The organism is Kineococcus rubinsiae, from assembly GCF_011839805.1.
Taxonomy (GTDB): Bacteria; Actinomycetota; Actinomycetes; order Actinomycetales; family Kineococcaceae; genus Kineococcus; species Kineococcus rubinsiae.
The window spans coordinates 1-57,671 of record NZ_VWPY01000022.1 but is presented as its reverse complement, the minus strand read 5'-3'; the positions used below and the strand labels follow the sequence as shown (position 1 = coordinate 57,671).

The window sequence follows — 57,671 nt, the reverse complement described above, 5'->3', positions numbered from 1 at the left end:
CTGGCTGACGCAACCACTCCTGCTTGACGACAGTGCAGCAAGAAGTGTCGACCGCGGCCAGCGTAAACCGTTGCGGTACAGCGCTATACCGCTAGAATAGGACAGGGGTCGATGAAGCCCTTGGGGTGTCTAAATCGGGTTCATCCCGTGATCGACGCACTCACGGGAACCGTCGACATCGCCCTCACGCCCAGCTTCACTCACTGGTTCTGAAGCCAGCAGCCCACAGCAGCCAACAGTCATCGAGGAGGACACCCGCCATGACCGCCACCCCCACCCACCGCAGCGTCTGGCTCAAGATCCAGCCCGCGTCGCGCTCGAACGCACGGGGTGCGGCTACGGCCGTCCGCCGCGGTGGCACCGAGTGCAGGAACCGCCTCATCAGCAGAGCTCTGCAGCAGGCGTGCGACCGCGCCGCGGCCAACGGACTCATCCCCGTGCAGTTCCTCCAGGAAGATCCCTCCACCGTGGAGCAGGACATGACCGAGACCGATGTCGTGGAGGAGACCGTGGACGAGCTGGCAGTGCTGCGCGCCGTCGCGGCCGACGCCGCCACCTTCTTCCGCGCCTGCTTGGTTGAGCCCACCGCGGGCCGTCGCACACGGCGTGCGCTGGCCGCCCGCCGCCTGCCGATCCTCACCGCCGCCGACGGCATCGGCTACGCCCCCGAGGGCTGGACCGCACTGACCACCCACCTGCAGGGCCTGGGCTACACCGACGAGCACCTGCTCGCCGCCGGGGTGAGTGTCCGCAGCCGCACCACCCACCTCATCGACCGCTTCCGCGCCCGCATCACCTTCGCCGTCCACGACGCCGCCGGCGACGTCGTCGGCTTCACCGCCCGCGCCTTCGACGAGGACCGCGCCGCGGCCGCCGCAGCTGGGCACGACCTGCCCAAGTACCTCAACACCTGCGAGACCGCCCTGTACCGCAAGCGTGAGGTCCTCTACGGCCTCACCCCGCAGGTCCGCCGGCTGCTGGGCGCCGGTGCCCTGCCGGTCCTGGTGGAAGGTCCCACCGACGCCCTGGCCATCACCCTCGCCGGCGCCGGGAGCTACGTCGGGATCGCCAGCTGCGGCACCGCACTGACCAGCGAGCACCTCGACCTCCTCCACGACGTCCTCCAGGTGAACACCACGGGCCAGGGTCACGACACCAGCCTGGGCACCAGCGGCCTGGGCCGTCGGGGCCTGGCCGTCGCCTTCGACTGCGACAAGGCAGGGCGCGGCGCTGCTCGACGGGCCTTCGAGCTCGCCACCGCCCGCGGCCTGCGGCTGCTGGAGGTCACCCTGCCCGAAGGGGGCGACCCGGCGAGCCTGCCCCGCACCCAGCTGGCCGAGCTGCTCGAGCACGTCCAGCACACGCCCCTGGTCTTGAGCCTCATCCGCGACGCCGTCACCCCCTGGACCGGGCGGCTGCACGAAGACACCAGCCAGCTGAACGCGGTGCGCGCCGCCGTCCGCCTCATCGACCCCGTCCATGACGACCTCGACATGGGCCAGTGCCTGGCCGCAGTGGCCGTGGCTACCGGCGCCGACGCGGGGTGCGTGGTGGACGAACTGCTGGACCACCGCACCAACAGCGCAACGGCCTAAGCGCCGGACCACTCTTCGCCATGCTCCGCCCGGATCTGGCTAGCGACCTGGAAGGACCACACGAGATGAACGACACCGCCACCGCCAAGCCGGCCGCTACGAAGCCAGTCAGCGACGACGTCGCCGCGCTGCGCCTGGCCGTAGCCGCCGTACGCCTACGCCGCCGCGGGCACGGCGTGGGAGGGCCGCGCCCTCTACTTCCCCAGCCGCTGAGTCCACGCAAGGGTTCCGAAAGGCCCCGGCGAGCCCGCACTCAGCGCGCTGCCGCTGCCGTCGCCCCGTCCGCCCGCCCGTCTGTCCGCCCGCCCGCATCGGGAGTGAACCGAGGGGTCGGTGACACCTCGACGGGCACAATCAGGTCCGTGAGGATCGCGTACTGGACGCCAGAGGAGGAGGCCCGACTCGTGCGCGGCCTGCGCGACGGACTGACCATCGACGACCTCGCCGCGGCCCACCAGCGCACCCCCACCGCGATCCTGGCCCGAGCGGCCCGCATGACCCCGGAGGAGACCTCCCACCTCAAGCGTGAGCAGCGGGTGGAGTGGCTGCGCGAGCAGCTGCTCACCGATCGCGACTACGACTGGGCGACGGCACTGGCGACCACTCGTCGGCGCCAGCACGCCGAAGTCCTCGCCCTCGCCCCGCACACCGGTGCGATCTGGACGCCGGCCGAGGACGACCAGGTCCGCGCCGCCATCCACGCCGGCATCCCCACCAGCGAGCTCGCCGCGCAGCTGAAGCGCTCCCGCAAGAGCACCGCTCGGCGCCTGCACGACCTGCGCCAGGACACCGGCGCGTCGTCCACCGTGAGCTCGGCCGAGTCTGAGTCGAGGACCCTCCGACCCACCAGCAGCTCGACGATCGCGGCATCAGCGGCCAGCCCGGCCGCAACGCTGCCCGCCGAGCGCGCACCGGCCGCCGCGGCTGCCGTGGGCGGCGCACACGGGCAGCCGTGGGCGGAGGAGGAGACCTTCGCGCTGCTCGAGGAGCTGCGGCAGGGGATGAGCGTCGACGACGTCGCCGCCGTCCACGGGCGCAGCGTCCGCGCGATCCACGGCCGAGCCGCCGGCATCCTCGCCCAGCTCACCGGCCGCAAGCACGCCCTCACCAACGCCGCCGAGCTGCTGCAGGCACGTCTCACCCAGAGCAGCACCACCACCACGGCGGCCACGACCACGGCGGCCGCCACCACGGCGGCCGCCACCACGGCGGCCGCCGCAGCGTCGGCTACCGCCACGACGTCCAGTCCGCCCGCAGCCTCCACGAGCGACGCCGATGCCCGCGCCCTCGTGAGCACTGTCCTGGGGGCGACCTCCTTGGACACCTGAACGCCCGGCCACCGACCAGCTCCGTCGACGCACCCAGCCTGGACGCAGCGCTCGTCACTGGGCCTCGCCGCATCGACCTCACCCGGGCCGCGTCGAGCAGGTTGGGGCGGACCGCGCGGGACCAGGCCATCCGGTTCGGGCCGGAGTCCCGCGTCCAGCTCTGCCGAGGTGAGGTGTCGACCCTCACGGTCCACGACGGCCTCGGGTTCCACCTCGACGACGTCTCCGTCAGGTCACCGGCGTCAGCGACGGGACGGACCTGGAGGTCACCTTCACCGCCGCCTACTTCAACGACGCCTTGACTGCGCTCAGGAGTGCGATCGTCATGACCAGCGCGGCGGCGGCGAGCGATGACGTCGATGACCGCACGTTGCCGTGGACCTTCATCGGCACCGCGCCCGTCACCGTGGCGGTGGCGCCGGTGCGACCGACTCGTCCTCGTATCGGTGGAGTCTGATCCGCTCCTCTAGGGCGCTTTTCTCAGCCCACGGCTGCGTTGCAGCATCGAGAAGCAGCCCGCTACGGCAGGTGCCACCGGTAGCCGGGAGCCACCGGCCGGGCGTCAGCAGTACGCGGTCTCCGTCGACCACCCCGACGTGAGGCTGTGCACGGCCAGCGGATGCCTGTGGTGAGGTACGCGGAGTGGTGCACCTGCTGGCGGTGTGCAGCCGGGCTGATGGGCCCCGCTATCCCCCTGTGGGCGGGACGAGCCGCGAAGCGGTGGGAGCTCGTGCCGTCCACAGACATCAGGGGGCACTCACGCACACCGCGCTGCCCAGGTGGCTGCAGCGCCTCTTGGTAGCCGGGCGTCGGTGCCCTGCGCGCGGCATCCTGAGGCAGACGGCCCGCGCGTTGTTCCCGTCGCGCGCGGGCCGTCCGTCGCGTGAGGAGCCGACTTTCAACGCTCAAGCGGAGGCTTGTCAGTAGGGCTGGCGGTGGGGAATGTGGGGCGTGGCGACGGCCCGGTCTGGCGGGTCTGCTCGCTGGCCGCGTCTGCGCTTGAGCGTGACTGGGTAGAGCGCGAGGTTGCGCTGGGGAAGGCGGCTGCGGAGGTCCGCGCGATGTCGGCGACGGTCCAGCGTTCGTCGGCGACGCGCAGCGTGTCGGTGAAGTCGGCGGTGACGGCGGCGCGCAGTTGGTGGCCGTTGAGGCCGGCGTGCGCGGCGGCTTCGACCAGTCCGGTCAGTGACGCGTTCGGCCCGGTGCGGTCGGCGTGGGCGAGGACGGAGCTGACGGCGCTGAGAGGGGCGCCGTCCATGAACATGGCCGCGGCCGCGGCGCTAGCGCACGCCGGTCGTAGCTCAGGGGGCGCGCCGCGGTAGACGTCGATGAGTGCGGTGACCCGTGCGCTGTCGGTGGCCGCAGCGACGAGGACCGCGTCACGGGTGGTCAGGTCGACGGTGACCAGGTGGGCGAGGACGGCCTGCTTGGCAGGGTCGCTACCGCGCGCTTGCGCGAGTTGGTCGAGGTAGCGAGCGGCGACGTCGGCGCGCAGCGACGGCCTGGCGTGCACGCCGATGGCGTCGGCCTGGTCGGGCCGTAGCGCGGTGAAGGTGGCCGTGGTCAGGGGTGCGTAGCGGGCACTGAACTCTTCACGGTTGGCCGCGGGTGTGGCGCGCTCGCGCAGCACGGTGCGCGCCGCCGTGTCGGGCAGCTGCCGCGAGCTCGACCACGCCACGTCGTCGTGGGCGAGGGTCCGTACGCGGGTGCCTTCGATGTGCGCCAGGTAGAACACGTGGGTGGGCCCGTCGGTCAGCGCGGTGCGCAGCTGCGCGGCGTTGACGTCGCCTGCTGGGCCGTAGCCGGTGAGCACGATCATCGCGGTCTCGTACTCACGCTGGGGCCGCCGAAGCTGAGCGGCGACGTCCTGAAGCAGGGCCGTGCGGTCGCCGCCTTCGGGGAGGTCGACGACGGCGTTGAACTGGAAGCGGTGGGAGGCGCTGAACGCGCTGACGACGACCGCGCCAGGCGCCGGCTGGTAGCCGATCTGACCGGGCAGATCGGCAACGAAGGTGTCGCCGTCCAGCCGTTCCACGGGACGCTCCTGGGGGCTCACGAAGCATCGCCACCGCCGACCCAGCGAGCCAGGTCGATGGTGTCGTGTGCGGTCGCCTCTGGCGCGGCGTGCTCCAGGTCGTCGAGGGCACGCGGCGGCTTCCTGTCGCGGGGTCCAGCCGCGGTTGGTGCCGCCGGAAGGCGCGCTGACGCCGCCGCGAGGTGATGTTCCACCACGGACTCAGGCACTGACGGCTTCGCGGTTGCGCACGTCCGGCGACTTACTCGCACCGTCGACCTCGGTACGCCGGGCCCCACGCGCTCGGCGCTGCTTGTCCGGCTCCGTGAAGCCGATCTTTCGCAGCTCTTCCGGAGTCCAACCCGCACTCAGGGCGGCGCGATGTGCCTTGACCCCCGCGGCCTCTGCGGCGCTGACTTCCAACGTCACCTGCTCACGAAGAGACGCAAGCTTTCGCTCCCCCTCGTCTCGCACGTCGGCGGCGCTCTGGAGCGCCTCCGCCAAGGCGCGAACTGCGGCGATCCGGGCGTCGTTCGAGCGCGTCGCGCGCGCGACGGCATCTTCGATGCGAGGTCCTCTGTTCATACCCGCAGGATAGTGACTTCTCTTCTGTGAGTCGAGACAGGGCAGCGGCCTGGTGGCCGTCCCGTCGCGGCTTTGCCGCGAGTCTCCCCGCTGTCGCGGTGAGACGAGTGACCGGAGCCCCGGGCGGAGCAAGCTATACATTTAGGTTCCCTAAATGGCCTGTCCCTCTCGACCTGCGGTCGGTGAGAGGGCACACTGGTCGTGTGATCCCCGTGGGCGGGGTCGCTGCGCTGGGCCGGAGAGGGGCAGGGCATGGGTGAGTCTGTGGAGGCTGAGACCACGCTGGAGGCGTCGGTGTCTGCGTCCGCATCCACCCCTGCGTCTGCCTCCCCCGCTGCCCCCGAGGTCGGGTCAGCACCGGGTCCTGCTTCTGGGCCGGGGGGCCGGTTGTTCGCGCGCCGGCGGCGGGCAAACGCGGCGGGTGGGCGTCAGTACTTCCACAAGGTGAAGGTGACGCCGGAGGAGGAGGGGACGCTGGCGCGGTTGGCGTTGGCGCAGCGGGTGACGATCCCTCGCCTGCTGGTGGAGTCGGCGCTGTCGGCGCAGACCTCGGAGACCCCCACGGAGCGGCGCAACGCGTTGGCTGAGCTGTTCGCGGTGCACCGCCTGCTGGCGGCGATCTCGAACAACGTCAACCAGATCGCGCGGGCCACCAACGCCACCGGCGAGATGGGCGAGGACCTGGCGGCGACGCTTCGCGCGGTGCGCCGTACCGCGGAGCGGATCGACGCGACGGTGGACGCGCTCAGCGGCATCCCGGCCACGCCGGCACCGGTCACTCTGCCGTCTACTGGGGCACCGGGGAGTGGGGTGTCTCGGCGGTGATGCCGAACGTCGTCCGCGGGGACCGGATGGCCGGTCTGCTGGTGTACCTGGCCGGGCCCGGGCGGACCAACGAGCACACCGAACCGCACCTGGTCGCGGGCGACCAAGCGTTGCTGACTTGGTACGGCGACAACGAGCTGGACCGCGACTCCGCGCTGGCGATCGCCCGTCACCTGGACCGGCCCGCCAAGGCCTTCGGTGTTGAGATTCCCGGCGGGCACGTGTGGCACTGCTCGCTGTCGCTGAGCGCTGAGGAAGGGATGCTCAGCGACGAGCGCTGGGCCGAGATCGCCGGCGACATCGTCACCGCGATGGGCTTCGATGACCACCAGGGCACAAAGGCTGCGTGCCGGTGGGCAGCGGTGCGCCACGGGGTCTCCGGCAACGGCAACGACCACGTCCACCTGGCGGTGAACCTGGTCCGTGAGGACGGCACCAAGGCGTCGGTGCACAACGACTTCAAGAGCGCCCAGACCGCCTCGCGGGCGCTGGAGGTGAAGTACGGGCTGCAGCGCCTGGAGTCGGTCACCGCCGAGCGTTCCACGCGTGGCTTCAAGCCCGCCGAGCGTGAGGCCCAGGCACGCGCCCGTGCGCAGGCCAAGCACGAACGCCTGCGCACCACGCGCGCGGCCGGGACGGTCGTCCCGGGCCTGCCGGTGGGTGCACCGGTGCCGGCGTGGGAGCAGCTCAGTGGTGCGCAGCGCCAGCAGCGGATCGCCGCTGAGCTGCGCGCCGCTCAGCCCCGTGAAGCGCTGGCGTTGCGGGTGCGCGCGGCAGCGACCGCGGCCGCCGACGAGGCCGAGTTCGTGCGCCGAATGCGCCGCTCCGGGCTCCTCGTGCGGGCACGCTTCGCGGAGGGCACCACCGACGTCATCACCGGCTACTCCGTGGCCGCCAGGCCCGAGCACGGTGAGCGCCCGATCTGGTACGGCGGCGGTCACCTGGGCCGCGACCTGACCCTTCCCCGGCTGCGCAGTGAGTGGGAAGACACCCCCACCGGCGCCAGCGCCGCGGCCGCGGAATGGACCGCCGCCAAGCGCGGTCGCCGCGTCGTGGCAGCGGGCCGAGAGACCCACGAAGTCACCCCGCAGGAGTGGGCCGAGCAGGACGCCAAGCTGCGCGAGCTCGTCGACCGACTGCGCGAGGTTCCGGTACAGGACCGCGACACCTGGGCGACCGTCGCGCGCCAGACCGCGGGGGCGTTGGCGGCCTGGTCCACGGCCACCGAAGCGGTGCCCGGTGACCTCGCCGCGGCCGCCGAGGCGCTGTCCCGTTCGGCGCAGACCTACCGGCGCACCACTCCCCCATCCAAGGCCGGCACCCACGCCATCACCGGCCTGGCGATGCTCGCGGCCAGCGTCAGCCGAGGCGGTCAAGGACCCATCGGGCAGGCCGCGCTGATCAGCTCCGTGCTGCGCCTGACCCAGGCCGTCTACGACCACGCGGTGGTCAGCGAGCAGCACCACCAAGCACGGCTGCTGGCCGGTGAGACCCGGGCCCAGCTGATGCGCGTCCGCGCCGCGCACAGCGTCACGCAGCACCCGGCACCGCGGCCTGCGGGTGGGGCCGCCGAGGTGGGCAGCGGGCCGGCTACGGCGACCGCGACGTTGCAGCGGCCCGCGTCCTACGCCCAGCCCGAGCCCGCGGCTGAACCGCCGGTGAGTGCGGAGGTGAAGGAGATGCTGGAGCGGATGAACGCGGCCTTCCCGCAGGCACCACGCCCCGGCTCGCCCCTTCCGTCGAAGCTGGCCGACCAGCGCGCCAAGCAGCACACCAACCCGTCCGCGGACCGCGGTCAGGAACGCTAGGAGAGGAGCCGGCGATGCCCGAAGGCGATGGGATCGAGGAGACGGTCCAAGGTCAGCTCCGTGTATGGCTGACCACGGCTGCGCAGCTGGCAGAAGTCGCACTGCGGGCACGTGAGGAGGCGCTGCGGCGGATGCAGGTCGCCGCCGAGCGGGAGGCGAAGGAGCTGGCGTCGCGGCTGGCTGCGGAGCAGCGTGCGGCGCAGGCCGAGCTGGCCAACGTGCACCGCAACGAGTGGTGGGAGCGGGCTACCCCGCAGGACATCGCCCACGCCTACACGACGGCGCGCTCGTGGGCGTCGGAGCTGCCCGAAGCGGCGCAGGCGCAAGACCGGGTGCGGTCGGAGATGCGGACCCGTTACGACGTCGACCCCGAGACCTACCTCGCCGCGGTGGCAGCCGAGGCAGCTGGCGCGGAGACCGCACGGCGGCAGGCTGAGGCCGCCCAGGTCTTTCCCACGTCGGAGTGGATTGAGACTAGTCACGAGGCGTTCGATCGGGTCCGACTGAACAAGGACCAGGCGCTGACGCAGCTGGAGCAGATGGCCAGTAGCACCGACACTCAGCCTGCTGCCGGTACCAAACTGGGCGACGCGAAGGGCTGGGTTGGTCGCGACTACGACGTGGACCAGGCCATCGCCGCGAAGTTCCCCCAGCTCCTCGACGACGCCGACCGCGCTCGGTTGGAAGGAGAGACCGAACGGCGCCGAGAGGCCACAGACCGGGCCGAGGCGGAGCGCCTGACCGCCGATGCCGCGCAGGAGGACCGCCGCGCGGAAGCAGCACGCAGCGAGACCACTACGACCGGGGTCGACAGCACAGACCCCCGCGTCGACGCCGCCGCTGTCGTCGCCGCGGCCGCCGTCGTCGGCGCAGAGCGTGCCGGCGCGGGCAGTGCGCCGCTCGGCGCTGAGGGCAGCGCGGAGCGAATGCGCGACCTCATCCGCGGGCAGCTGCGCGGTGGGGCTGATCGTGAGCGAGACGCCACCTCCCCCGCTGACGCGCAGGCCCCCGTGACGGCCGAGCGGGACAGCCAGAGCGCCGATGCCTCGCCCCTCGACAACGACGTGCCCAGCACGACGGGCAACCCCTGGATGCAGGCTGGTGGTCCTGCCGCCACTCCCAGGCCGGCAGCCCCGGCGCCGGGGGCCGAGGAGCACGCCGCGCAGGGTGCAGGCGCGGCTCGCGGTGAGTCCGCAGTGCTCTACGCCAGCGCCGAGCGTCGCCGTGGGGTCGCCGCAGCTCTGGAGGCCAAAGGCATCGACTCCGAGACGGTCGCTGCCCACCTGGCCGCTGACGTCGCGCAGGGCAGACCCGCCAGCGACGCCGTCAAGGACACCGATCGCGGTGCCCCCAAGGCTCGCAAGCACCGTGGGACCGGGGCCCAGCAGAAGCAGCGCGGCGAGCTGAGCCGGTAGGCCGCACTCGCTGCGGCGCTCGATCGGGTCGGCCTTCATGCCCGGGGTCGGCCCGTTCTTGCGTCCGCACCACACGCCTCCGTGATGGCCCGCGGGGTGCTCGTGGGCGAGGAGATGGATGACCGAGGATGGGGTGGTGAGTCTTCCCCGTACGAGCCGCGCCTCGACCCCCGGACACGCTGTGGTGATCGGAGCCAGCGTGGCCGGCTTGTGCGCGGCGGCGGCAGCGAGCTCCGCCGGATGGCGCGTGACTCTCCTCGAGCGCGATGCCCTGCCCGATGGGCCCGTAGCCAGACGTGGGGTGCCCCAGAGCGGCCAGAGCCACATCCTGCTGATGCGAGGCCGCCTGGCCCTGGAGGAGCTGTTCCCCGGCGTCGGCGCAGAGTTGAGCGCCGCGGGAGCACCGCACTTCCAGATGGGACGGATGCCGCTGCTGGGCGCAGACGGATGGGCGCCGATCGGGGACTACGGCCTGGACCTGCTGTGCGCTAGCCGCCCCCTGATTGAGCACACCATCCGCCACCGCGTCCAAGCCATGCCCCGGGTAGCCATGACCACCCGGGCCCGAGTCAACGGCCTGACGCAGACCCCTGACGGGGCCTGGCAGGTGTCCTACGACCACGCCGACGCCACCGAGGAACTGCGAGCTGAACTGGTCATCGACGCCTCTGGCCGGTCCTCGAGGCTGCCGACGTGGCTGGCGGAACTAGGCGTCCCTGAAGCGAAGACCGTCACCGTCGATGCGCAGGTCGGCTACGCCACGCGGCGCTACACCAGCACCCGTGCCCCAGGTCCAGGGGTGCTCATGATGATCAGCCCGACCCGGCCCCGCGGCTGCATGGTCGGACCCATCGAAGACGGACAGTGGCTCGTCACCACCGTCGGGGTCGGTGCCGACCGCCCCGGACGCGACGAGGACGCCTTCGACCAGCACCTGGCCTCGATGCCGCCCACTTCCGCGCTGGAGGCGGTGCGGGAGATGACCCCAGTGGGCGAGGTCGCGGTCCACCGCCAGACCGCGAACGTCCGTCACCGCTACGAGGACGTCCGCCGCTGGCCGCAGGGGCTGCTGGCGGTTGGGGACTCTCTGTGCGCGGTCAACCCGGTTTACGGCCACGGCATCACCGTCGCCGCATGCCAGGGCCTGCGACTGCGCACCGCGCTGCGAGCTGGCCGGTCGACCTCCACCACACAGCGGCAGATCGCCCAGGTCACCAACCTGCCGTGGACGATGGCCACCTCCCAGGACCGGATGTACGCCACCAGCTCCGAACCGGCTCGTCTACAGGAGGCGCTGATCGGAGCGTGGGGGGACCAGGTGGGCCGACTGGCGATGCGCGGGAGCTTGCCGGCTGCCGAGGTCATGCAGCGTGTCGGGCATCTAGTGAGCCCGCCAACCGCCATGTTCAGTCCGCGAATGGTGGCGGGTGTGGCCCGAGCGCAGTTGCGGCGTCGCCGTGGCACCACCCGCGGGATTGCTGCGCGCGTCGTCTAGGTGCGGGTTCAGGGTGCACAGCGCGGCCAGCGTCAGCGGAGCGAGACAGCCCGCTCCGCTGACGCGCTTCGGCCGCTAGATGAGGCCAGGACCAGGCATCGTCTCCTCCCGCCGACCGTCGGGGCTCTGGACGAACCGCGGCCTCCTCGGTAGCAACATCCTTCCTGAGATCAGCAACCCGCCGGCCGTAGCCATCGCATCCGTCTGCTTGGCGAATAGGCCGCCCACCGCCACAACGGCACCAGCGGTCAGCAGTAGCCAGGCCAGTAGTCGTTGTGTGAGGAGCAAGCCCCACCCTCTGGCCTTGGGCACTGAGGACGTGGTGCACTGGCAATGCGAAGGTCGTCGCGACATGAGCGCCGCCTTTCCGGTTGAGGTACCAACAGGTGAGTGATCGCTTGCTGCGGTGGTGGGTGGCCGCCCATCACCGCAGCGTCGGCAGGTTGTCCGCACATGCGAAGCGGACAGCCTCCCGACGCCGACGCTTACCAGCTGGCGCGTGGGTCCCCGCTCCAGGTGCTTCCGTCGACATGACTGACTCTCCGGGGAAGGCCCTCGACCAGGCGACAACGTGTGGAGCTAGTAGCTAAGACGCGCGGAGCTCCCTATACAGCTACGCTTCGAGTCTTCGATGTATAGGGAGCTCCGGCAGTCGTAGCTCCACCGGTGAATGGAGGTCTCGCTGCGGTGCGTGTGGCACCCTCCGAGTCCGAGGACAGCCGAACCCCCGATCAACGCCGCCACCAGCTGTGGGCTGAGGCCGCTGGCGAGAGGGGCCGGACGGACCGCCGCGCTCGAAGGAAGCTGCTGCAGAAGCGCCGTCCAGCGGTCACGGAGGCAACTAGGACACTCCGCCAAGAGCAGCGGGTCGGGCCCGCGGATAAGGCCGACTCCATCTGGCTCAGGCCCGCCTTCGTCTTCACAGACATCCAGGACGCGCAGCTACCTGGCCCGGATCCAGCACTTCACCCGCAGCGGAAAACAGGTCTACTCGGGGCAGCCGTGCGCGAGAAGGTCCTACAGAGACCGCCCCTTGGCCGCCTAGTGCATCGCGGCGGATGGGCCATGACCCTGGAGCTGATGGCGTTGGCCGTTGGCACCTTCCGCTCGACGCCCGACGACCGTCCCGACTGGAGTGGCATCGAGAACGTTGTCGGCACCCCTTCGAAGGCGCCGTCGTGGGGGCGTCTCATGGCCGACCCAACCTCACCTGCAGACGCTCGTCGTCGTCTCGTTGCCGCACTCGGTCGCCTCGACGAGTTGGGCCTCGTGCGACTCGCACGCAAGCGGAACGGGCGGCAGTCATGGATGGGGTGGCGACCACTGGCAGAAGACGGCAGCCGTCATGAGTTCACCCGCGCAGACGGTGGTCTCGAGGTACCCGTGGACTTCTGGCTGAACGGTTGGGCGCACTTGCTCACCCCGCCTGAGATCACCGCTTACATGATGATTCGCCATACCGCGACGGCGACCAACCTGGGTCGAGCGCATTCCACTGACGGCGTCGGACGCGCCCAGTCGGTACGCGAGCTGAAATACGGGGTGACCCAGACCAGCTACCAGAGCCTTCACGAGCTAGAGGAGTTTGGGCTTATCCATCGGACCCACGACCCGCGCGCTCCCGTGGAGCCCGGTGACGAGTCAGACGACCCTCGCGTCGTCGCACGGTTCCAGCTCCTCGACGACGGCCTGGCGGTGCCGGCCGCCCAGAAGCTGGAACATGTCTTCGAGCATCACCCAACCCCGTGGCGCATCATCCGGTACAACCCGGGATTCTCGGATTGGACCGACGACTTCTTCGGTCTCCTCTAAACGATTCACACGCTGCCCCGACGTCCCTCGGTGCGTGATGAGCCGACCACTCAGAGTAACGACATGAGGTAATGTACTGCCGTGGCGATTACGGATGCAGTCAGTCGGAAGCTCTGGATGCTGTCCGGTAATGAGTGCGCATTTAAGCTATGCACGGCTCGACTCTTCAATGAGCACGGTATTTATGTGGCGGAGCGCGCCCATATCGTGAGCGCAAAGAAGGCGGGACCTCGGGGCGAGAAAGATTTGCCCCCGGGGGCGGGAACCCATGACGATTTCGAGAACATCATCCTGCTTTGTGAACCCCACCATAAAACTATCGACTCGCTTTGGAAAGACTTCTCCGTCGATAAGCTAGTCACATGGAAGAGTGAGCACGAGGATCGATTCAGTAATGCGGCGGAGAAAATTAAGGATTCGATTACGGCCGCTCAGCAGATCGCCTCAACCATGCCGACGCGTGACAACTCGGCTCTCTGGCCGGGGCATGGTGCGGAGGAGTTCGCCCACGACCTTCCTTTTCTGCAGCACCTAGAGAATCGACTCTCGAGACTCGCACCATTGAGTCGCAGGATCTTGGCTGTCATAGTGACCCATGGGGTGCTGGATGGCGGAAAGTTGCGGCTAGATATTGTCGAGGCTGGTCGAATCTTCCAGATACCGTACGAAAGCGTCGAGTACTACGTCCAATCCCTCGTGACCCACGACTTTGTAGCAATCAACCATGAATCGGCTAGTATCTTTATCCATGGCGTGAGCCAGGAGTATTGGGGAGAGCGTTTCTGGGTGGACCTGCGAGAGATGCACCAGAGACTGCCGGAAAGTGATGCTGTCGCGCGTGTAATTGAGCAGAGCGACTTCGCTGTTCTGGGCAATTAGTCGCTAGTCACCAGGCTCCTCTCCAGAAGATGGTCGCGCAACGCGCGTATCTGGGAAAAGTTCCTTGGGTGGAGCAATGTACGGTAATGGGTCGCCAAACTCGCTTGTGTTCACGCTGTCGTCATAGACAGCCGGAAACGGACTGGTTGCGGGGCTCGTCAGGACGCCCAAGTGGTAGTCGGCGTGATCGCGCCACCACACGCTCACCCCGGTGGCGGGGTCGAGGCGAAGATGTTCCCAGGCCCGCCAGATCGCCTCTAGGCGGATGCGGGCTTCCGGGTACTTCCACCACTGCGCAGACCACAACCGGTTCTTGCCGTCGATGCGGGGCCGGTACACCACGCGCAAGTGCTCACGCACGAACTCGTCGACTGAGCCGTAGTGCAGTGACGGTTCGTCCGCGTCGGCTAGGGCCTTGGTCCCGTCCTGGGCGACGTGCTCGCTGACGGCCGCGGTCGTGGCCTCCTGGGCGCGGACCCGCAGCGCAGCAAGCACCTCTGGGGTCAGTGCCTTCGCCACAGACTCCTGAGCGATCTTGGCTACCTGGCGCTGCACTGCCGCCTGGACCGCCTCGTCCACGGCATGCGTAGCCAGGCTGCCGACGTCCACGCCCAGGACGCGCTGCGGGCGGTCCGCCCCGCTCACTCTGGGACCGGCGGGCTCGTCCAGTAGTTCTCCCGTCAGCTCGTCCACCGGGGGGTCCTCGCCGAGGTCCACGTCGTCGACCTCCGCGTCCTCGGCCTCGATGCCGTTGCCTATCCACTCAGCGTGTTGAGCGGTAGCAGCGTCCTCGCTGCCGTCGGCCGCGTTGGCTGATCCGCCCCAGTCCTCAACCCCCCAGTCGCTGGCGCTCATCACGCATCCGCCCCGGCGTGGGTGGCCAAGCTGCTGCGCACCGCGGCGAGCTCCACAGCCGCAACGTCGATGGTCACCCGACCTTGCGGGTCGTGAGCGAGGACGGACGCCTTGACCTCCTCCGAGTGAGGCCCGGTCATCCACGGCTGGGTCTCGATCATGGCGGGCCGGTTACCGGAAGACAGCACGATCGCGCGCCCCTTCGGAAGAGCAGCTAGGTCGTCGACTTCCAGGATGCGCTCCCGCTGCAGCTGACGGCTCGTGGTCCGCCGTCCGCGTCCGCTCGAGGACGAGGTCACCACTCGCTCGTAGTTGCCCAGTAGGCGGGACAGATTCTCCAGGAAGTCAACCTCACTGACACCGCCTCCGTAGACCTTGACGTTCGAGGCGCTCCACAGCTTGGCCATCCCCTCCTTGCCCCAGACCACGGCGCCTTGGGACCAGGACTGCAGGATGGTCATCAAGACGATCCCGCGGGACCCGTAGTGGCTGTAAAGGTTCGGCAGCTCCTTCCAGCGGCAGACGTTGGCGGCCTCGTCGAGGACTCCCAGCAGGGGTGTAGCCAGCCGGCCGCCGGCGCAGGTGGTGGCCAGCTCCTCGGCCGCCTCGACGACGGCGACGGTCAGTGCGGTGACCAGCGGTCCCGCGGTCCCTTCACCCTCCTTGGACAGGCTGTAGAGGGTTCCCTGTCCGCGCACGAAGTCGGCGGGGTTGAACTGGCGGCGCTCGTCACGCCCATCACGATCCGGTGTGGGGTTGACCCAGGCCGCGACCTGACGGTTGGTCAAGCAGGAGACGAACTGCTGGGCGCTGCCGTAGACACCAGCGCGCTGCTTGTCGGGCAGGTCGATGGTCGACTGCACGAGAGCGGCCTGCAGCGTGAAGCCGTGGCGACGCAGGATCGTGGCCGGCTCGGTCTCCGTGGGTCGGGTCAGCCACAGGTAGACGTCTGTGATCGGACGCTTGTCCAGAGCTGCAGCGAGCAGCAGGCCGGCGAGGAGGTCCTTGGCGGCGTTGTCGAAGTAGGCGTCGGTCTTGGCGCCCGCTTCCCGGGAGCCAGCCACGAAGTGACCCGCCAGGCGCGCCGCGCGCACCTCGTCGGTGACGTAGGACAGCGGGTTCCACCACCACCACGCTTGTTCGCCGGCGATGTTCTGCGGGTCGAAGACGAAGACGGGACCGGACTTCTCGCGCGGGTTCCGCGTGGCGTCCACGACGTCCCGCTTGTTCGAGGTCACCAGCACCGCGCCGGGGGCCGCGAGGATGGCAGGGATGGCCCGTGAGGTCGTCTTGCCGGTGCGGGGGCCCCAGATGTCGAGGTGCATGTCCTCCCAGGACCCGCACAGCGGGAAACCGCCGTTGACCATCCGACCGATCGGAACACCGGGCACCTCGAGGTCGCCGTGCATCCCGAGACGCCGGGCCGTGGCCCGTGCCGCCTCTGTGCGCAGGCTCTCCACGTCGCGGGCCCGACCCAGGTGGACGGCAGCGGGGTCCACGCGGCTGCGCTTCCTGGTGCCCTTCATGTACCAGCTCAGGACCACGACCCCGAGGGTCAGGAGCACCAGGGGGACCGCGGCGAGGATGACCCATCCGAAGACCCCGGGCCAGGGTAGGTCTCCGCCCAGGACACCGAAGGTTAGGGCGAACGGGTCCGACGGCAGGGTCACGTCGTCACCGGCCAGTCGGTGCCCGAGGTACATGGCGGCGTACAACGAACCCAGCCCGGTGATGATCAGGCCGACGGCGACGGACATGAGGACCGTCTCGGCGCCCATGCCTCCTGGCCCGTTGCGGCGGTTGGTCGTCGCGCTCATCGCTGCACCGCCTCGTCGCCGGTGGGCTGCTCAGGAGTCAGCGTGTCTGGGACCGTAACGGCCCCTGTGGGGAGGTCCTCGCCCATCTCAGGGGACAGGGCGGCCGGCGCGGCAGGCAGGGTGGGTGCATCCGTGGCCGCAGCGGCGTCAGCGGCCGCCGTCGTGAGGTCGATCGTTACGCTGGGGGCAGCCACCTCGTCCTCCTCCGCGTCGGGGTTGTAGCGGCCCACCCGCGAGAGCTCGTGCCAGCGCAGATTGGTGTCGTTGATGGCTCGTTCCGCGTCGGTGAGGGCGACGTAGACGGGGATGCCCGGCCGGGCGCCGACCTTGATCAGGAACTTCCCACGACCGGGCGGGTCTTCCGTTCGCCCTAGGGCGGAGTTCCACTCCCCCGGCGCTGACCACTCGGTGAGCTCCCTCATCTCCGCACCGGACAGCGTCACCGCCTTGCTCAGCCGCGGCATCTCCGATTCCGGCAAGCCACCGCAGACGACGATGCCGGCGCGCTCGACGAAGCCGCGAGCCTTCATGCGGTCCTCCTCCAGCGCCAGGGCTTCGAGGTCCTTCATCGTGTGCGAGGCCCACACGACTCCTGTCCCGGTCTCACGGTTCAGACGGGTCTGGCTGTTGGCCGCGTCCACGATGCGGCCTCCGAACTGCAGGGCCCGCCACAGCTCGTCCACGATCGTGAGGTAGTGCCGGCGCGGTTCGAGCCCGACGTCGGCGAGGACCTGGGCGATGTTGACGGTGGCGAAACCCGTCGACCAACAGGCCAGCAAGAGTCCGGCCGCCAGAGCGTCGTTGCTGTCGCCCGTGGAGGAGACGTCGTAGGCCACGGGGACGTCCATGCGCATCCGCGTCGTGGTGCCCCCGGAGAAGGTGTCGGCCATGGCCCCGTCGCCGCTGACGAGCGACCGGAGCGCGGCTTCCAGGTCCTCGGTGAGCTCCTGGTAGCGGGTCATGACGCCACGATCCAGGGCGGCATCCCTCAGCGGCTGAGGAGCCTGCTCCACCAGCTGCAGGAGGTCCGGCATCTCCGGCACCCGCTGCAGGGTGTCGTCGAGTATCAGCAGTGCGGCGTCGACGACCATCATCTCCCGAGCCAGCTTGGGACGGTCGGGCTGGATCAGCACGAGCAGCGCTTCGACCATCGACCGGCGCCGCTTCTGCGCGTCGGCCAACACCTCGTCGGCCTGCTGGTCGAAGCCCGCAGCCCGCAGTCGGCGCGCGGCACGCGCGGACTCTCCGGGGTCTAGGACGTTGAGACGGTCGCGGCCCGGGCCCAGAGTGATGACCTGCCCGCCGAGGGCGCGGACCATGCGGGTGTAGTCCGGCTTCAGGTCGCCCAGAGCCAGTGGGATCACGCCGTAGGAGCACAGCCCGACCGCCATCCGGCGGATCCAGGTGGACTTACCCAGGCCGGGCATCCCCAGGACGAACATGCTGGGGTTGTTGATCAGGTTGGCGCCACGGTCGGGCTGGAACCAGGAGATCGGGTCACAGCACAGCGTCGCGCCCGTCGTCTGGTGCTTGCCCATCGGAACCCCCACCATCGGGGTTCCTGCGCCCACGGAGAACGGCCACAGTCCACACACCTGCACCGTGGTCCCGCGGAACTCGGGTGGGGCCTCCACCCGGGTTGCGTAGCCACCGCCGGTGCGCGCCCACCCGCGGCTCGTTGGGCGCTCCGGCCGCGGGGTCTTGCTCGGCGTAGAGGGCGCGGTGCTCTTGCCTGCCGCGTGCGGGATCGCCTTGCGGGCGGCCTTGCGGTCAGCTCGACGCTGCGCCCGGTGCAGGCGCGACGTCCTCCCCTTCCGAGTGCCCTGTCCGGCAGGCTCTGCGCCCGTACCAGCACCTGAACGCCCCGCCGCGACGACGGTCTCCACGGTCGGGTCCCAGAAGTCGTCGCGGCTCACAGCTTCTCCCGCAGTTCGGTGGGGATCTTCACGTGCTTGGGCAGGACCAGTCCGAGCGGTAGCGCCGCGGCGAAGGCGGCGTCCTGGGTGCCGTACATCGGGCGCAGCTGCACTCTGGCCGTGGCACCCAAGGTGTCGATGGCGGCCCGGGCGAGGCGCTCCTTGCTGAGGTCGTCGACAGTGGCGGTGACCAGGAGGCCGAACTGCACGAGGCCGGCTCCGTTCGCCTCTTCTCCGGCGATGGCCTGAGCTTGGCGAGCCGCGACCAGTGCCCGCGCCGTGGGCTTGCTGGAGGAGCTGACCTTGAACTCCGCGGCCCGGAGGTTGGTCTCCACGATCGCCGACGCCCGTGCCGTCGGCAGCGGGCGGTACAGGAGGGTGACCCGCTTGCGGGCGATGTCGTCGTGCGGGGCCAGGAGCCGCTCCAGGACGTCGGACTGGCTGTTGCCGCGCGGGGCTTCGGTCATCCCCCACGTCATCGAGAACGCTGAGTCATGCCGGTAGCCGTCCCACGTCGCCTGCGCCGCGGCCGGTCCGACATCGGACCAGTGCAGGTCCGGGACCTCTCCGGCAGCGTGGGCCTCGTCGATGAGCGGTGCGGCGGCCGGGTCGTAGGCGACGCGGACGAGCTCGCACAGCTCCTGGGCGTTCACCAAGCGAGGGCCACCAGCGCCGGTGGCCGCCAGCTCAGAGGTCAGACCAGGCAGCCGGGCCGCCAAGTCGCGGCCCATGTCGTCAGGCTTGCGCCGCTTGCCGTCGATGCGACTGGCTGCGCTGAACGTCAGGGCGATGTAGGCCCGGACCTGCGAGGAGCCGACGGAGTACTCGTCGACGACCTGACGCATGACGGCCTGCGCGAACGCGGGGGCGTCGGGGTCGAGGTGTCCCTCCACCTCCTGCCGCAGTCGCGCGCCGCTGTCGGGAGCGGTCTCAACGGTCACCGAGGCACCCTCGAGGCCCGACTCGTCGGCCAGCTTGGCCAGCCAGCGGCCCCACCGCCCCACCCAGACGTCGACTTGAGCCTGTTCCACGAGTTCGCCGCCGACGGGTTCGGTGCCGATGACCACCGAGTACGTCCAGGTGGCCGGGCAGTAGAGCATCGCGAACGGGCGGCCGTAGGCGTCCTGGTGTTCGCTCAGGCGCACCCCAGCCACCAGCCCGGGCAGCTGGTAGGTGCCCCAGAGGGCCCGACCCAACGGCCCGGAGCGGTACAGGTGCAGGCCGCGGGCACGCGAGGACCACCACGCCGACCGGGCCGCCGTGCGGGTCAGGATATTCATCCCGTGCTTGTCGCGGGTCGTCACTGCGGCGACCAGGATCGCGACCACGAGGAAGACGCCCAGACCGGCCAGGAAGCCGACGAGCATCACGGTGAAGACGGTGAAGATCAGTCCGCCGAAGAGCATGAGGGTCCCCAGCGAGCCCAGGCCCAGCAGTCCCGGAGACGTCGGGCGCTGCCAGTTACCGTAGGTCCGTGGTGCTCTGTCTTCCAGCGTCGTCATCAGGACTTGCTCCCATCGCCTGTTGCCTGTCGTCCGAGGTTCTGTGCGGCCTGCTTGGCGCCGTCGGCGGCCTTCGAGGCGACGCCGATGGCTGCACCGGCGGCGATACCCACGGGACCGCCTGCCGCGCCTGCGGCTGCTGCTCCGCCCGCTCCGGCACCGCCCGCTGCTGCTCCGCTTGCCGCTGCTCCGCCTGCCGCAGCCCCGCCCGAGGTGCCGGCGGCTGCACCGGCGGTCGCCGGTGCAGCACCGGCGGCGGCGGGAGCTGCACCGGCGCTGCCGCTGGGACCGAGGGCCGAGGAGCCGCTGGGACCTTGTCCCCCGCCGCCGCCGGGTGAACCCTGCCCCCCGCCGCTGCCGCTGGGGCCCTGGCCTCCGCCGCTGCCGCTGGGCCCTTGACTGCTCCGTCCCCCGAAGCCGCTCCCGGCCAGGCGGCCGACGGCCGCAGCCCCGGTGGGCAGGGCGGCCAGCAGGCCAGCACCTGCGCCCGCCCCGCCGCCACCGCCGCCGAGGTTGGCCATCGGACTCACCATGACCATGAGGGCAGGGAGCATGATCAGTGCCAGGCCCATCAGGGCCAGGCCGGCGATGATGGCCACCAGCCCCGTGGAGTCCCCGGCGAAGGCGTTGGTACCCGCGAGCTGGAACGCGGCGGCGTAGACCACCGCGGCGGCGGGCTTGTAGAGGATGAACGCCAGCAGCCACGCCACGTGTCGCTTGAACCAGGTGCGTCCCATCTCGGTGTTGGCGAAGGACGCCGACAGAGGCAGCGTGCCGGTCATGATCACCAGCAGGCCCAGGCGAAGGACCATCAGTGCCACCTGGAAGAAGCTGGCCCAGATCGCGGTGGTACCCATGAAGATGACCGTCAGCGGCCCAAGGGGCACCACGGTCGACAGGCCGAGCAGGGTCATCATCTGTCGGCCGAAGCAGCTCCCGGCCGGATCGGTGATGTCGCAGGAGAGAGCGCCTTGAAGCAGCCACGCGGCGGTGGAGTCGGCGGTCTTGGTCAGCATGCTCACGAAGAAGGTGCCTGCACCAGCGACGACTACGAGGGTCAACATCGCAGACAGCCAGTTGCGGCCGGGCTCAGCGCGCTGGTGCCACGCCATCTGCGCGCCACCGATGATCGTGGCGCCGATCGCCACGGAGATCGTCACCCAGGTCAGCGACGACTGCAGGAACAGCACTGCTCCCGCGGAGCCGTTGGGGTTGGTGGGGACAAGGCGGGTGACCACTGCGCCGGCGGCGGAGATCAGGATGACCCCCCCCAGGATCCAGCTCACCCGGCCCACGGTGGCCAGGCCCTCACCGGCTCGCATGGACACGGCCAGCCTCGCTCCGAGGGCGATGAGGGACAGCACGGCGATCGCCAGTGACAACCACATGACGCCGTCCAGGACGGCGACCAGGTTTCCTGCGTTGGCGGGGGCCGCTCCGGCGGGGACGGGGGAAGTCCCTCCCGTTCCCGCCAGGTCCGGGGTCTTGATGTAGACCCACATGCTCCCTAGGGATGCGACGAACTTGCCGAACATCTCGGTGACGCCGTTGGCGAAACTCTCGAGCTGGCCGTCCAGGACGCTAGACACGCCTTTTGCGGCTTGGCACAGCGGATTTATGGCGTTCAGGCCCGTGCAGTCGGGCATGGTTACGGCCCCCAGGAGATGTAGCCGGCGAGGTTCGGGATGGTCGAGACGTCGATGAGGGTCGCGGGGTCCGTGACGACGAGCTTCCAGTCGCCGTCCTCCCAGCGCAGGTTGTAGACCATGGACAGGTCGACGGACTGTCCGGCCGCGGACCCGGTCACGGCCATGTCGACGGTGGCGGTCTCGCCGGTGTAGTCGAGGACCTTGAAGCCAGTAACGTTGGCGCGGACGCCGGACTCGAAGTCGCCACCGGCGGTGCCGCTCAGACCGTCACGCGGGGAGTCCTTGGTCATGAAGGAGTCAAGCCACGTCGCGGCGGTCGAGGTTTCCGTGCCCTGCGCGACCGCGTTGGCGGCCGCGAAGACCGCTCCGGTCACGGACCGCTGGAAGCAGGAGCGCACACCGCTGGCGTCGGTGCTACCGGGGCCGGCGGTCGATGACGTGGGGTAGGCGGTGGTGCCCTGGTACTGCCAGGAGGCCGCGGGTGCCGTCGTGAGGGTGGCCGCGGTGTCTTCTCCCGCCAGCCCGCAGATGCTCGTCGACTCCGCAGCATCGGAGGACTGCGGAGTCGACGAGGAAGAGCCCGCTTCGGTCTGGCTTGTCTGGGTGGGCACCGGGGAGGCCGAGCTGCCGCCGTCACGGGAGTTGATGATCGCCAGAACCACGGCGACGATGACGACGAGCCCTACAGCGACCGCCGACGCGATGAAGTACCACGTCGTGAAGGGGCTGCGGGTCCTGCTGTCCTCGTTGCTCATCACTACCTCCGCTTCGGTGTCCGGCTCGCGCGCCGGCTCAGGTGGCCAGGAAGCCGATCATCGTCCCTGCGCCGCCGATGATGCACACGCCGAACAGGGCGCTGGCGATGCGGCCGACGTGCTCGCCGCCTTCCCCGCGGCGACTGTTGAAGGCCATCAGGGCGCCGGCGGCGATGAGCGCTCCGACGCAGATGATCAGGGCGACCCACTTGCCCCAGTTAAGGACGGTGTCGATGGACTCCATGCCCGGCGGCCGCGCAGCGGTGGGGTCGGGGATGCCGTTCATGGGCAAGGCGGCCACGAGGTCGTTGGCCGAGGTCAAGGCCAGGTGCAGGGTGCTCATCGCAGGTCCTTTCGGTGAGGGTCGCCAGTAGCGCTTTGGTGAAGCAGGACGGTCAGCTCGTCCACGACGCGACGCACACCGCGCGGGGCGTTGGCGGGCTTGGCCGCGTCAGTCCGCCAGGACTCGACCCAGGGCAGCTCCCACACCCGCGGGACGCCGCCGGCGATGACCCGCAGCAGCTCACGCAGCGGCTGCGGTAGGCGTCCCGGGGAGTCCGCGGACACCACGAGCCCCAGGAGCTCGACGCCCGGGGTCAGGCCAGCAGCCCACTGCGTGGCTGCCGCCTGAGCGGCGCGAAGACCCCGGAGGTCCGAGCGCGCCATGAGGACGACCGGGGTGCGTCCCCAAACGCCGACACGAGGCCAGGCGTGCCCAGCCTCGGCCCACCCAGGGACGAGACCGGCGAGAGTGCTTTCTCCTGCCCCGCCGTGAGACCCCAGGCACCACAGATCCGCCTGTCGCTGCTGTTCCCGCATCGGGAGCTGGTCGACCAGGTCCGGTGCAGGAACCCCGGCGTGCGGGGTCGAGGGCCCGGTCGGTGCTGAGAGGTGGATGGTCGTGGTCGCCCCCGGTGCCGGTGCCGGTGGGGCCACGGGCTGAGAGAGCCAGGGATTGCGATCAGCACTCATGTTCGTCCTCCGATACCGTCGGCCTGCTGCGCCGACTATACCCACAGACTCAACCAGAGGGTATGGTGTACGTCAATGGACTACAGACCTCGACAGAGGGTAGGTTCCCTGCCATCGTCCACTCTGCCGGAATAATACCCGTCCAGGAGGTTGCACCATGACGTCGGAGTCAGGGCTCGACGCGCTGTTCGAAGGTCGAGGGCAAACCCTCAGCGCACCCGAAGTCGCCGAACTCCTGGCCCTGACCAAGCCCGGTCTCTACAAGTGGCTCAAGGACGGCGTCATCCCCGGCTACAAGGTGGGCGGAACCTGGTTCATTCTCCGCGACGAACTCAAGGAAACCCTGCGACAAGGCGCCAACGCTGCCCGAGGCCGCGACCCACACTGCGGGTCCAGGACCACCAACGACCATCGGAGCCCCCTGCGCTCCGTCATCGAGGGGACGTTCCAGTGAAGAAGCCGCTGCAGTGGACGAGCGCTGCACTGCTGGTAGGCGTCGTCGGCGCCTGCGGAGGAGGTGGGAGCACGACGAGGGAGGCGCCGCCGAACCCGACGCCCACGAGCACCATCCCCACCAGCAGCCCGCCCTCCGGCCCAGTGCTGCCCACCGACCTGAGCACCGTCCCCTCAGCCACCAGCGGCGACATCGATGAGGACACCGGCGAGACCATCGCCCCTCAGCCGGCGCCCACCTGGGACGAGCAGGCCCGCCACAATGCCAACGAGGCAGCCGAAGCGGCTATGACCGCCTTCGCCCGCCCCTTCCTGGACTACCCCACGTGGTGGGCTGACCTGTCCCCCCTGCTGACTCAGCAAGCGCAGCAGGACTACGCCTACGCCGACCCCGCCAACGTCCCCGCCCACGGTGTCGTCGGGGATGCACGCATCACCGACCAGACGAGCGCCTACGTCGCGAGTGTGACCGTCCCGACCGACGTCGGTCCCTACCTCGTCGTGGTCACCCGCGCCGACGCGACAGCTGGATGGCTGGTGGCCAGCCTCACCCCACCGGAGGGAGTGAAGTAACGATGTCGAACCGCAAGGCAGGAGTGGGGATCGGGTGCGCCGCCTTCGTGGCCGTCCCCGTCCTCATCGTGGCTCCCATCGCGGGGTTCCTGCTGCTGTTCGGCCCCAACGCCAACGCCTCCTGCAACCCCGAGGCCGGCAGCGTCTCCAGCGTCACCATCGAGCCCGCCTCCGTCCCGCAGAACAAGATCGGGAACTACGGCCACGAGCAGCTCGTCAACGCCGCCTACGTCATCCAGGCCGGGAAGGATCTTGGTCTAGGAGTCCGAGACCAGACCACCGGTGTCATGACAGCGATGGGTGAGTCCGGCCTGCGCGTCATCGACTACGGCGATGCGGCCGGGCCGGACTCCCGCGGGCTGTTCCAGCAGCGCGCCAACGGTGCGTGGGGCAGCTACGCCGACCGCATGAACCCCTACATCTCGGCGACGAACTATTTCAAGGCCCTGATGAAAGTCCAGGACCGTGAGTCCCTGGAACCCACGGTCATCGCGCACCGCACCCAGCGAAACGCCGACCCCAACCACTACACCAGGTACTGGGACAACGCGGTCGCCGTCGTGGAAGGCTTGTCCGGAATTGACACCGGGCTCGCGACCGGCACGGGGAACCAGGTGTGCGCTTCCACGGGCACCACCCCGGGGCAAGTCAGCACCACCGGCTGGGCTGTACCCGCAAAGGGACCCATCACCAGCCCCTTCGGCTACCGAATCCACCCCATCACCGGGGTGCGAAAACTTCACGCCGGTACCGACCTCTCCGGCGGTGGATGTGAGGGGCCGATCTGGGCCGCCCAGTCCGGCGTCGTGACTTTCGTCGGGTTCGACTCCGGCGGCAACGGCACCATGACCATCGACCACGGCGGCGGTGTCCAGACCAAGTACCTGCACGAGTATGCGTCCGGGATGCTCGTCAGCGAGGGGCAGCAGGTGAAGGCCGGCGATCAAATTGGTCGCGTCGGATCCTCCGGTGGATCCACCGGGTGCCACCTGCACTTCTCGGTCTACCTCAACAACAAGCCCGTCGACCCCGTCCCATTCATGCAAGGCCTGGGCATCACCCTCGGTTCGTAGAGTCCGACGAAACCCACGTGAAGCGCCTCGCAAGCCCAGCCCGGCTCGTCTCGGATCAGCGAAGGAGAAGCACATGACCACAGCTCCGGTAACCGCAGCCCCTGAGGCCGACGTCGCCCTCGGCAACGACGGGAAGGCCGAGGTGACGATCGCGGACACCACCCACTACGTCTCCGGCAACGACATCGACGACGCCCGCCAGCGAGTCCTCGCCCTGCTCGCCGCCCAGGCGGCCGAGCTGCGCCGCCCCCTGCGCACCCGCACCCACGGCGACGAAGGCGAATGGACGTTCATCGTCCATCCCGACGGGACGCTCGCTCCCGACGACACCGCCGCCGCCCCAACCGCCTCTGAGTCAGTGGCTGCGCCGGTCGTGGAGCCGGTCCCTGAGCCGCTGGTCGCGCCCGTCCCTGAGCCGGTGGCTGAGCCCGTCGTGGAACCCACCCTCACCCCTGCTGCGCTGGTCGTCCCCCTCGCACCGGCGCGCACCCTCACCTCCAGCCCTGAGGAGTCCTCGACCACCCATCCCACGGCCCCGCCCCTCGAGCGGCCCACGGGGTGGACGTCAGCCGCTACGCGAGTCGACACCGCTACAGCCCCGACTGCTGTCCCTGTCACTGACAGCCGGGCACTCCTCGACCAGGACACTGCGGAGACTGACCCGACCCCGGGGACACACCAGCACCCGAAGCAGCGGGAGTCCTTCCTTACAAGTCGCCAGGCCGAGTCCCCGGCCACACAGGGGTTGCGTGGCGCCGTGAGCCTCATGGGCCTGCGCGTCGGCCCCAGCGCCAGTGAATTGGCGTTCCGCGCCGACCGGCGTGCGGTGAGTCAGCACTGGCCCACCCCGCGCACGATCTACATCGCTAACGAGAAGGGCGGCGTCGGCAAGACCCCCACGGTGGTGTGCCTGTCCGCGGTGTTCGCGCGCTACGGCGGTGCCGGTGTCTTGGCCTGGGACAACAACCAGACCCGCGGAACCCTGGGGTGGCGCACCGAGCAGGGCCCCCACGAGGTCACCCTGCACGAGCTGCTGCCTCACGTGGGCGACCTCCTGGGACCCAACGCGCAGGCTGCCCACCTGGCCGCCTACACCCACCACCAGCGCGAGGACCACTACGACGTGCTCCGCTCGAAGCCGGTGAGCCTGGCTGTTGCCGACCGCGTCACCCGTACCGACGTGGACCGCATCCACCAGGTGGCCTCGAAGTACTACCGGCTCATCTTCATCGACAGCGGCAACGACGTCGCAGACCCGATCTGGCAGCGGGGCATCGACCACACCGACCAGCTCGTCATCGCCACCACCACCCGCGACGACCACGCCGAAGCCGGAGCCCGACTGCTCGAGGCCCTCACCGACCGCGATGAGCACTCCGCACGCCTGGCGCGCGAGGCCGTCGTCGTGGTCAACACCGCTGACGCCCGAGCCACCCGCGAGGACAAGAACCGCATGGTCACCGCGTTCGGCCACCTCGCTCGCGAGGCCGTGGTGATCCCCCACGACCCCGGCATGGTGGACGGCATCCTCCGCTACGACGGACTGCGCCCGGCGACGCAGCGGGCGTGGCTGAACGCCGCCGCCCATGTCGCCCGTGGACTGTGAGGCGCACCCGGGCGATCCAGGCTCCTCAGGAGCTGGTCCCCAGCTGGCCGCGCGTCTCTGCTTCGGTCCGTCCCGACGGCACCGGAACCTTGACCATCAACGGCACTGAGCGACCTGTGGCCGCCGGCGACGTCGTGCATCTGCGCTCTGGTGTCATCGCCCGCGCAGCGACCCTGGCTGCGCGGCTGCGCAGGCCGGTGCGACTGACCGTCACCGAGGAACCCGCCACCTGGACCCTCGCGGTTCGCCCTTCTGGCGTCGTTCAACTCCTCACCTCCGAGGACACCCTGCCTTCCGTCGCGGGCCTGCACCCTCACCACGGCCCCTGTCGGGAGTGCGGCGAGGAGCAGCCCGTCACGGCCGGTACTTGCCCCGCCTGCGGAGTCCAGGAGCCGCACCGTGTCGACGTCGTCCTCGGTGGACCGATGATCACCGACCTGGAGGCGTCGACCATGACGCGCTCCCGCACGGCCCACACGACCGACCTCGTGAACGGAGGTGGCGACGTGCGGAACAACGCCTGAACGACCGAAACCCCCGCCCTTGGGGAAGGGCGGGGGTCGGAGGTGAATCGCTCGATCTGGTTGTGCTTGGCGGCCCGACAGATCAAGCGGTGATCGACAAAGGACCGGCCGCGAGGTCGGGGCCTTCGCCTGTTCCACTCACTAGGAGCTATTGCCATCTTAGCCGCAGACCTCGGCGCCACGCCGTCTAATCGCAAGGCGATCGCGTGGGCGTTGACCGCAGCGATCAGCCCCCGCACCCGCGTGCGGGTGGCCACCGTCGACGCCAGCGGACAAGCCCTCAACGACTACGTCGCGACCTGGCCACTGACCGACCCAGCGCCGCCGGTGCCGTGGGCCGTCACCCTCACCGACACTCACGGCCGGTTCCGACTGTTGGTCTTCGACCTCGACGTCAAGACCGACCCCGCCGACGCAGCTCGCGACGAGGAGGTCCTGCGGGAGCACCTGACCGCGGCCGGCGTCGAGCACGTCGTCTGCCGCTCCGGCTCACGCGGCGGTCGTCACATCTGGCTTGCCTTGGCCGAGCCAGCCGACGAGGTGCTCGTCCGCGACGTCGCGACCTCGGTCGCCAGCACCTGCCCCAGCCTGGACCCCACGCCGCTGTGCAACGCCGTCACCGGCTGCTGCCGACCCCCCGGGGCCCCGCACCGGGACGGCAGCACCTCCACCGTGCTGCACGGTGACCTGTCGATCCTGCTGAGCCCGAGCACCACTCGTGCGCAACTACGTGCCTTCGCCGAAACGCTCAACGGCGCACGCCCCGGCGTACCTGTCACCGACCCCCGGCAGCAGGACGGTCCCATCCCCGTCGATGAGACCGGCCACGTCTACCTGCCTGGCACCCGCCGGGCGCTACCAGCCGCAAGCAGCGCCGCCCTGGCCGAACACCCCGGCCCCGGCGATGACGCCTCCAGCCTGCTGTGGCGCGTCCTGATCGGTGCAGCCGCCGCCCGCTGGCACCATTATGACGTCGCTGCACTGCTCGACTCCCCCGGCATGGAGTACGCGCGAACCGAACGCCTGCACGGACAGAGCCGCCGACGACCCCGCCCCACACGGGGCACCCGCTCAAGCACTGCCGTGCTGCGCCACCACTGGACCCGGGCAGTGCGTCACGTTGCTGCCGCCCCCCGCCAGACCGGTGACGACCCGACGTTCGACCCGCGAGCCGATGCTGTGGCCGCCCTCGTCGAGAACCTGCAGACCCGCGCCGATGCGAGCCCCGGCCGGTGGAGTACCGGAAGTGGCCCGGCAGATCGCCGCGTGCTGGACGTGCTGTGCCTGCTTGCCCTGCAGGGACTCGCCACGACCGTCGAAGCCGACATTCGCCGTCTGGCCTTGCACGCCGGCATTGGCCGCGAGACCGCGCGCACCGCACTGCTCCGCCTTGCCGCCAGCGACTGGATTGTCTGCGCCCAGAACGCCGAAGGACCCAACGGTGCCCGCTGGAACATCGACCCGCAGGCGACTGTCCACACCCACACCAACCATGCGCGGTCACAAGCGGACACGCGCCCCGCAGGGGCAGGGGCCGCCCGCAGAGGTCTCCTCATCACCCTGCTGACCCGCCGCACCGAGGCAGCCCGACACGACGTCTTCTTGCCCCACCGCGGTCTGGGGCTACTGGCAGGTAACACCTATGCCCGCCTCACCCGCACGACCACCACCCATGACCTCGCCCGCTCCATCGGGGCGGACACCTCGACCTTGGAACGCACCCTCGACCGGCTCGCCGGACACGGCCTGATCCACCCGGTCGCAGCCGGTTGGGCACCGGCGCGCCACGACCGCCGCGACGCCGTCGCCGACGCTCTGGGCACGAGCGGTGCCCTGGCCCAGCGCGCCGAGCGGTACACCGTCGAGCGCGACGTCTGGTCCTGGTGGCGCACGGAGCAGTCGTGGATGACGGCGCCCGGGCGCAGTGCGCGACGACGAGGCGCCTTGCCTCTGCACCCCGCTCTCGTCCTCGGCCAGCCGTGGGACGTCTACCCCCGGTACCCCCGCAGCGAACAACCCGGGCACCCCGGACGCCGTCGAGGCAACCACCGCGATGCGGCGGCCGCCGTGCGGGCAGGTGTCCTCGCTCACCTCCACCGCGCCGCATGACCTCATGCAGCACTCACAACCCGCCCACGTCGGGCCCCCTCCCTCACCTCGACCCAACGGAGCACGGCACATGAACCGCACGCCCACTCCCCCGTTGCCCCCTGCTACCGAACCTGCTGAGGGTGCGGTGCGCTGGACAGGGCTGCTGCGCTGCGAGTTGATCAAACTGACCAGCCTGCGGGCGATGCGATGGACCCTCGTCGCTCTCGGCGTCCTCATCGTGGGAGCCGGCGTCGCGATCACCGCCGGAAGCACCACCGGGGCCCGCCCCGCCGACGTACGACCCGGCGACATCGCCGCCGCGTTCAGCATCCCGTTGTCCGGAACCGTTCTAGCCCGCGGGTTGGTCGCTGCCTTCGGCGTCGTCGCCGCTACCGGCGATCTGGGCACCGGCATGACCCGCACGACTCTCATGGCCGCACCGCGTCGCGGGCGGCTCCTGCTGGCCAAGGCCGGAGTCGTCGCCTTACTGAGTGCCGGGGTCTGCACCCCTGCCGTGATCATGGTGTGGCTGATCGGCAACGCCCGGCTGAGTCACCACGGCCTGAACTTCCCCCTGGCCAGCTCCCACGCCTGGCTCGCCCTGGCTGGCAACGTCGCCGTCCTGGTCGGACTGGCCCTGGCCGGACTCGCCACCGGCGTCCTGATGCGCAGCGCAGCCGCAGCGATCTGCGCGGTTCTCGGCGCGATCCTCGTCGTCCCCGTCATCCTCCAGCTGCTTCCTGCAGGGGGGCTCACCGACGTCCTGAATCGGTGGTGGCTGACCGAGACGATCACCAACACCGTGGACGTCGTCGACCACACTGCGGCGCTGCCTGGGGGCGCGGGACTCCTGGCCTTCTCCGCCTGGCTGGTCCTGCTGTGTGCCGCCGCCGCGGCCTCGTTCACCTCCCGTACTGCCTGACCGCCTCAACACCGACGTCGCGTTGCAACACCGCCGCCTCAGGAGGTCCCCATGATCGAAGTCAGCAACCTGCGCCGGGTCTACCCCGGCCCTCTCCGCACGCGGCGCCGTTCCACTGCCGCACCGCGTGTCGTCGTCGACGACGTCACCTTCAGTGCGCGTGCGGGGCAAGTCACCGGCTTCGTCGGACCCAACGGAGCGGGCAAGTCCAGCGTCATGCGCCTGATCGCAGGGCTGGACCAGCCCACCGCCGGCACCGTACACGTCGAGGGACGACCCTTCGCGGAGCATCCTGCGCCGATGCGGGCCCTGGGGGTGCTGATCGACGCCAAGGCCGCGCATCCTGGACGGACCGTTCGCGACCACCTGCGCTGCCTGGCCGCCCTCACCGGCCTGACCCGCGCCGACGTCGACCACGCGCTCGAGCTCGTCGGTCTCACAGCAGCAGTCGACCGGCGTGTGGGAGCCCTCTCGCTCGGCATGTGTCAGCGGCTGGGCCTCGCCGGAGCCGTGCTGGGTAACCCGCGCACCCTGCTGCTCGACGAACCGCTCAACGGTCTGGACCCCGAGGGCATCCACTGGATGCGTCAGCTGATGCGCGACCTGGCGGCACAGGGCCGCACGGTCTTCGTCTCCTCGCATCTGCTCACCGAACTAGCCCTCACTGCCGACCACCTCGTGGTCATCGCAGGGGGCAGAGTTCTGGCCGATGAACCGATGACCGTGTTCATGCAACGCGCCGACGCCGGCGGGATCGTGGTCCGCTCCCCCGAACCCCACGACCTGCGAGACCTACTCAGCGGTCTCCTGCGCACCACGGTGGGAGCGGACTCGTCACTGTCTTCGCCGTCGACGGCCCACGGCACTCGAGACCAGCCGCGATCACTGACGATGCTGAAAGAGGGCGCCTTCGAGGTGCGGGGCTTGGACGCTGAAGTGATCGGCCGTGCAGCTGCTCGAGCCCGCGTGCCCCTGAGTGAGCTGACGAGCCGTCGAGCCAGTCTTAAGGAGACGGTCATGGCCCTGACGGGACCTAAGACCGAGGGCTAGGTCGCAGGAGAGACTGTTGTGAGCTGGCGCAGCTCTTGCGCACCCTGCCAGTGGTGGAGGTGATCGAAGCCTGCTGGTCCAGGGTCAGGCCGAAGCTCCAGCAGGTCGCGACAGCAGCCGGCTCAGGGGCCCGCGGCGTCGCACATTGGCTCGCTGCGACGCACTCTCAGTGACGGAAGGACCGTCCGGGCCGCCGTCGGCGACCCACGCGATGAGGCCACCGGTGGTGACCTCACGACGATCCGGAAGTCCCGCCTCGTCCAGCGACGACCAGAAGGTGCCCAAGTCGCCGGTGAGCAGCAGCAGGCGACCCTCTCGAGCTACGGACTGGCGCAGCTGCTCCACGGTGAAGTGGTCGGGGGCTGCCGGGCGCAGAGCCTCGCGGGCCTCCCAGCCTGCAGCCGGTCGGGTGGGGCGAGCGGGACGCAGCACTCCCCAGGCGTCGAGGGGCGTCCGCTGGGTCTCACTGGCCTTGAACAACCGTGCACCGCTGCCCTCTGCGGGCCATAGGTCAACCCGCAGGACGTCGGCGGTGGGGAGAGTCTCAGGGTGGTCCACTGCGTACTCCAGCGGAACGAAGCCCAAGGCCGGCAGGTCGGTCGGTTCGAGGGTCAGGTGGCTCTCGTCGACCAGGAGCACAGGGCTGCGAAGGCCCCAGGTGCTCGGGGGGAGGACTGCCCACGGGAACGACATGGGCTCACGGTACGAGACGGATGCCGAGGACGGTCGATTGAAAACAGCCCTCACGTCCTCTCGGCCAGCATGACCACCTGGGCCCCGGTCGCCGCCGCCTGCACCGTGGGCTTGCCGTTGGCCCGGATGAGCTGACGCAGGTAGCCCACGACCTCGTCCTCAGACCACAAGATCGGCGTCAAGACCGGCGTTGCTTCCTCGGCCGGGCCGGCCTTCGCCAGCACGATCTTGACCGCGGCTCGGGCGCAGGCCGCATCCACTGCGGCCTGGGAGGCCAGCGGGGTCTCGCTGAGCCAGCGCCACAGGCGGGTGGCCCGGACGGGTGCGAAGCCTCCGACCAGGCGAAGCAGCGGGTACAGCCGCGGAGCGAGGGCACGTAGAGCCCGGTGCCGGGAAGAGTCCGTGGCGCCGTGGCCCGTGAGTCGTTCCGCCTTCTCGCGACCCGTCGCAGACAGGTACTGAGCCAGCATCGGGCCGTGGTCGAGCAGCTCCATGGCCAGGCGGTGCCGCTGCTCCTGCAGGTCGGCTGGGGTGGAGGCCGTCTGCAGATCGCCGACGGGTTCGTAGGCGGTCCGGTGGACGTTGCCCAGCAGACGCCACATCGGGCGCAGGGTGTGCACGTCGTCCTCCCACAGCCGCATAAGGAAGCGGCTGACGCGGACGCGGTGGGAGAAGGTCAGTGGCGCCCACGCGCAGCCGACGACGAGGAGCATGCTGGAGAAGAAGACGCAGCTCAGCTGCAGAAGCGCGGCCTCGTTCTCACTCCACAGAGGAGCACCCAACGTCCAGCTCAGGCTCAGAGCCAACTGGCTGCCCACGATCGACATCGTCGCGGACGCGCCGATCGCTACCAGGCGCAAACTGATCCGGACCGCGCGGTCGTACTCCCGCTTGGCTGCACGCCAGGCAAAGACGGCCAGGCCCAGGCAGGTCACCGGTAGGTAGACCGCCATTCCCAGCGTGGAGACGAAGCTCGCCCACGTGGGTTGGTAGTAGTTGACGAACTCATCCAGTGCAGGCCCACGAGGCTGTGGTGGCTGCACGAACCACGGCGCGACGATGAGCACCAGGCAGGCGGCGGCGAACAGGTGGTTCATCCGCACCAGCCGGTGCGCGCGATCCCCGGCCAGGGAGTAGATCAAGCCATCTAGAGCGAAGAGGGCCGCCAGGGAGGCCCCCACGAGGTTGGCCACCCAGGCCGCACCCGGTGCGGTCCATGTCTCCAACCACCACGCCACGGGCCGGCAGTAGAGCGCGAGGGTGATGGTGTTGAAGGCCAGCGCGAGCCACTGCGACCGCTGCGCCTTGAGTGCGTGCTCACCCCGTGCAGTGAGGTTGCCTCGCGTCTCCCACAGCACCTGCCCGGGCAACAGCCCCCGCATCCGATCCTCAGGGACGCCGCCAGCGAGCAGGTCGCGCATAGCGAAGCAGGCCACCAAGGACAGGCCGGCGAGGACCCCGACTGCCCAGGCAAAGCCGTCAGAGAGGGTCAAGGCCACCGACGCGGCGAGCCAGGACCGAGCCGAGCTCGGACTGGGCAGGCATGCTCTCCAAGATCAGCGGCATGTCCATGTACCGCTGCAGGAGGTAGGCGGTGATTTCGACCTCGCGCTCGACCTCATCGCTGACGTTGCACTTGTAGTGCACGCCCGACGGGGCGTCAGGCCCTGCCTGCACCGAGGTCGACAGGAGCTCGCGGGACCCAGGGTCGAGGATCAGGTGGGCCCACTCGTGGGCTTCGGCGTGCTTGGCTCGCTCCGAGCGGAGCGGGTCAGCAACCGTGATCACGATGCGGTCGGCGTGGGTCAGGCGGTCCACGCTGGCGGACACGCCAGCGGAGTACCCCCGAAGGTGCCCGTTCTCACCGTCGTGCACCACCCGGATGGGACGCCCCTCCTGCCGCTCCAGCAGCCGGATCAGACGGCGTCGCGAGATCCCCGGCCGTACCCCGAGCTGGTCCAGCCGGACGGCGCACCGGCGACGACGCTCCGCCGTGCTGGGCTCGTCGCCCACACACTCCCGCTCGTTACCTCTACCGACGCTCATCGCGAGGTATTGAAGCACCCAACGCCGACTCAGGTCACAACGGCGCCAAGGGTGATCACCGGTTGTAACGGGGCGTAGTGATTGAAGGTGGGACTACTCCCCTGAAGCTTGCTCCCTGTTCGCCCGTGTGGCCTGGTCGATCAGTGCGGTGACCATCCGGTAGTCGTGTGGAGTCAGGTTGCGGGCCCGCAGTGCGATCTGCGAGGCCTGCTCGTCCTCGAAGGCGCCGAGCATCTCCAACCGCTCGTTCACCGCGGCCAAGGTGTCGTCGTCGTCGAAGAAGTAGCCCGGACGCACGTCGAAGATCTCAGCCAGGCACTCCAGCTGCTGCTTGGACGGGTTGTCCTTCATTCCGCGCCGCAGGTCGTGGATGAAGCCCACCGACAGGGTGACTCCCCGAGCCTTGGCTGCCGCGCTGACCTGGCGCAGACTCCACGGAGCCCCGTCGGGGCGCAGACGCAAGCGGAACAGCGTCTCGATCCGGGCGGCGAGATCGACCGTCACCGGGGCGGAGTCTTGCTCCCCTGCGGACGGCAAGGTGGCCTCGTCATCAGGGCCCTCGGTGGCTGCTTCGCTCGTTGCCGGGTCCTCTGTGTCGGGGTCCCCAGCGGAAGGGCTTGCCGACGGGAGCTCGTGCGATCGGCTGTAAGCAACGGCCGGGTCGTCCTCGAAGAAGAAGCCGACACCTACGTCAAAGTAACTCGCGAGCAGTTGAAGCGTTCCTACGGTCGGATTTCTTTTTATGCCCGAGCGCAAGGCGTAGATGTAGGGCGCCGAGATGCTTTTCTGTCCGATGCCAGCGGCGATCCGGTCGGCGGTCGCAGGATTTCCGTCCGCGTCGCGGTGATTGCGCATCAGGTAATCCAGGGCGCGAGCAATAGGAGGCTGCTCCTCCGCTAGCTCACGTTTTCCCACTGGTTAGCCCCACCCGGTCCGCTGTCGTCGTCTGCCCACTTCGTTCGGATGGGCCCTCTCATCTTCGCAGGCAGGTTAGCGCGCGGCTCCACTTCCGGCAGAGACGCCATCAACGTCGGGCGCCCGATGTCGCGTCCCTCCCCGAGGTGTCGCGCCTTCCCGCGACCTGCACAGAGTATGGATTAGTCCTACAGAGTCAACGTGTCCCGCAACAAGTCACAGATGGTCTAGGAGCGTGGGACGCTGCGTGGTTTCATGGGTCACGCGACGCGCACTTTTATCCTGTGAGGAGACGCGGCGGATGCTGTGGCTGCCTTCCCTGGCTCCTCGCGCGGTGAGCGGCGCGAGATCACCAGCTCATCCCCGGCTGGGCCGACAACAGCTCCCCACGGCTCGTTCCGCGTGGGCTGCACGAGGTCCTCGTCTGGCAGCGCCCAGGCGTCGTGGTTGGCGCCCGTCCACCTCGCCTCCACGCCACAGCGGTCCCCCCTTCCACCAAGGAGAGCCCCCATGTCTACGCAAGGACGCCCACCGGCTGCCCGCAGCTTCGCGTTGGTGTTGGCCCTGACCGCCGGCGGCGCCGGTTTGCTCGCCGGCCCTGCCTACGCCGCACCATCTACGTCCACAGCCGCACCCACATCGCCCTCCACTCCGAGCGCTACGTCAGGCAGCTGGCTCGAGGTCACCTGGGGCGGCGGCGATGACTCCACCGTGGTCAAGACCGCCGGTGTCCCCGGTGGAGGCACCACGGTGTCGTTCCTCCAGAAGCCCCAGAGCCAGAACAAGAAGGCGGAGCCACGGAAGCTGACGCTGAGCGTCGACGGAGATGCCATCGCCGCCGAGACCGCCGCGCTCGAGGACGGAAGCATGGTCCCGGCCGCCGACTCCGACCTAGGCGCGAAGCAGTCCGAGGGCACGACCACCTTGACCGTCGAGGCCACCGACCAGGCGCAGACGCTCATCTTCCTGCCCGAGGACGCGCCCAAGGCCGCTGATCCTGACGACCAGGACGACGTTGACGGGTGGTGGTCGAAGCTGGTCGGCTGGATCACCGGCGATGACGATAGTGAGGATGCGGCGACCCCGGAGGACACCGCCGCCGGCTCAGGAACCTCCACCAGTACCCCCACCTCCACCAGCTCGCCGTCACCGACGTCGACTGACGACAACAGGGGGCAGGAGGAGGACGACCCGCGGCCGTCCTCGACGAGCACTCCGTCCCCCGCCTCGACCAGCACTCCGTCGAGGACCTCGACCGGTGGCGACGTGTGCGTGGTCACTCAGAGGCAGGACCAGCAGAGCATCGCCGAGGAGGGCGGAGGCCAGCAGTCCGAGGACTACGCCGTCAGCGACGGTCCGACCGCGGCGCCCACCTTCAGCGAGGAGACCCGGAAGAAGGCTGCGGCGGCTTCGGACTGCGGGGAAGGCGACGGCACGAAGACCGTCGCCGAGCCACAGCCCGGCGATCTCGTAACGGACGATTCACCGACTGCCGCTGAGGGTGTCACCCGCGCTGACGTCGCCGACGGGGACTGGCTCTCCGGCGCAGCCGGTGACCCCGACGGCATTGGGGACCTGCGTGGGGCGCCGGCCGAGATCGCCACGACGTGGGCCAACGGCGGCAGCACCGGCATCGACGTCCCCCAGCTCCAGGACGGCGGGGAGTACGGCGCGGACACGTGGAGCAAGTCGTTGATCGTGTCGGTCTCCCCGTTCGAGGACGGCGGGTCGTGGGCCAAGGCCGCGGCCGGCGACTACGACGCGAACTGGACCAGGCAGCTCACCAACATCAAGAACGGGTGGGGCGAGCGCAATGGCAGCCTGTTCATCAGCCTGGCGTGGGAGCTGAACGGCAACTGGTACCCCTGGGCCGTCACGGCCGAGCAGACCCAGGACTTCCGCGACGCCTGGACCCGCTACCGCGCCCTGCAGCGCAAGATCGTCCCCGACGCGCTGCTGACGCTGACCATGAACAAGGAGTCCAACGGCTACGACGGCGACAGCTCCGACCTGATCGTCGAGGGCACGCTGGACGCTTACGGCGTCGACTACTACAACCACTACCCCTACGCGGCCACCGAGGAAGCGTTCACCCCAGCCCTCGACGAGCGCGACGGTGGCGGCGGCCCGAAGGGGCTGGAAGCTCACCGCGAGACCGCGCAGGCGGCCGGGGTGCCGCTGGTGCTGCCGGAGTGGAACGGATCAGCCAAGAACGGCGACGCGCCCGGCTTCATCACCGGGATGCACTCCTTCTTCTCACAGCACGCCGGTTCCGGCGCCGGACAGGTGCTGGCTGAGTCCCTGTTCGAGATCGACAAGGACGACAACAACTGGGCCCTGCTGGGCGGCACGAAGATGCCCCAGTCCGCGAAGGCGTACGCGCGGGAGTTTAGCGACGTCGGGGACCAGTCGTGACCCGCGGACGCCCGGACGCCGGCGCCCGCGCACGGCTGCCGCACCAGCTCCGCCGCCGTGGCGGCGGCACCTCCCCTCTCTCGAAGGAGAGCACCATGCCCACTCGACGTCCCGCCGCGGCGGCCCGCAGCTTCGCGCTGGCGCTGGCTCTGACCGCCGGCGGCACGGGCCTGCTCGCCGGCCCCGCCCACGCCGCACCCACCCCGACGTCCACGTCCACCCCGAGCTCCACGTCTACCGCTACCTCCACGTCGCTTCCGTCTTCGACGGCTACGCCGTCGTCGCGCCCAACCTCGAGCGCATCGACGACCAGCGAGGACGCCGAGAGCCGCACGGCCGACCCCACGCTCGACGCCGACGCGCCGCAGGCCGCCGACCCCGACGACCAGAACGCCCTGGAGAAGGCCTGGGCGGCGATCAAAGACCTGGTCTCCGGCGACGATGACGAGTCCGACGACGAGTCTGATGAGGAGGATGCTGAGAACGACGGGGGGTCAGCGGGCGATGCCGACGCTGCCGGCGGCACCGATGAGGTGACCGGGTCTCTGCCCGGTAAGGCCGAGACGTGCGACAACCCCGCCCGCCTGAGCCAGACCGCCCGGCAGGCCAGGACCCTGGCCGCGACCGCCGCCCTGGACGCCGCCGCGGGGGGCGTCGAGTCGCACCAGGCGCTGCCGGCGGACTGCTTCACCGACTCCCTCGGTGTCGGCACCCACCTGACCTACGGCAACACCCCCTACGCCGACCAGGACATGGTCGCCAAGCGGCTACAGGAGCTGGGCTTCCGGCACCTGCGCGACGGGTGGGGCACCGGCTCCAGCCAGGTCAGCTCCTTCGTCGATGACGACCTGGCCCCGCTGGGCATCGGCATCACGATGGTGCAGGACCCCCGGCAGAACGCCGACCCCGAAGCACTCAAGGACATGATCAAGAAGGAGCTGCCGACCGCGATCGACGCGGTCGAAGGCCAGAACGAGAACGACCTCACCGGCGGAGACTGGGCGAGCGAGACCCGCGAGTGGACTCGACAGGTCGCCGAGGCCTACGACGGTGACCCGGCGACCAAGGACATCCCGATCCTCGCCCCGTCCTTGGCCGACACCAACACCACCGCCAAGTACGAGGCCCTGGGCGACCTCAGCGACTGGGTCGACTACGGGGTCGCGCACGACTACCCCGGCAACCAGTGGGTGATGAACGAGTCGATCACCGACACCGTGCTGAAGAACAACCGCATCACCGCGGGCGACGTGCCCGTGCAGGTGACCGAGACCGGCTACACCAACGGCTCTGCCGGCGGCGGCTACCCCGGCACCCCCGAGGCCCAGGTCACCGAGCAGCTGCCGAAGCTGTTCCTGGACCACTTCCGCCAGGGCATCGCCCGCACCTTCACCTACGAGCTGCTCGATGAGAAGAACGACGGCTCGTTCGAGGGGTCCTTCGGGCTCCTGAAGAGCGACGGCACCCCCAAGCCCTCCTTCGAGACGCTCAGGGAGCTGGTCACGTTGACCAGCGACCCCGGCAAGGGCGCCGGGGACGTCGAGGCGTCCCTGGCCTACCACCTCGATGGCGTCGACGAAGACACCCGCACTCTGCTGCTGGGCCGGCGCGACGGGTCGTTCGTGCTGGCGGTGTACCAGCAGGAACCGACCTGGGACGGGTCCAAGGTCCGCACCTTGGCCGCCCGGCAGATGACCCTCACCCTCGGCCAAGCCGCTGACGTGCGGGTCGACGACCTCGACGGCGACGACGAAGCAGTCACCAGCACACAGGACACGACCACGATGACCTTCAACGTCCAAGACGGAGTCAACGTGCTGACCATCACCCCCACCGGTGCCTCAACGTCCACCAACGCCCCCGAGACGGACGAGCCGACCGCATCGTCCAGCTCCACGCCCACGTTGACCTCGTCCAGCTCGACGCCAACGCTGTCGTCGTCGTCGTCGCCGACGCGGTCGCGGACGCCAGAACCGCTAGACACCGCCGGTCCGAAGGTCGACGACAGCGCTCAGCAGCGATGAGCAACGCTGGCCCACTCGCTGGTCGACGCTCACCAAGAGGTCGCAGCGACGACACACCGAGCCAGCATCCCCACTTTGTGCCCAATCTTCGGTTTGATCTCCGGTATGGCTCGGACTCGGGGTGTGAAAGCTCGTACAGGAGTGAGCGACGCTGTGCTTCTGCGGGTACGCCTTGCGCCTGCGAATGACGACAAGGTCCGTCAGGCCAGCGCGGCCCGTGCTGTCTCCATCGCTGCGCTGATGGACGATGCGGTCTCGCGCTTCATCTTCGACACCACCGGGCGACTGGTTGGTCTCGAGCCCCTGCCTTCTGAAGATCAGCAAGAGGAGCTGCACTTGAAGAGCGCCTAACGACGGAGAGCCCCCCGCTTGGCGGCGGGGGGCTCTCCATAAGTCTCGCGGATCGGTCCTCGGCGACCAACCTGTCCGGTCCGCTGTTCACAGGTCCCGCTCTCGCGGGTCCTGCCTTTCTCGTGCCCCTTGGCGGGAGGCTTGTGCCCAGAGTACGACAGTCCAGCGAGGTTCGACCACCCGATGCGCGACGTGTCGCACCGGGTCAGGTCGATTCCTCCCGCTCGCGCACCCTGCGTCGCGCACTGGACGACCAGCTGTTCACCTGCGGGCCCTGGCTGGCCATCGATGCGGCCAACGCTGCGGTGAAGGGGGTACGCCCGGCCACCCTGGGTCAGGCGCTGGTCCTGGTCGGTCAGGGGCGAGTGGCCAGCGTGGTCGGCACCCTGCGCAGCGAGGTGGTCGGTGTCGACATCGACTCCCCCACCTTCGCGGGCGAGATCCTGGACACCCTGGTCGCCTTCTGCTGCGCCCGTGGCCTGTGGCACCTGGTGCGCCCCTCTGGCGGCGCGGACGGTCGAGCGCACCTGCTGCTGGTGCCCGGTGTGCGCCGCGCCGAGCTCGAGGACCTCGTGCTGCGGCTGCGCCGGGAGCTGGGCCGCAAGGGCGACCCGGTCACGGGCCGGCGCGCAGCTCCCCTGGGCCGCCACCACGTCGATGTTCGTCAGCAGCTGCGCCCGCTGAGCGCTCCGCACCGCTGCAAGCCCACCCCCCCGCTGGACGAGGACGTCCTCGCGACCGCGCTGACGGACCTGAGCGACGTACTGCAGGCGCTCTCCCCCCGCATCCGCGAGGCCCGCGACGGCGACGGGGCCTGTCAGGTGGCGTCGCCGGCGAGGTCGCGGCGGTCCTCCCCCACGCCCGCACCGGCCGCGGCCGGCCTGATGGAGCCGCTGAGTCCGCTGCCTCGTCCTCGCCAGGACCTGCCTGCCGGGTGGGTCGCCTACCTGCATACGGGGAGGTCGGCGGCCGCCGAGGCGGGGCTGGACCGTGAGCCGGGCAGCCGTTCCACCATCGAGTACGACGCCACCCGGGCACTGGTCCTCGCGGGTTGGAGTGAGGACCAGGCGTGGCAGGCCATCGCCGCCGCTCACCGCAGCGCCTTCGTCAAGGCCCGCTCCAAGGGGCGCCAATGGTGGTGGCACGTCTGGAACGCCGCCGTCGCCGCTGCTGATGCTTGGCTGAGCGAGCACCGCGCGGTCGCCGCCGCACGCGGCACCAGTAGCACCGCCGTCGACGAGGCGGTGGGGGCGGCCATCGCGCGTGCCGACGCCGAGCTGGAGGGGGTCTGGCGGGCGTGGCCGGCGCAGTCGCGTCACACCCGCCGCGAGCTGTACCGGTACGTGCTGGAGCGGATGCGGCGGCGCGGGGCGACCGCGGTTCCGCTGCCCCAGCGCGATGTCCTGCTGGACGCGGCCATCGACTCCCGCAACACCGTCGCCACCGCCCGGGATGCCCTCATCGCCGCCGGGCTCCTGGAGGTCGTCTCCACCCACCAGCGCGGCAGCACCGACACCGCGGACACCTGGTGCCTGCCGCCACGGTTCAGCAGCCCCACGACCACACCCGACCCAGAGGATGCAGGTGGGGGTGTGGGGGGCTTTGAGCCAACTAGGGGTACACCCCCCCACCCGGCCGCCCGCCTCCCCCTCGCCCTACGCCGCAGCCTGGGTCTGCCGCGCGCTCACCTGTTGGAAGCTGTTCGTGCTCACCGGGGTCCAGTCACTCCTGCTGTCCTCGCTTACGCCGCGGGTATCACCACGTCTCCACGACCACCCTGTTCCGGTCTGGCAGCACCTGACGCAGCCTGGGAGGCGGCTCTTACCCGGGAGCAGGAGCGGACGATGCGTGGCCACCTGCAGGCGCTGGGCGCCCACCAGCTCGTCAGCGTCGACGCTGACGGCCGGTGGACCGCCACCGATCCCGCCTCCGTCATCCACGACGCTGCAGCCGATCAGGACGCCGGCGCGGCGCGGCTCGAGCACGTCGCGCTGGAGCAGCTTGGTCGAGACCGGCAGGACACGATCTGGCGGGCGGTGGCGAGTGAGCGGCGTGAGTACCGCGCCGCTGTGGACCCCACCGCGCGACGCCATCGTTGGGAAGCCCAACGCCAGCAGGTCCTCGCCCGCCAGGCCAAGGTTGACCTCGCCCGGCAGAAAGCGTGGTGGGACGGCCTGGACGACCACGCTCGTCGTGTGCAGACCACGGCCGGGGCCGCGGTCTTCGCGGCCCTCTCCCCCACCGAGCAGGCCCAACGCAAGCACCAGCTCGCAGTACGCCGTGCCCGGGCCGGGCTCGTCGAGCGCGACCGGCACACCGCCTGGTGGAACGGGCTGAGCAGCCAGGAACAGGACAAGCGCAGCGTCACCCGCGCCTGGGCCTACCAGCGCCTGCCCGAGGACACCCGAGCCAGCCTGGCCGGAGTCTGGAGTGAGCACCGCACCCGCTGGGACCTCCCCCAACCGCGGCGCGCACCGTCTTCGCTGGCCGCACCTGTCAGGCCCGATGTGATGGCGGATCTGGTCATCGACCTCACGGGACCGCCTGAGGGGGTGCAGGACTCGCTCCTAGACCTGCTCACTACCGCCACCGGTGGCCAGCCCGCTGGCCGTGAGCTCGTCGCGGGCAGCGCCCGGTGACGAGCCGCGAGGCGCCCAGCGTCGGTGCCTACGGCGCCGGATCCTGTGGTGCGGGGTCCTGCGGGACGCACTCGACGTGCACGAGGCAGGTGAGCCCCGCGATGAGCGGGACTTCGACGTACTCCTCGCCGTCCTGGACGCTCTCGCCGCACTCCTGACAGCGGCGCCCGCGTGGGCGCGGTGGCTGATCCTCGTGGCGCAGCTCAGCGAGGAAGTCCTCCAGCACCGGCGGCGGCCACCAGCCCTTGGGCCGGCCGTCGACGGGTGAGACGCCGATCGGAACGACGGTCACGCCCGCCATGCTCAGCCCGACCGCGAGGTCCTCGGGTAGGAGATCAGCCTCGTCCAGGCGCAGCAGTCGGCCGCGGTCGACCTCGTCGAGCTCGGCGAACCACGTCCGCACCGCGTCGGCCTGCCTCACCTGCATCGCTCCCCGCTTTGGTCGTCAGCCCTGGCCGACTTGGTCACCGGTCCAGTATTGCCAGGATGGCGCGACGGCTGTCACTGACGCTGCCTCCAGCATTCCTAGGTATGCCTGTTATGTCTGTAGTGACATGACTGCATTTAGTGCCCGTGCCACGGTCACTGCCGTTGCCCCTAGCGTCACTACGCACTGACCTCCTCCTCAGCAGTATTGCTGCCGGTAGGGCTATTCCTAGGAATGCTTGCGTCGACAGCTGTGCGAGCAGTGCCAACGCTTGTAGCCGTGACAGCGTCGCGGCAGTGTGTAGTATTGGCAGGATTAGTCCCAGCCATAGCGTTCCTAGGAACGCGCTTAGACCGAGGAGAGCTATGACTGCGATCATTGCGATCAGCAACCAGAAAGGCGGCGTGGGGAAGACCGCCACCACGCTGGGACTGGCGGCCGCCGCGCGAGCGGCTGGAGCTCGCGTGCTGGTCATCGACCTCGATCCGCAGGCTAACGCCACCGATGTACTGACCCTGCCGGACGTCGAACTGGGCGACGGCGCGTTCGGACTGCTAGCAGACCCCAAGCACGGGGGAGGGCAAGCGCTCAGCGAGGTCATCGTGGCCGGGGCGGGGGAGTGGGTTGGAGTGGACCTCGTCCCCGGTAGCCGCTCGATGGCCGAGGTCGACACCGACACCGGCGCCACCCAGCCCCTGCGGCTACGCAAGGCCCTCGGGCAGGGGCGCGACAGCCTCGCCCACTACGACGTCGTCCTCATGGACTGCCCGCCCAGCTTGGGGCGGGTGCTCCTCGCCGGCCTCGTCGCCGCGACGCACGTCGTCATCGTCACCGAACCCGCTGGACATGCCCTCCAAGGCGTTGGACGCCTCGAGGAGACGATGACCGAAGTCCGGGACGGCTTCGAGCAGAGCACCCCCCGACTGCTGGCCCTGCTCATCAACAGGGGTAAGCGCACCGCCGAGGCGGCCTTCCGCGAGCAGGAGCTCCGGGACAGCTACGGCCCCCTCGTCCTGGACGGCATCGTCCCCGAACGCACCGCCGTCGCAGACGCAGCCAGCGCGGGTCTACCGATCCACGCCATGAAGAGCCCCGGGGCATCCGCCGTCACCGTCGTCCTGGACGCCTTGTGGGCCCAGATCGACGCACGCCTGCGGGAAGCGGCCCCCACCCCCGCCGCCACTCCTTCCTCCTGACGACCCACCCTGGAGACAACAACCATGGCTACCCCGTCCCGCCGCGCCGCCATCAGCCGCCCGCACCCCGCCAAGGCCGCCGCCGACGCCGCGAAGGCCGCTGTTGCTGAGCAAGACGCCTCTGCCAAGGCCCCCAGCACCACCCCCCCTACGGCCACCGCCGCACAAGCCCCAGCACCGTCGCTGCCAGAGCTGGCCGCCGGCCAGCTGCAGGCCACGGGGGACCACGACACCGCGGCGCCAGCAAGCCGTCCCACTGAGGCGGGGGAGAAGCCCAGCAATGACCCCGCTCACACCGCCGCCGGTCAGGACACCGACGGCCCGGAGTCCTCGTCCCCCAGCTCCGCGGGCACCACGCCCCGACTGGTCAGCGGGCGCGTCTCCTTCGCAGGCAGGGCCACGACCGTGTACTTCGGATCGCCCGAAGAGCGCGACCGCGTCAAGGCCGCCTTCCGTGCCCGCGGAGGCGCGGACGGCTACGGCTCCGAGACCGACTGGTACCGCGACCTCATCCTGCTGGCCACCGAGACGTGGGAACGCGAGCACAACAACGGCCAGCCCTTCCAGCTACGTCGCCGCGCCCGCCGCTGAGTGGCTCGCAGCCCATCGAGGCGGCCATCTGGCGGGCTGCGCAGCATTCCTAGGGACGCGAGGAGTGATACGGGTACGCGGAGTGCAATCGACGATGGCCGGTGACCGGGACGAGCGGTCTGATCTGAAGGAGCTCATGAACTTCCGCGGCGCCAGCGCCACCATCCGCCCTGTCCTGCAGCACGTCGCGGCTCAGGGCTACACCGTCACCCTCGCCGCCAGGTCCTCGCACTGGCGCGTCCAGGACGCCGCTGGCGCCTTCCGCTGCGCACTGCCTCACACCCCGTCCTCGCGCTCCGCCGCGGCCCGCGCCAACTCCGTCCTGCGCCGGGCCGGCATCGAGCCCATGCCGTCGACCAAGACCAAGCCGAAGCACGCCCGGTAGCCGGGCAGTAGGGGAGGGGCCGGTCGGGCGGTGCCTTCCCCACACCACTCGACCGACCCGAGGTGATCGTACGCGTGTTCGAGGCGTGGGCCTCTGTACCCGGGCAGCCGTTGACGCCCGGACGGCCCTCACGCACTGTGGCGCCATGAGCGAGGACACCGTCGCGCGGTGCGTCAGCCCCACACCGTGCTGGGTCTGCGGGTCCCCCATCGAGGTCGGGGAGGTGATGATCGTCCACGCCGATCCCCCGGCGGTCGAGCACGTCGAGTGCTGCGAGGACGACCAAGCCTTGGCGGCGGCCGAGCGTCTGAGCGACACCGACGAAGGGCTGTGGCAGCCCGTCATGCTCGACCCCGGCCCTGGGGTCCTACCGCGAGCCGTGAACTGACTAGAGCGGTGAGACGAACAGCTCCCCACGCAGGGTGCGCTCGATGAGCGCCCCGGCGTGCGCGCGGGCCTTGAGCTCGACGCCGACGCGCTCGAGAGCTCGGCGGTGCTGGGCCACGAGGGTGTCGTCGGTGGACTTCGATGCCTGGCGTCGTCCGTCGGCGCTGCCACTGCGTCTGGTCGGGTGTGCCGCGCCGCACTCACGTGGTCTTCGAGCACACGATCACCTGCACACCAGGTAAGAGCGGTAGCTCGGGGCTGTCTGTAGCCGCCCCGTTGGGCTGCTCAGTCGTCCTGCTCGGCACCAGCTGTGTCTGACCCCGGTGGGTGGGTGCGCGGTTCGTGGAGGGCGTCGGTGAGCACGGCGGTCAGTGCGGCGACGTCAGGTAGGCCGGCTCGCTGTTCGGGCGGCAGGGTGTCGTAGGTGGCCACGGCCATTGGTGCGGCGGCGCTGGAGAGGGCGTAGCGCACCAGGGTCTCGTTGCGTCCGGCGACCAGGAGGATGCCGATGGTGGGGGAGTGCTGGGCGTGTCGGAGCTTGTCGTCGACCAGGGCGACGTAGGTGCCCAGCTGTCCCAGGAAGGCGGGCTCGAAGCGGCCGATCTTCAGCTCGACTACGACGTAGCGCAGTTGCTCGAGGTGGAAGAGCAGGAGGTCGACGATAAGCTCGTCACCGTCGACGTCGAAGCGGATTTGGCGTCCGACGAAGGCCATGCCGTGGCCGAAGGCGGTCAGGGTGGCTTGCAGGCGGTCCATCAGACCCGTTTCCAAAGCCTTCTCGCTGGCCCGGTCGGTGGCGGTCAGGTGGTCGAAGACGTAGGGGTCGCGGGTCAGCTGCTGGGCGAGGTCGGAGTCGGTGGGGGGCAGGTGGGTGGTGAAGTTGGACGGTGCGGCGCCGGTGCGGGCGTGCAGCCGGGTCCTGAGGTGGTGTTCCAGGACGTTGCGTGACCAGCCGTGCTCGACGGCTTGGGTCGCGTACCAGTCGCGGGTGGCTGGTTCGTCGAGGCGGTCCAGCAGGGCGCGGACGTGACCCCAGGGAAGTGCTGCCACAGGCTGTGGCAGAAAGTCCGCGCCGGGCCAGGCCGAGGCTAGGGCTCGCATGTAGTGCAGGTTGCGCACCGAGAAGCCCCGCTGGTCGGGGAACGCCTCACGCAGGTCGTGGGCGAGGCGGTCGATGACCTTCGCGCCCCAGCCGGCCCGGTCCTGGCGGGTGAGGATGTCGTGGCCGATGGAGTGGTAGAGCCGCAACAGCTCGGTGTTCGCGGCGCGGGCGGCGCGCAGGCGGGAGGTGGCGACGCGGGTCTTCAGCTGCTCCAGGAGCTCGGTGTAGCCCGCAGGCAGTGCTGGGTCGACGTCTCGTGCAGACACGGGCGACATCCTGCCGTCTCGGCCGGGGCGTGACGCCTGGGCCGTCGTCGTCCCTCGACCAGCCGCAGCACGGGCGAGCAGATGCGGGTCAGTCATCAGCGCACGTCGTCATCATGTCCGTTCTCAGCTGACCTGTCCCGGCGCCGCCCTTGACCTGCGGTGGGACAAGTCGCACGAGACGGGTCGGGTGCCTGCTTGTCTCATCCAACTTGTCCTCGTCGAAGATCGCGAGGACCTGCCGGGGGAGTGCAGGAAGTCAGGCCAGCGCGCACCGCGGTGCGACCCTGAAGTCAGGGGCGTGCGCTGTTGTGCCCTCGATCTGTGCTGGAGGCGGCCCGAAACTGGTTTCGGCCCGATTAGGTTTCGGGGCAGACTCTCGGTCCGTCTCAAGACGGCGTGTCGCACACCAGGGCAGGCCGTCATCGAGCGTCCCGAGCACGAGTGTTTTCAGAACGCCTTCAGCCTTGCCAGAACAACCTCGGAGCTCCGTCACCCCCTCCGACCTAGGCCCGGCCAGCCGGCGGTGACCTCACGCGATCCACGGTACGGCTGGGTATTCAGCGCAGATTGTGGGGCCTGGCACTGGCATAGCCCACTCTTCTACTTGGTCCAGGCACTCCGACGTAGAAGACGCAGCCCGTTCAGGGCGACGACCACGGTCGAGCCTTCATGTCCGGCGACGGCCAACGGCAGCGGCAGGTGGCCGGCGAGGTCCCAGGTGACCAGCACGACAATGAAGACCGCGGCGATGACGAGGTTGGTCACCACGGTGCGGTGGGCTCGGCGGGACAGGGCCACCAGACGGGGGACAGCATCGATCTCGTCACGCACGATGACCGCGTTGGCCGTGTCCAAGGCCAGGTCTGAGCCGTGCCGACCCATGGCCACCCCGGTCGCGGCCGTGGCCAGCGCCGGGGCGTCGTTCACGCCGTCACCGACGAGCAGGACCCGCTCGCCTGCATCCTGCAGCTCGGTGATGATGCGGGTCTTGTCCTGCGGCAGCAGTCGGGCGTGGACGGCCCCGATCCCGGTGCGGGACGCAATGTTCTGCGCGGTCACCTCGTCATCGCCGGTGAGCAGGTGCACCTTCTTACCGGTCAGCTGCGCGGCCGCGGCCACCGCGGACGGCGACGATGGACGCAACCGGTCCACCAGCGTGATCGTCCCGACGAGGTCGTCGTCGAGGTGCACGGCGACGAGGGTTCCGACTTCGGCGTCGCCGTCGGGTCGGGTAGCCCGCTCCACGCGGATGCGGTGACCGTCGACCGATGCGACGACACCGCGCCCGGGCAGTGACTGGAAGTCTTGTGCCGGCGGGACCGTCAGATCCCGCTCGCGGGCCGCGCGCATGACCGCCCGACCCAGGGGGTGTTCGCTGAACTGCTCGGCCGCGGCCGCGGTGCGCAGGACCTGGTCCTCGCTCAGCCGGCCCGTGACGCTCACGCGGGTGACCTCGGGGCTGCCTTCGGTGAGGGTGCCTGTCTTGTCGAAGGCGAACACCGTGGTGTGCCCGATCACCTCCATGACGGTGGCCGACTTCACCAGGACACCGTGGCGGCCGGCGTTGGCCATGGCCGAGAGCAGCGGCGGCATGGTCGCCAGCACCACCGCGCACGGCGAAGCGACGATCATGAAGGTGATCGCCCGGAGCAGGGCGGCGTCGAAGGGGGTTCCGAAGGCCATCGGGACCGCCAGGACGAGCAGGGTCGCGGCGACGACGCCGAGGGAGTAGCGCTGCTCGACGCGCTCGATGAACAGCTGGGTCTTGGCCTTGGTGGCGCTGGCCTGCTCGACCATCGCCACGACGCGGGCGATGACCGACTGGCTGGCCTCGCGCTCCACTCGCACCCGCAGAGCGCCGGTGCCGTTCGCGGTGCCGGAGAGCACTTCGTCACCTGGCCCGCGCGGTACGGGGACGGACTCACCGGTGATGGCCTGCTGGTCGACCTCGGAGAGGCCGTCGAGCACGGTGCCGTCGGTGCCGATGCGCTCACCAGGGCGGACCAGGACGAGGTCACCCACCACCAGATCGGCCACGTCGACGACCTCTTCCGCCCCACGGGCGGGGTCGAGGCGGGTGGCCTGCTCGGGGGTGAGGGTCAGTAGTGAGCTGACCGAGTCGGCGGTTCGCTGGGTGATGACCGCCTCGATGGCACCGGAGGTGGCGAAGATGACGATGAGCAGTGCCCCGTCGAGGATCTGACCGATGGCGGCGGCAGCAATCGCGGCCAGGACCATGAGCAGGTCGACGTCGAACGTCTTCTCCCGCAGAGCCTGCAATCCGGCCCAACCCGGCTCCCAGCCTCCGGCGGCGTAACAGGCCAGGTAGGCGGCCCAGTACGCCCAGGTCGGGGCGCCGGCCAGTTGAAGCGCGCCACCGATGAGGAACAGCGCCAGCGCCAGACCGGCCCAGCGGACCTCCGTGAGCCGGGCACCGGTGCGGAAGATCGACGGCGGGCGGGGCAGGACGCGCCCGGCTCGCTCGAGATCCGGGTGCGGGGTGAGCGTGCTGGTCATCGGGCGGGGCACTTCCCGTTCGAGGCTCGGTCTTCGGTGCGGTGAGTGCTGTGGGTGTGCGTGTGGGCGGAGGCCCCAGGGGCGACACCGGCGCGCTCGTGCGCGGTGCGGGGTTCCAGGGCGTGCTCGGCTTGGGAGACGGCCTCGGCGACGAGGTTGCGGGCGTGCTCGTCGGTGAGCCGGTAGAAGACGCGGTTGCCTTCCTGGCGGGTCGTCACCATCCGACCCCAGCGCAGCTTGCTGAGGTGCTGCGACACCGCCGTCGGGCTCTTGTCCACGATGTCGGCCAGGTGGTTGACCGAGAGCTCCTCATCGCGCAGGGCCAGGACGATGCGGATGCGGGTGGGATCCGAGAGCAGGGAGAAGACCTCCGCGGCGACCTCGACGTACTGGCTGTCGACTCCCAACGTGCATCTCTTCGCATCTTCGTTCATGAGTAGATAGTTATGCCTTGGATCCTCGCGGTCAAATGATCTTCGGTGCACCACTCGCAGATCTGCATGAGCGCGACCGTGCGGCCGGGAGGCCGTCATGACGACGGCCCACCGACAAGCTCACCAGCAGGGAGTGAACGTTGGTCCTTAGCGGGGTTCAGCGACACACCACCGCCATCGGCTGCCTCGTCCCGCACCTCTTCGGGGCACTGGGTCTTGGCGAAGACTCTGCAGGTGAGGTGAGACAGCAGTCGCCTTGTCAGGTGATGAAGAAGGGGTGGCTCGGCACCACAGCTGGTGTCAAAGCCACCCCTTCTGCACTGACCCGACCGACCGCGATGAGGCTCGCTTGTCGTAGAGCAGCGCGGCGATCAGTGGCGGTGGTCAGCCGATGGCGCGGTGGTAGACGACCGCGGCGCTCCAGATCTTGCGCTTGCTGACGCTCTTGCCAGCGCGGGGGGAGTCGTACATGTAGCCATCTCCGGCGTAGATGCCGTTGTGGTAGGCCCGTCCGCTGCTGGAGAGGAAGAAGACCAGGTCGCCGGGGCGTGCCTCGGCGGGGGAGACCCGGGGGGTGGCGAGCATCTGGGCGTTGGCCGTGCGCGGTAGCGCGACGCCGAGCTGGCGGAACACGAAGCCGGTGTAGCCGGAGCAGTCGAAGCCGGCGGGGGTGGTGCCACCCCAGACGTAGGGCACACCGACGTACTGGTCGGCGATCGCCAAGACGGGGGCATCGACTGCCACGACATCGACTGCCACGACATCGACTGCCACGGCGGCGGCTGCGAGGGTCGCTCGCGGGCGGGAGTGGGCTTCTGCGGGAACGGCGAGGCTCAGGCTGAGACCACCGGCGATCACGACAGTGGCGCCCCAGCGCAGCGCTACCTTGCTCGCACTTCGCGCAGGGCTGGACGTGCTGGAGCCGGAGTTGGGCATGGCGAAGGACATGAGAAGTGACCTCTCATCGCCTACGAGGTGAGCTGTCGGGTTCGGATGGAAGGTGCACCCGGCTCACGTGTGAGCTTGACCCCAAGGACGCGTCGTAGCGCCCGAAAAAGTGGTTCCCCCGCCCTCTGCCACCCGTGCTCAGGGTCCCGGCTGCTGTGGCAGAGGCTCGGCGTCAGCAACAGACACTTCCGACCCGTGCCGGGAAGTGAAGGTGACACTACCCATGGTCACAGCTGACACCAAGCCTCTACGAGGGCCGGCTCGTCGCGTCGTGGTCCGGTTGGGCACGCCAGCCGCGGCCTGAGGGGTTGGTGGACCGCGTGGACGTGCTCATCACCACATCAGCGCCAGTGCGACGCCACCGCCGACTGCGGTGGTCGCCGCGCCTAGGAGTAGGCCGTTGCGGGTCGAGCGCAGTCGTGGAGAGAGACGGCACGGCCGCTCGATCAAGACCATCGTGGCTACTGCAGGTAGGGCCGCGAGCAGCTCCACCGCCAGTCGCAGCGACCAGGTATGCACCCCCAGGCCTTCAGCGGCCATGACGAACGGGACGTGCCACAGGTACCAGACGTAGGACAGACGACCGAGGTAGCGCACCGGGGAAGTCGAGAGCAGGCGGGCGACAGCAGTGGTGGGACCGTTGACCCCTCCCGCAACGATGATCAGGGCGGTGGCCACCGTGGCCAGCGTGGCCGTCACCGACAGTCCCCAGCGAGAAGACCACAAGGGTGACGCGAGGAGCAGGGCTGCTCCCGAGGTGGCCAGCACCCAGGCGGTGTGGGCCTGAAGGTGACGTTGGAGCCAGCGGATCAGGTGCGGCCCACTCAGGGCCAAGAAGGCTCCGGTGCCCAGCTGCCAGGCACGGGTAGGGCCGGCGAAGAAGGCGGCCTGGAAGGCCAGTTGTGACAGCACAGCGTGTAGTGCCCAGGAGGCCAGACAGATGACCACGATCGTCACTACCAGCGCCTGGCGCACGTCCTTACCGCGACGGCGGGCATGGGCGGCGACCAGGAGCACCGTCAAGGGCCACACCAGGTAGAACTGCTCCTCCACCGCCAGCGACCAGTAGTGGCGCAGTGGGCTGTCGGCGATCTGCGGGGCCAGGGTGGAGGTGTCGAAGCTGAGGAACCACCAGTTGGCGACCTGCAGCACGCTGGCCAGGCCGTCGCGGGCGATGGCCTGCGTGCGCTCTTCAGGCAAGACGACTGCGCACACCAGCAAGGTCACCACGAGCACGAACGTGGCGCTGGGCAGGATGCGCCGGGCCCGGCGGGCGTAGAAGTCAGTTAGTGACAGGGTTCCGGTGCGCTCCACTTCTTTGACCAGCAAACCGGTGATTAGAAATCCGGAGATGACGAAGAAGACGTCTACTCCGATGTATCCACCGTCAAAGAACGGCACCTGGGCGTTAAAAAGCAGCACTAGGCCGATGGCGACCGCGCGCAATCCCTCGATGTCACCGCGGAATCCGGCGCTGGGTTTTGCCAGGCCGGTGTCTGTGCGGAGGTGGGCTGGGGTGGGTTTCGATTGAGTCATATCGTCTCCTCGACACCTGAGAAGGCTCGCCACAATCGTCAGACGCGATCGGGGTCGTTGCATGCCCGGTCACGGTCTTCGGTCGCCGACTGAATGCGAGATTCAAGATGTCACGTGGTTAATGTGAAAGTTGATTTAAGAGCCACGAAGATGCGTGAATGCTCGTGGCGTCGTTACCGAGCGCACGAGCGCAGCTGTCGACCTCGGCGTCGAAGGGCGTCAGGGGCGTCCAGCGTCCGCAAGTGCGTGTAGGCGAACAGATCAGCTCGCTGACGCCATGGTGGGCGCCCGCCGCGCAGCGGCTCGAAGTGAGCGCGCTCAGACGCGACTAGTAGGCACGCGAGGGCGCAGTGGCGCCGGTCCGCATCTTCGCCAAGAAGCTTAGAGGCTAGGGCGCCGACGGTGCGGAGTGCCCCGTGGTGATGGCGCAGCGGATCTTTGTCTCACCCAGTCGATGAGGCATGTCGTCGCTTCTTCATGGCGCGTGCGAGTCGCCGACGCTGGGAAGCGTCAGCAATCAGAGGCGGTGCACACACAAGACGATGTGTCGCCGCGTGGTCGCATGGGTGCGGAAGCCAGTTACAGGGCCGGGAAGTGCAGCCCACATCCGACGATGGCGCCCGGATCGACGGCGTAAGAGTGCCGAGAAATAGTTGAGGCGGCGCTGACGTCGTGTGTTGATCAGCTGCTGTAGGCCGCGGAGCAAGCGCGCACGGGATGAGGTGACTTCTTCGTGAGCGCCGGGGACGGTGCTGGCCCCGTGCGGGGAGTGGGGGACGACGGCTACGGAGTGAGTAGCCAGGCCGCCGTGAGCGGTCAGCGGTGCAGCGTGGTGGGCTGCGCCGGTGAAGAGGAACACCAGCACCAGCAGCCAGCCGGTGGGAGACCACGCAGCGGTGTTGCCTGTGAGGGGACCCACCGAGCGGGTGGATCGGCTCGAGTGCACCGCCATCCCCGGAGGCTAACGCCTCGGCCCAGCTGAGCTCAGGTGTCCTCACCCGATAAGCCCACCACCTTCAACATCTCACGACACGGCCCGCACGAGTCAGGTGGTGAAGGTCCAATGCCAGGGCTCACGGGGGACGTTTTCGCTGAAGCCGTAGTCCTTGGCGTGGGCGCGCATCCACGTCAGTGCCTTGGTGTTGAGGTCCAGGTCGAGGCTCAACCCCCACCCGTGCTCGCTGGTGCCGGGCTTGGCGGCCAAGCCGCCTTGGGAGTACAGCCCCTTGCGCTGGGCCAGGTCGACTTGCTGTTCGTAGGGGCGGTAGGAGTCCGTCGCCTCGATCGTGACCCCGTCGCGGGCCGCGGCCGCGCGCAGCGTCTGGTAGGCCTGCGCGGCTGGGGCCCACATCGTGTGCGAGCCCTGTCCGATGCTGCTCAGCGCAGCAGCGGGGATCTCCCCGTTGCCGTACTTCGCCAGCTCTAGCGGCACCCCGGCCGCGGTACGCAGGCCCTTGGTGATCGTCGCGGTGCTCGCCGTGCCAGTCAGCGACGACCCGGTCAGCGCCGTGCCGGTCAGTGAAGCGCTGGTGCTGGTGGCGATGCTCTGGGACAACGTCGAGGCGAACGTCAGCCCCGAGGTGGCGCTGGTCGTGCTCGTGCGGGGTGCGGCTGCGGTGGAGCTCCCGGTCGAGGTCACGACGGTGGCCCGCTGGGTGGGGGTCGGCTGGAAAGAGGCGATGAGGGCCTGGATCTCCGCGATGCGGGACATGGCTCCGCTGATGCCGTCCACCATGCGTACCTGCCCTCGACTCGACCGACGATCGGTGGCAGGTCTCTCGACCGATCCGGTTGACACCTTGAACGTGAGCTGTGCGCCGTGAGACCGGTGACGAGCAGTACGGGGGGCGGCCGGGGCTGCGCTCGACGCTTGGCGCCCTGGCGGGATACCCCCAAGGGGTTAACCTGGGTACATGCGATGGACCGCCGGCCTGCTGATCAGGCGGTCCATGTCGTTGCGTCTGCTGCTCGTCGCGGCTTTGGCGGTAGGCCTGTCGGCGATGCACGTCCTCGCGGGCGGGTCCGGGCAGCAGCAGGCGCAAGCCCGCGGGCACCTGAACGCCCCCGTCGTGGCGGGTACCCCCAGTGCGCACGGGGCCATGGCGGTCGATGCTTCGACGGTCGATGCGTCACAGACCTTGGTCTCACCGACGTGGGCCTCGCAGGTCAGCGACCACGTGCATCACCCCTCGGTCGACTGTGTGCTTTTCCTCAGCGCCGGCGTAGCCATGCTGGGAGTCCTGCTCGCTTGGGTGGCCGCCCGGGCGCTACGCCCGTCGTCCTGGCCGGCTGATCCCTGGCTGGCGACGGTAATGGTCAGCACGCCGTGGCGTGGACCGCCGCCGTGGCGCTGGCCTCGCATCCGCCTCTGCGTGATTCGGGTTTAGACCGACGCTCGTGCGTCTCGGACGGCTGCTGTCCGAGCGCTACCTCGTCGTGACTTGCATCCCGTTGACTCACCAAGGAGCTATGCCTGACATGCGCACCACTACTCGCCCGACCATGAGCTCGCCCACCCGTAGCGCCACCCGGATCGGCGCCTTCGGCGCTGCCGCCGGCCTGTCCCTGCTTCTGGCCGCCTGCGGCGGCAGTGACACCGGTTCGAGGGACATGTCCTCGATGTCTTCCTCGGGGTCCTCCTCGACGTCGTCGAGTCCCGCTACCAGTGCCACGAGCGCGGCAGTGGATGCCGCGCACAACGACCAGGACGTGATGTTCGCGCAGCAGATGATCGTGCATCACCAGAGCGCGGTCGAGATGGCCAAGATGGCCGCCACCAAGGCTTCCAGTCAGGAGGTCAAGACCCTGGCCGCGAGCATCGAGTCCGCTCAGGCACCTGAGATCGAGGAGATGACGTCGTGGCTCACCGCCTGGGGCGAGCCCGTCAGTGCTGACTCCTCGATGGGGGGCATGGACCACTCCTCCAGTGACCCCGCGATGACCAGCTCGTCCATGTCCAGCTCAGCCATGGGTGGTTCCTCGATGCCCGGGATGATGAGCGAGGAGCAGATGACTCAGCTGAACAGCGCCACCGGTGCTGACTTCGACCGGATGTTCCTGCAGATGATGACCGAGCACCACAAGGGTGCGGTGACGATGGCTCAGACCGAGCAGCAGCAGGGCCAGAACATCCAGGCCAAGGAACTGGCCGACTCCATCGTGACGAGCCAGAGCGCCGAGATCGACCAGATGAACCAGATGCTCACCGCCATGGGCTGAGCAGTCATCAAGAGCCGATGAGGACCGACTGGTGGGTGGCGCAGGCCGTCACCCACCAGTCGGTGTCAGCAGACTCACGCGTGACCTGCTCAGCGGGAGCGACCCCGAGGCGTCAGCTCCTCACCGCCGAGCGGGCATCCCTTGCGTTATTACCCCTGGGGGGTATTGTGCGGTCATGACTACTCGAGACGACGGCCTGCGGCAGGCGACACGCCCGTCTGCGGTAGATCCGGTGTGCGGCATGACGGTGGACCCTGCGACGACGGTCGCGGCCGAACACGACGGGCAGACCCACCACTTCTGCTCCGACGGCTGCCGGGCCGCCTTCCTCAAGGACCCGGACCGCTACGCCAGCGCGGCCCTGGCCGGTGAATCAGCCGTCACCCACGGCAGCGCTCACCAGCGCGACCACAACAGCCACGACCACAGCCAGCACGAGCACCACCACGGTCACGGCGGTGGTTCGGGAGCTGACGTGCACGCCGGCCCGGGTGAGGCTGTGGAGTACACCTGCCCGATGCACCCGGAGGTGCGTCAGGAGGGTCCGGGCAGCTGCCCGATCTGCGGGATGGGCCTGGAGCCGGTCGTCATCACCGCGCAGACCGGTCCCAGCCACGAGCTGGTCGACATGCGCCGCCGCTTCTGGATCGGGCTGGTCCTGGCGTTGCCGGTTCTGCTGCTGGAGATGGGCCGGCACCTGTTCATGGCCGTGCACGACGCGGTTCCGGCGGAGGTCTCGACGTGGATTCAGTTCGCGTTGGCGACCCCGGTGGTGCTGTGGGCGGGGTGGCCGTTCTTCGTCCGCGGCTGGGCGTCGCTGCGTACCCGCAACCTGAACATGTTCACCCTGATCGCGATGGGCACCGGGGTGGCGTGGGTGTTCAGCACTGTGGCCACCTTCGCGCCGGGGATCTTCCCTGACGCCTTCCGTGACGAGAGCGGCACCGTCGATGTCTACTTCGAGGCCGCCGCCGTCATCACCGTGCTGGTGCTGCTGGGTCAGGTGCTGGAGCTGCGGGCCCGCGAGCAGACCTCCGGCGCCATCCGCGCCCTGCTGGACCTGACCCCGAAGACCGCCCGCCGCCTCGACGAAAACGGCGAGGAGCGTGAGGTTTCCCTCGAAGACGTCCAGCTCGGCGACCGGCTGCGGGTGCGTCCCGGGGAGAAGGTCCCCGTCGACGGCACCGTGGTCGAGGGCCGCTCTTCCGTCGATGAGTCCCTGGTGACGGGTGAGTCGTTGCCGACCACCAAGACCACGGGGGATCGGGTGCTCGGTGGCACCATCAACTCCTCCGGCTCGCTGGTCATCACCGCCGACGCGGTGGGCCGCGACACGATGCTCTCGCGCATCGTGGCCATGGTCGCCGATGCACAGCGCTCCCGGGCCCCGATCCAGCGCACCGCTGACCGGGTCGCGGCCATCTTCGTGCCCGTGGTGATCAGCGTCGCCGTACTGGCGTTCATCGTCTGGGCCACCGTCGGCCCCGACCCGCGCCTGGCGCACGCGCTCATCGTGGCCGTCGCCGTGCTGATCATCGCCTGCCCGTGCGCGCTCGGCCTGGCCACCCCGATGTCGATCATGGTCGGGGTCGGTCGCGGCGCCCGGTCGGGTGTGTTGATCAAGAACGCCGAGGCGCTCGAGCGTCTGGAGAAGGTCGACACCCTCGTGGTGGACAAGACCGGAACGCTCACCGAGGGCCGGCCCTCCCTCGACCGGATCGTCGTCGTCTCTGGTGCCTCCGCGGAGGAGGAGACGGAGGTGCTGCGCCTGGCGGCTGCGGTGGAGCGCGGCTCCGAGCACCCTCTGGGTGAGGCGATCGTGCGGGCCGCGCAGGAGCGAGGCCTGTCGGTGCCGGCGGTGCAGGACTTCGAGGCTCCGGCTGGGCGTGGGGTCAGTGGTGTCGTGGACGGCCGGCGGGTGGCCATCGGCAGCGCGGGACTGCTGTCCTCCCTCGGCATCGACTCCAGCGCCGGGCAGGAGCAGGCGGACGCGGTGCGCTCCACCGGTGCCATCGCGGTCCTGGTCGCCGTCGACGAGCAGGTGGTGGCCGTGCTGGCCATCGCCG

General features: G+C 69.6%; 51 protein-coding genes and 1 riboswitch (1 of these 52 running past the window's edge). Of the genes, 30 read left to right on the top strand and 21 right to left on the bottom strand.

What is annotated here, in order from left to right; translation table 11 throughout:
- From F1544_RS12350 to F1544_RS25395, 4 genes are all read left to right on the top strand, one after another.
- Positions 1 to 27, top strand: partial view of a glutaredoxin family protein gene (locus F1544_RS12350; protein WP_167585771.1) — the 3' end only. It extends 267 nt beyond the left edge of the window; the window shows 27 of its 294 coding nt (coding positions 268–294); its start codon lies beyond the left edge, outside the window; its stop codon occupies positions 25 to 27.
- A 233-nt stretch (positions 28 to 260) separates the two neighbouring features.
- Positions 261 to 1,595, top strand: a complete 1,335-nt coding sequence (locus F1544_RS12345) for a toprim domain-containing protein (protein ID WP_167585769.1) — start codon at positions 261 to 263, stop codon at positions 1,593 to 1,595.
- 362 nt (positions 1,596 to 1,957) lie between these two features.
- On the top strand, positions 1,958 to 2,923 hold the full coding sequence (locus tag F1544_RS12340) for a hypothetical protein (RefSeq protein WP_167585767.1): 966 nt from the start codon (positions 1,958 to 1,960) through the stop codon (positions 2,921 to 2,923).
- Between the two features lie 325 nt (positions 2,924 to 3,248).
- On the top strand, positions 3,249 to 3,380 hold the full coding sequence (locus F1544_RS25395; RefSeq protein WP_280114759.1) for a hypothetical protein: 132 nt from the start codon (positions 3,249 to 3,251) through the stop codon (positions 3,378 to 3,380).
- A gap of 441 nt (positions 3,381 to 3,821) precedes the next feature.
- Here the strand turns inward: F1544_RS25395 and F1544_RS12335 are convergent, their stop codons facing one another.
- A complete protein-coding gene (locus F1544_RS12335; protein WP_167585765.1) occupies positions 3,822 to 4,958 on the bottom strand; it encodes a DUF4192 family protein in 1,137 nt (378 codons plus the stop codon).
- A gap of 201 nt (positions 4,959 to 5,159) precedes the next feature.
- Positions 5,160 to 5,522: a hypothetical protein gene (locus F1544_RS12330; protein ID WP_167585763.1), complete on the bottom strand. Its 363-nt coding sequence runs from the start codon at positions 5,520 to 5,522 to the stop codon at positions 5,160 to 5,162.
- Between the two features lie 444 nt (positions 5,523 to 5,966).
- On the opposite strand from F1544_RS12330, the gene F1544_RS12325 reads away from it, so the two are divergent.
- From F1544_RS12325 to F1544_RS12300, 6 genes are all read left to right on the top strand, one after another.
- A complete protein-coding gene (locus tag F1544_RS12325) occupies positions 5,967 to 6,347 on the top strand; it encodes a MobC family plasmid mobilization relaxosome protein (RefSeq protein WP_208971761.1) in 381 nt (126 codons plus the stop codon).
- Positions 6,347 to 8,155 (top strand): relaxase/mobilization nuclease domain-containing protein, encoded by a 1,809-nt coding sequence (locus F1544_RS12320; RefSeq protein ID WP_208971760.1) that lies wholly within the window; start codon positions 6,347 to 6,349, stop codon positions 8,153 to 8,155. The genes F1544_RS12325 and F1544_RS12320 overlap by 1 nt, the downstream gene beginning before the upstream one ends.
- A 14-nt stretch (positions 8,156 to 8,169) precedes the next feature.
- Positions 8,170 to 9,570: a hypothetical protein gene (locus F1544_RS12315; protein WP_167585756.1), complete on the top strand. Its 1,401-nt coding sequence runs from the start codon at positions 8,170 to 8,172 to the stop codon at positions 9,568 to 9,570.
- A gap of 118 nt (positions 9,571 to 9,688) precedes the next feature.
- Positions 9,689 to 11,065: an FAD-dependent oxidoreductase gene (locus tag F1544_RS12310; RefSeq protein WP_167585754.1), complete on the top strand. Its 1,377-nt coding sequence runs from the start codon at positions 9,689 to 9,691 to the stop codon at positions 11,063 to 11,065.
- A gap of 1,065 nt (positions 11,066 to 12,130) precedes the next feature.
- On the top strand, positions 12,131 to 12,877 hold the full coding sequence (locus F1544_RS12305; RefSeq protein WP_167585752.1) for a hypothetical protein: 747 nt from the start codon (positions 12,131 to 12,133) through the stop codon (positions 12,875 to 12,877).
- Positions 12,878 to 12,958: 81 nt separating this feature from the next.
- Positions 12,959 to 13,756, top strand: coding sequence for an HNH endonuclease (locus F1544_RS12300; protein ID WP_167585750.1), 798 nt, complete (start codon positions 12,959 to 12,961; stop codon positions 13,754 to 13,756).
- 3 nt (positions 13,757 to 13,759) lie between these two features.
- On the opposite strand, the gene F1544_RS12295 is transcribed toward F1544_RS12300, so the two are convergent.
- From F1544_RS12295 to F1544_RS26850, 8 genes are all read right to left on the bottom strand, one after another.
- Positions 13,760 to 14,611: a DUF4913 domain-containing protein gene (locus tag F1544_RS12295; protein ID WP_167585748.1), complete on the bottom strand. Its 852-nt coding sequence runs from the start codon at positions 14,609 to 14,611 to the stop codon at positions 13,760 to 13,762.
- Entirely contained in the window at positions 14,611 to 16,428 is a 1,818-nt protein-coding gene (locus F1544_RS12290; RefSeq protein ID WP_167585746.1) for a type IV secretory system conjugative DNA transfer family protein, read from the bottom strand. Before F1544_RS12290 ends, F1544_RS12295 begins: the two co-directional genes overlap by 1 nt.
- The gene (locus F1544_RS12285) at positions 16,425 to 17,966 is read right to left on the bottom strand and encodes a putative type IV secretion/conjugal transfer ATPase (protein ID WP_208971759.1); all 1,542 of its coding nucleotides are present in this window, start codon (positions 17,964 to 17,966) and stop codon (positions 16,425 to 16,427) included. Before F1544_RS12285 ends, F1544_RS12290 begins: the two co-directional genes overlap by 4 nt.
- Before the next feature lie 374 nt (positions 17,967 to 18,340).
- Positions 18,341 to 19,846, bottom strand: a complete 1,506-nt coding sequence (locus tag F1544_RS12280) for an SCO6880 family protein (protein ID WP_208971758.1) — start codon at positions 19,844 to 19,846, stop codon at positions 18,341 to 18,343.
- A complete protein-coding gene (locus tag F1544_RS12275) occupies positions 19,846 to 21,492 on the bottom strand; it encodes a TrbL/VirB6 family protein (RefSeq protein WP_167585744.1) in 1,647 nt (548 codons plus the stop codon). Before F1544_RS12275 ends, F1544_RS12280 begins: the two co-directional genes overlap by 1 nt.
- 2 nt (positions 21,493 to 21,494) lie before the next feature.
- Positions 21,495 to 22,250: a DUF8175 domain-containg protein gene (locus F1544_RS12270; RefSeq protein ID WP_167585742.1), complete on the bottom strand. Its 756-nt coding sequence runs from the start codon at positions 22,248 to 22,250 to the stop codon at positions 21,495 to 21,497.
- 37 nt (positions 22,251 to 22,287) lie between these two features.
- Positions 22,288 to 22,593: a hypothetical protein gene (locus F1544_RS12265; RefSeq protein ID WP_208971757.1), complete on the bottom strand. Its 306-nt coding sequence runs from the start codon at positions 22,591 to 22,593 to the stop codon at positions 22,288 to 22,290.
- Positions 22,590 to 23,069: a DUF6668 family protein gene (locus F1544_RS26850; protein WP_373368076.1), complete on the bottom strand. Its 480-nt coding sequence runs from the start codon at positions 23,067 to 23,069 to the stop codon at positions 22,590 to 22,592. The genes F1544_RS12265 and F1544_RS26850 overlap by 4 nt, the downstream gene beginning before the upstream one ends.
- Before the next feature lie 310 nt (positions 23,070 to 23,379).
- Between F1544_RS26850 and F1544_RS12260 the strand changes: the two genes are divergently transcribed.
- From F1544_RS12260 to F1544_RS12225, 8 genes are all read left to right on the top strand, one after another.
- Positions 23,380 to 23,676 (top strand): helix-turn-helix domain-containing protein, encoded by a 297-nt coding sequence (locus tag F1544_RS12260; RefSeq protein WP_167585740.1) that lies wholly within the window; start codon positions 23,380 to 23,382, stop codon positions 23,674 to 23,676.
- A 143-nt stretch (positions 23,677 to 23,819) separates the two neighbouring features.
- Complete coding sequence (locus F1544_RS12255) at positions 23,820 to 24,248, top strand: hypothetical protein (RefSeq protein WP_208971756.1); 429 nt, start codon at positions 23,820 to 23,822, stop codon at positions 24,246 to 24,248.
- 2 nt (positions 24,249 to 24,250) lie between these two features.
- Positions 24,251 to 25,321 (top strand): M23 family metallopeptidase, encoded by a 1,071-nt coding sequence (locus F1544_RS12250; RefSeq protein WP_167585736.1) that lies wholly within the window; start codon positions 24,251 to 24,253, stop codon positions 25,319 to 25,321.
- 73 nt (positions 25,322 to 25,394) lie between these two features.
- Positions 25,395 to 26,927 carry an AAA family ATPase gene (locus F1544_RS12245; protein ID WP_167585734.1) on the top strand — a complete coding sequence of 511 codons (1,533 nt, stop codon included), beginning with the start codon at positions 25,395 to 25,397 and terminating at the stop codon, positions 26,925 to 26,927.
- 116 nt (positions 26,928 to 27,043) lie between these two features.
- On the top strand, positions 27,044 to 27,451 hold the full coding sequence (locus F1544_RS12240) for a hypothetical protein (RefSeq protein ID WP_167585732.1): 408 nt from the start codon (positions 27,044 to 27,046) through the stop codon (positions 27,449 to 27,451).
- 249 nt (positions 27,452 to 27,700) lie between these two features.
- Positions 27,701 to 29,560 carry a hypothetical protein gene (locus F1544_RS12235; RefSeq protein ID WP_167585730.1) on the top strand — a complete coding sequence of 620 codons (1,860 nt, stop codon included), beginning with the start codon at positions 27,701 to 27,703 and terminating at the stop codon, positions 29,558 to 29,560.
- Positions 29,561 to 29,630: 70 nt separating this feature from the next.
- Positions 29,631 to 30,464: a hypothetical protein gene (locus tag F1544_RS12230; protein WP_167585728.1), complete on the top strand. Its 834-nt coding sequence runs from the start codon at positions 29,631 to 29,633 to the stop codon at positions 30,462 to 30,464.
- Between the two features lie 51 nt (positions 30,465 to 30,515).
- A complete protein-coding gene (locus tag F1544_RS12225) occupies positions 30,516 to 31,514 on the top strand; it encodes an ABC transporter ATP-binding protein (RefSeq protein WP_167585726.1) in 999 nt (332 codons plus the stop codon).
- A gap of 84 nt (positions 31,515 to 31,598) precedes the next feature.
- On the opposite strand, the gene F1544_RS12220 is transcribed toward F1544_RS12225, so the two are convergent.
- The 4 genes from F1544_RS12220 to F1544_RS12205 all read right to left on the bottom strand — a co-directional run bounded on the left by F1544_RS12220 (position 31,599) and on the right by F1544_RS12205 (position 35,108).
- The gene (locus tag F1544_RS12220) at positions 31,599 to 32,153 is read right to left on the bottom strand and encodes a hypothetical protein (RefSeq protein WP_208971755.1); all 555 of its coding nucleotides are present in this window, start codon (positions 32,151 to 32,153) and stop codon (positions 31,599 to 31,601) included.
- A gap of 104 nt (positions 32,154 to 32,257) precedes the next feature.
- Entirely contained in the window at positions 32,258 to 33,628 is a 1,371-nt protein-coding gene (locus F1544_RS12215) for a hypothetical protein (RefSeq protein WP_167585721.1), read from the bottom strand.
- A 58-nt stretch (positions 33,629 to 33,686) separates the two neighbouring features.
- Positions 33,687 to 34,037 carry a hypothetical protein gene (locus F1544_RS12210; protein ID WP_167585719.1) on the bottom strand — a complete coding sequence of 117 codons (351 nt, stop codon included), beginning with the start codon at positions 34,035 to 34,037 and terminating at the stop codon, positions 33,687 to 33,689.
- Between the two features lie 309 nt (positions 34,038 to 34,346).
- Complete coding sequence (locus F1544_RS12205) at positions 34,347 to 35,108, bottom strand: helix-turn-helix transcriptional regulator (protein WP_167585717.1); 762 nt, start codon at positions 35,106 to 35,108, stop codon at positions 34,347 to 34,349.
- Positions 35,109 to 35,879: 771 nt separating this feature from the next.
- On the opposite strand from F1544_RS12205, the gene F1544_RS12200 reads away from it, so the two are divergent.
- The 4 genes from F1544_RS12200 (at position 35,880) to F1544_RS12185 (ending at position 42,597) form a co-directional block, all read left to right on the top strand.
- Complete coding sequence (locus F1544_RS12200; protein ID WP_167585715.1) at positions 35,880 to 37,583, top strand: glycoside hydrolase family 26 protein; 1,704 nt, start codon at positions 35,880 to 35,882, stop codon at positions 37,581 to 37,583.
- A 95-nt stretch (positions 37,584 to 37,678) separates the two neighbouring features.
- Complete coding sequence (locus F1544_RS12195) at positions 37,679 to 39,607, top strand: glycoside hydrolase family protein (RefSeq protein ID WP_167585713.1); 1,929 nt, start codon at positions 37,679 to 37,681, stop codon at positions 39,605 to 39,607.
- Between the two features lie 141 nt (positions 39,608 to 39,748).
- Positions 39,749 to 39,958, top strand: a complete 210-nt coding sequence (locus tag F1544_RS12190) for a hypothetical protein (RefSeq protein WP_167585711.1) — start codon at positions 39,749 to 39,751, stop codon at positions 39,956 to 39,958.
- A gap of 374 nt (positions 39,959 to 40,332) precedes the next feature.
- Positions 40,333 to 42,597: a hypothetical protein gene (locus F1544_RS12185; RefSeq protein WP_167585709.1), complete on the top strand. Its 2,265-nt coding sequence runs from the start codon at positions 40,333 to 40,335 to the stop codon at positions 42,595 to 42,597.
- A gap of 28 nt (positions 42,598 to 42,625) precedes the next feature.
- On the opposite strand, the gene F1544_RS23520 is transcribed toward F1544_RS12185, so the two are convergent.
- Positions 42,626 to 43,018, bottom strand: coding sequence for a hypothetical protein (locus F1544_RS23520; protein ID WP_208971754.1), 393 nt, complete (start codon positions 43,016 to 43,018; stop codon positions 42,626 to 42,628).
- Positions 43,019 to 43,389: 371 nt separating this feature from the next.
- Between F1544_RS23520 and F1544_RS12175 the strand changes: the two genes are divergently transcribed.
- From F1544_RS12175 to F1544_RS12160, 4 genes are all read left to right on the top strand, one after another.
- Positions 43,390 to 44,220: a ParA family protein gene (locus F1544_RS12175; RefSeq protein ID WP_167585707.1), complete on the top strand. Its 831-nt coding sequence runs from the start codon at positions 43,390 to 43,392 to the stop codon at positions 44,218 to 44,220.
- Between the two features lie 24 nt (positions 44,221 to 44,244).
- Positions 44,245 to 44,811, top strand: a complete 567-nt coding sequence (locus F1544_RS25390) for a hypothetical protein (RefSeq protein WP_167585705.1) — start codon at positions 44,245 to 44,247, stop codon at positions 44,809 to 44,811.
- Between the two features lie 94 nt (positions 44,812 to 44,905).
- Entirely contained in the window at positions 44,906 to 45,196 is a 291-nt protein-coding gene (locus tag F1544_RS12165) for a hypothetical protein (protein ID WP_167585703.1), read from the top strand.
- A gap of 145 nt (positions 45,197 to 45,341) precedes the next feature.
- Positions 45,342 to 45,584: a hypothetical protein gene (locus tag F1544_RS12160; protein WP_167585701.1), complete on the top strand. Its 243-nt coding sequence runs from the start codon at positions 45,342 to 45,344 to the stop codon at positions 45,582 to 45,584.
- A 284-nt stretch (positions 45,585 to 45,868) separates the two neighbouring features.
- Here the strand turns inward: F1544_RS12160 and F1544_RS12155 are convergent, their stop codons facing one another.
- From F1544_RS12155 to F1544_RS24445, 6 genes are all read right to left on the bottom strand, one after another.
- Positions 45,869 to 46,960 carry a PDDEXK nuclease domain-containing protein gene (locus tag F1544_RS12155; protein ID WP_167585699.1) on the bottom strand — a complete coding sequence of 364 codons (1,092 nt, stop codon included), beginning with the start codon at positions 46,958 to 46,960 and terminating at the stop codon, positions 45,869 to 45,871.
- A 591-nt stretch (positions 46,961 to 47,551) separates the two neighbouring features.
- Positions 47,552 to 49,468, bottom strand: coding sequence for a heavy metal translocating P-type ATPase (locus F1544_RS12150; protein WP_167585697.1), 1,917 nt, complete (start codon positions 49,466 to 49,468; stop codon positions 47,552 to 47,554).
- The gene (locus F1544_RS12145) at positions 49,465 to 49,875 is read right to left on the bottom strand and encodes an ArsR/SmtB family transcription factor (protein ID WP_208971753.1); all 411 of its coding nucleotides are present in this window, start codon (positions 49,873 to 49,875) and stop codon (positions 49,465 to 49,467) included. Before F1544_RS12145 ends, F1544_RS12150 begins: the two co-directional genes overlap by 4 nt.
- A gap of 411 nt (positions 49,876 to 50,286) precedes the next feature.
- The gene (locus F1544_RS25385; protein ID WP_308470035.1) at positions 50,287 to 50,646 is read right to left on the bottom strand and encodes a C40 family peptidase; all 360 of its coding nucleotides are present in this window, start codon (positions 50,644 to 50,646) and stop codon (positions 50,287 to 50,289) included.
- Between the two features lie 209 nt (positions 50,647 to 50,855).
- A riboswitch (cyclic di-AMP (ydaO/yuaA leader) is annotated at positions 50,856 to 51,012 on the bottom strand.
- A 171-nt stretch (positions 51,013 to 51,183) separates the two neighbouring features.
- Positions 51,184 to 52,386, bottom strand: coding sequence for an acyltransferase family protein (locus tag F1544_RS12135; protein ID WP_167585691.1), 1,203 nt, complete (start codon positions 52,384 to 52,386; stop codon positions 51,184 to 51,186).
- Between the two features lie 1,045 nt (positions 52,387 to 53,431).
- On the bottom strand, positions 53,432 to 53,818 hold the full coding sequence (locus F1544_RS24445) for a M15 family metallopeptidase (protein ID WP_308470034.1): 387 nt from the start codon (positions 53,816 to 53,818) through the stop codon (positions 53,432 to 53,434).
- Positions 53,819 to 53,843: 25 nt separating this feature from the next.
- Here F1544_RS24445 and F1544_RS24440 point away from each other — a divergent pair, with 25 nt between their 5' ends.
- The 4 genes from F1544_RS24440 to F1544_RS12115 form a co-directional block, all read left to right on the top strand.
- Positions 53,844 to 54,209: a hypothetical protein gene (locus F1544_RS24440; protein ID WP_244308458.1), complete on the top strand. Its 366-nt coding sequence runs from the start codon at positions 53,844 to 53,846 to the stop codon at positions 54,207 to 54,209.
- A gap of 90 nt (positions 54,210 to 54,299) precedes the next feature.
- Complete coding sequence (locus F1544_RS12125) at positions 54,300 to 54,773, top strand: hypothetical protein (RefSeq protein ID WP_167585688.1); 474 nt, start codon at positions 54,300 to 54,302, stop codon at positions 54,771 to 54,773.
- A 115-nt stretch (positions 54,774 to 54,888) separates the two neighbouring features.
- Positions 54,889 to 55,605: a DUF305 domain-containing protein gene (locus F1544_RS12120; RefSeq protein ID WP_167585686.1), complete on the top strand. Its 717-nt coding sequence runs from the start codon at positions 54,889 to 54,891 to the stop codon at positions 55,603 to 55,605.
- Between the two features lie 175 nt (positions 55,606 to 55,780).
- A partial coding sequence (locus F1544_RS12115; RefSeq protein ID WP_167585684.1) for a heavy metal translocating P-type ATPase occupies positions 55,781 to 57,671 on the top strand: 1,891 nt, incomplete at its 3' end.

What these genes read in the sequence shown, in the direction of transcription:
- F1544_RS12345 (WP_167585769.1), top strand. Translation starts at nt 261, where the DNA reads ATGACCGCCACCCCCACCCACCGCAGCGTCTGGCTCAAGATCCAGCCC.
- F1544_RS25395 (WP_280114759.1), top strand. Translation starts at nt 3,249, where the DNA reads ATGACCAGCGCGGCGGCGGCGAGCGATGACGTCGATGACCGCACGTTG.
- F1544_RS12330 (WP_167585763.1), bottom strand. Translation starts at nt 5,522, where the DNA reads ATGAACAGAGGACCTCGCATCGAAGATGCCGTCGCGCGCGCGACGCGC.
- F1544_RS12320 (WP_208971760.1), top strand. Translation starts at nt 6,347, where the DNA reads ATGCCGAACGTCGTCCGCGGGGACCGGATGGCCGGTCTGCTGGTGTAC.
- F1544_RS12315 (WP_167585756.1), top strand. Translation starts at nt 8,170, where the DNA reads ATGCCCGAAGGCGATGGGATCGAGGAGACGGTCCAAGGTCAGCTCCGT.
- F1544_RS12310 (WP_167585754.1), top strand. Translation starts at nt 9,689, where the DNA reads ATGACCGAGGATGGGGTGGTGAGTCTTCCCCGTACGAGCCGCGCCTCG.
- F1544_RS12305 (WP_167585752.1), top strand. Translation starts at nt 12,131, where the DNA reads ATGACCCTGGAGCTGATGGCGTTGGCCGTTGGCACCTTCCGCTCGACG.
- F1544_RS12295 (WP_167585748.1), bottom strand. Translation starts at nt 14,611, where the DNA reads ATGAGCGCCAGCGACTGGGGGGTTGAGGACTGGGGCGGATCAGCCAAC.
- F1544_RS12290 (WP_167585746.1), bottom strand. Translation starts at nt 16,428, where the DNA reads ATGAGCGCGACGACCAACCGCCGCAACGGGCCAGGAGGCATGGGCGCC.
- F1544_RS12285 (WP_208971759.1), bottom strand. Translation starts at nt 17,966, where the DNA reads ATGGGCAAGCACCAGACGACGGGCGCGACGCTGTGCTGTGACCCGATC.
- F1544_RS12280 (WP_208971758.1), bottom strand. Translation starts at nt 19,846, where the DNA reads ATGACGACGCTGGAAGACAGAGCACCACGGACCTACGGTAACTGGCAG.
- F1544_RS12275 (WP_167585744.1), bottom strand. Translation starts at nt 21,492, where the DNA reads ATGCCCGACTGCACGGGCCTGAACGCCATAAATCCGCTGTGCCAAGCC.
- F1544_RS12270 (WP_167585742.1), bottom strand. Translation starts at nt 22,250, where the DNA reads ATGAGCAACGAGGACAGCAGGACCCGCAGCCCCTTCACGACGTGGTAC.
- F1544_RS12265 (WP_208971757.1), bottom strand. Translation starts at nt 22,593, where the DNA reads ATGAGCACCCTGCACCTGGCCTTGACCTCGGCCAACGACCTCGTGGCC.
- F1544_RS26850 (WP_373368076.1), bottom strand. Translation starts at nt 23,069, where the DNA reads ATGCGGGAACAGCAGCGACAGGCGGATCTGTGGTGCCTGGGGTCTCAC.
- F1544_RS12260 (WP_167585740.1), top strand. Translation starts at nt 23,380, where the DNA reads ATGACGTCGGAGTCAGGGCTCGACGCGCTGTTCGAAGGTCGAGGGCAA.
- F1544_RS12250 (WP_167585736.1), top strand. Translation starts at nt 24,251, where the DNA reads ATGTCGAACCGCAAGGCAGGAGTGGGGATCGGGTGCGCCGCCTTCGTG.
- F1544_RS12245 (WP_167585734.1), top strand. Translation starts at nt 25,395, where the DNA reads ATGACCACAGCTCCGGTAACCGCAGCCCCTGAGGCCGACGTCGCCCTC.
- F1544_RS12230 (WP_167585728.1), top strand. Translation starts at nt 29,631, where the DNA reads ATGAACCGCACGCCCACTCCCCCGTTGCCCCCTGCTACCGAACCTGCT.
- F1544_RS12225 (WP_167585726.1), top strand. Translation starts at nt 30,516, where the DNA reads ATGATCGAAGTCAGCAACCTGCGCCGGGTCTACCCCGGCCCTCTCCGC.
- F1544_RS12215 (WP_167585721.1), bottom strand. Translation starts at nt 33,628, where the DNA reads ATGCGCGACCTGCTCGCTGGCGGCGTCCCTGAGGATCGGATGCGGGGG.
- F1544_RS12205 (WP_167585717.1), bottom strand. Translation starts at nt 35,108, where the DNA reads ATGCGCAATCACCGCGACGCGGACGGAAATCCTGCGACCGCCGACCGG.
- F1544_RS12195 (WP_167585713.1), top strand. Translation starts at nt 37,679, where the DNA reads ATGCCCACTCGACGTCCCGCCGCGGCGGCCCGCAGCTTCGCGCTGGCG.
- F1544_RS12175 (WP_167585707.1), top strand. Translation starts at nt 43,390, where the DNA reads ATGACTGCGATCATTGCGATCAGCAACCAGAAAGGCGGCGTGGGGAAG.
- F1544_RS25390 (WP_167585705.1), top strand. Translation starts at nt 44,245, where the DNA reads ATGGCTACCCCGTCCCGCCGCGCCGCCATCAGCCGCCCGCACCCCGCC.
- F1544_RS12165 (WP_167585703.1), top strand. Translation starts at nt 44,906, where the DNA reads ATGGCCGGTGACCGGGACGAGCGGTCTGATCTGAAGGAGCTCATGAAC.
- F1544_RS12160 (WP_167585701.1), top strand. Translation starts at nt 45,342, where the DNA reads ATGAGCGAGGACACCGTCGCGCGGTGCGTCAGCCCCACACCGTGCTGG.
- F1544_RS12155 (WP_167585699.1), bottom strand. Translation starts at nt 46,960, where the DNA reads ATGTCGCCCGTGTCTGCACGAGACGTCGACCCAGCACTGCCTGCGGGC.
- F1544_RS12150 (WP_167585697.1), bottom strand. Translation starts at nt 49,468, where the DNA reads ATGACCAGCACGCTCACCCCGCACCCGGATCTCGAGCGAGCCGGGCGC.
- F1544_RS12135 (WP_167585691.1), bottom strand. Translation starts at nt 52,386, where the DNA reads ATGACTCAATCGAAACCCACCCCAGCCCACCTCCGCACAGACACCGGC.
- F1544_RS12125 (WP_167585688.1), top strand. Translation starts at nt 54,300, where the DNA reads ATGCGATGGACCGCCGGCCTGCTGATCAGGCGGTCCATGTCGTTGCGT.
- F1544_RS12120 (WP_167585686.1), top strand. Translation starts at nt 54,889, where the DNA reads ATGAGCTCGCCCACCCGTAGCGCCACCCGGATCGGCGCCTTCGGCGCT.